Genomic DNA, 47,128 nt, shown 5'->3' with positions numbered 1-47,128 from the left:
AGTCCTCAATCCGCGCAGGAAGCAGGCTGGCTTGATCCCGGCTCTCGCCGGCCTTGAATGGGCGATTCGTCATGAACCGAATCGTACATCAATTGCGGCAAATGCCGAGTTCTTGCCCAGCCTCGACGCGCAAATCGCTTCGCCTTATCAGAAGGCGCTTCGCGTTAAGTCAAGTCGCTCCGCAAAAAATATTTCGCTTCCGTTTTTCAGAACGCTATGATTTGTTTCGTCCATCCCACCCCGGCACAAGGGGCGCTTCGGCCGATCGTCACGAAACGTGGGGCGGGAATGCGATGGACGTGTTGGTGCGCTCGGACGAAGCGCACTCGACGCGGACGGCGAAAGCGTGTGGTCCTGACGCCCCGACGCTGGCGTCAAGTCGGCGGGCGAAGGCCTGCAGGCGACGGGGGCTATCAAGCCCGGCACCCCGGGGAGAGCGCGTTATAAGCCGTAAACCATCGCGCAGGGAATGCCGGATTGTCTTTGGCTGACCTGTTGTTGCTTGCGTGCGTTCTTGCGCTTCCATTTGCACGCAAGGCTCACGGGTGCGGCCATGCATCCGGTGTTCCCTGCGCCCTTGTGTCTTCGAGGGCCACGAACGATGCATCACTCGGGCAAAACATGTCGCGGGAATGCTGCCGCGCACCTTCTGCATTGGCGTGAGATTGCAGCGGCTCGGCTTATTGCTGACCGAAACGCCTAGCCGGTCGACGCAAGAAGGCGTGGCGAGCGGGCCGCCATCATGCCACACTCCGTCTAGCCCAACGAAACGAGTGTCATGAGCGACAAGGCCGTCATCACCTGCGCGCTGAACGGCGTGCTCACCGACCCCAAGCAGCATCATGTCCCGGTCACGCCGGAACAGATGGCGCGCGAGGCGAAAGCGGCGTTCGACGCCGGCGCCAGCATCATGCACATCCATCTGCGCCGGCAGGAGCCGAACAAGGGCCATCTGCCGTCCTGGGAGGTCAGCGTGTCGCGCGAGATCCAGCAGGCGATCCGCGAGGCCTGTCCCGGCGTCATCATCAACCACACCACGGGCACGTCGGGCCCGAACTATCAGGGCGCGCTCGATTGCGTGCGCGAGACCAGGCCGGAGATCGCGGCCTGCAACGCGGGCTCGCTGAATTATCTGAAGGTGAAGGCCGACAACACCTGGGCCTGGCCGCCGATGCTGTTCGATAATGCGGTGGAGAAGGTGCAGGACTATCTCGACGTGATGAAGGAAGCCGGCACCATCCCGGAATTCGAATGTTTCGACGTCGGCATCGTCCGCTGCGTCGGCATGTACCGGCAGACCGGCATGTATTCCGGGCCGCTCGAATATAATTTCGTGATGGGCGTGGCCTCGGGCATGCCGGCCGATCCGGAGTTGCTGCCGATCCTGTTGAAGCTAAAGGCGCCGGAAGCGCATTGGCAGGTCACCGCGATCGGCCGCGCCGAGATCTGGCCGCTGCACCAGCGCTGCGCCGAACTCGGTGGCCATCTGCGTTCGGGGCTGGAGGATACCTTCTATCTCGGCGACGGCACCAAGGTGACATCGAACAGGCAGCTCATCGAAGCGCTCGCCGCCTGTGCGAAGCGGGCGGGGCGGGAGATTGCGTCGCCTGCCGAAGCGCGCAAGATCTTTGGGGTGAGGCATTGACTAACCCCGATCGTCATTCCGGGATGGCCCGCAGGGCCAGGCCCGGAATCCATATTCCCCGGCCGTGGTTATGGATTCCGGGCTCGCGCTGCGCGCGCCCCGGAATGACAAGGTGATAATTTATGGCAACAATCGAAAACACCATCGCCACCGGTAGCGAAGCCTTCAAGGCCAATCGCTCCGGCATGCTGGCGTTGATCGCGCGGATGCGCGCGCTGGAGGAGCGCACGCGCGCCGCGTCCGCCGCCGCCAAGGATCGTTTCCACAAACGCGGGCAGCTCCTGCCGCGCGAGCGCGTGGCGCTGGTGCTCGATCCGGGCTCGCCCTTCCTCGAGCTCTCGACGCTGGCGGGCTACATGTTCGACGTGGCGGACGCCGACAGGAGCGTGCCGGGCGGCGGCGTGATCGCGGGCATCGGGTTTGTCAGCGGCATCCGCTGCATGGTCTCCGCCAATGATGCCGGCATCGATGCCGGCGCATTGCAGCCGTTCGGGCTCGACAAGACACTGCGGGTGCAGGAATTGGCGTTGGAGAACAAGTTGCCCTATGTGCAGCTCGTCGAAAGCGCCGGCGCCAACCTGTTGCGCTATCGCGTCGAGGATTTTGTCCGCGGCGGCAACATCTTTCGCAATCTGGCCCGGCTGTCGGCGGCGGGATTGCCGGTCGTGACCGTCACGCATGGGTCGTCAACCGCGGGGGGTGCGTATCAGACCGGCCTCTCCGATTACATCGTCATGGTGCGCGGCCGCACGCGCGCCTTTCTTGCAGGCCCGCCGCTGCTCAAAGCCGCCACCGGCGAGATCGCGACCGAGGAAGAGCTCGGCGGCGCCGAGATGCACACCTCGATCTCCGGTCTCGGCGACTATCTCGCCGAGGACGACCGCGATGCGCTCCGCATCGCGCGCGAGATCATGGCGAAGCTCGCATGGGACCGGCCACCTGCGGGCAACCCGACCTTCAGGCCGCCGCGTTATGACGCCGAAGAGCTGCTCGGCATCATGCCGATGGATCACAAGCGTCCGGTCGACATGCGCCAGGCGATCGCGCGCTTCGTCGACGATTCCGATTTCACCGAGTTCTCGCCGAATTACGGCCCGGCCACCGTCTGCGGCCATGCCCGCATCGAGGGCCAGGCTATCGGCATCATCACCAACAACGGCCCGCTCGATGTGCCCGGCGCCAACAAGGCCACGCATTTCATCCAGGCCTGCTGCCAGACCCGCACACCGCTGCTCTACATGAACAACACCACCGGCTACATGGTCGGCCGCGCCTATGAAGAGGACGGCATGATCAAGCATGGCTCCAAGATGATCCAGGCCGTGACGTCGGCGACAGTGCCGCAGGTCACGCTCTATTGCGGCGCCTCCTTCGGCGCCGGCAATTACGGCATGTGCGGCCGCGGCTTCCATCCGCGCTTCTGCTTCTCCTGGCCCAATGCCAAGACCGCCGTGATGGGCGGTGAGCAGGCCGCCGAAACCATGGCGATCGTGACCGAAGCGGCGGCGATCCGGCGCGGCAAGCCGATCCCGAAGGAGAAGCTGGAGGCGATGAAGGCAGAAATTGTCGGCGTGTTCGACGGCCAGATGGACGTATTCTCGACGAGCGCGCGCGTGCTCGACGACGGCGTGATCGATCCTCGCGATACCAGGGGCGTGCTTGCGGAAGTGCTCGCGATCTGCCGCGAGGCCGGGACGCGTAACCCGCAAGCCATGCAGTTCTCGGTGGCCCGGCCATGACCGGCGCGATGAAGCGAACGCCGTTCTTCAAGATCCTCGTCGCCAATCGCGGCGAGATTGCGCTCCGCATCATGCGCACCGCGCGGTGGCTCGGCTATGGCGTGGTCGCGGTCTATTCCGATGCCGACCGCGACGCGCTGCATGTGCGCGAGGCGGACCAGGCGGTGCGCATCGGTGAGGCGCTGCCGGCGCAATCCTATCTCGACATCGGCGCGATCATCGCGGCGGCGAAGGCGAGCGGCGCCGGCGCCGTGCATCCGGGCTACGGCTTCCTCGCCGAGAATGAGGAATTTGCGTCGGCCTGCCGCGACGCCGGCCTCGTCTTCATCGGCCCCTCGCCGGAGGCGATCAAGGCGATGGGCAACAAGGCTGGCGCCAAGGAGTTGATGGCAAAGGCCGGTGTGCCCGTTGTGCCAGGCTATCAGGGCGCCGACCAGAGTGACGCTGCGATGCTGCGCGAAGCGGAAAAGATCGGCTTTCCCGTGATGATCAAGGCGGTCGCGGGCGGCGGCGGGCGCGGCATGCGGCTGGTTGCGGATGCAGCCGCGTTTGGCGAGGCGCTGCGCAACGCGCGGTCGGAAGCCAAGGCTGCGTTTGGCGATGGCGGCCTGATCCTGGAGCGCGCGATCCAAAATCCGCGCCACATCGAGATCCAGGTGTTCGGCGACCGCTATGGCAATGCCATTCATCTCGGCGAGCGCGATTGCTCGGTGCAGCGGCGGCATCAGAAGCTGATCGAGGAAGCACCGTCTCCGGCGGTCTCGCCGCAATTGCGCGCGAAAATGGGCGCTGTCGCGGTCGCTGCCGCGCGGGCGCTGAACTACGAAGGCGCAGGCACGCTCGAATTCCTGCTCGATCAAAGCGGCGCGTTCTATTTCATGGAGATGAACACGCGCCTGCAAGTGGAGCATCCCGTCACCGAGGCGATCACCGGGCTCGACCTCGTTGAATGGCAGTTGCGGATCGCCGCCGGCGAACCGCTCCCGCTGCGGCAGGAGGAAGTCGCGTTTTCCGGCCATGCCATCGAGGTGCGGCTGTGCTCGGAAGATGCAGGCCACGATTTCATGCCGCAATCCGGAGTCATGGCGCGCTGGCAGATGCCGGAGGACATCCGTGTCGAGCATGCGCTGCTATCGGGCTCCGGGATTCCACCGTTCTACGATTCCATGATCGCCAAGCTGATTGCCGTCGGCCTGAGCCGGGAAGAGGCGCGCAGCCGGCTGATCTGCGGCCTGGAACAGACGGTCGCCTTCGGTGTGACCACGAACCAGTCATTCCTGATGGCCTGTCTGCGGCATCCGATCTTTGCGCGGGGGGCCGCGACCACTGGATTCATCGACGATCACCGCAACGAACTCGTGATCGGCGACCACCGCGAAGAAGCGCCGGTGCAAGGCGTTGCTTCGGATGCGGCGCTCGCGGCCCTGCTGCTCTTCGTCAGCCACGCCCATGTGCGCGAATGGCGCAGCGGCCGCTCGCTGGCGGCGACCTTCGCCGTGCCGATGCGGATCGAGATCGAGCACACCCCACATGATCTCGAAATCCACCGCGAGCGCGAGGGCAATTATCTCGTGCGTACGGAGGGAAGCGAGCATCGCTTCGAGATCGAGGAACTCGTCAGCGAGAGCATCCGCTTCGTCGCCGGCGGCGTGATGGAAGCCGTGCGGTTCTACCGTGATGGCGACCGGCTCTATTTCCTGCATCGCGGCGTCACGCGTGCCGTGCGCGATCTGACCCTCGCAGCACCCGAAGCGGCTGCAGCGAGCGGCGGCGACGGAAAAGTCCGCGCCGCCATGAACGGCCGCGTCGTCGCGGTGCTGGTGAAGCCAGGCGACCGCGTCGCGGCCGGCCAGCCCGTGATGACGCTGGAAGCCATGAAGATGCAGCACGTCCACGCCGCCGGCATCGCCGGCACGGTGTCGGCGATCGACGTGGTCGAAGGCGAGCAGGTCACGACGGGCAGGATCGTCGTCGAGATCGAGGCGATGGCGAATTGAGACGATTACTTGCAGCCCGTGCCGCTGCAAAGGGTTTCTGGAAAGTCCTGGAAATTGCATTCCGGCAGCGGGTGCTGGGGGCGGAAGGTGATCGGCGACTGGTAATAGCCTTTGCCGTTATGGCCGTCCCATTGCACCTTGCCGGTGCAGATCCTGACCTCGTCGTCGAGCTGAACGCGGACGGAATACTCGATCGGGTCAGGATGGGAGGTCTGATACGCCTTCACCTCGACGCGGTACTCGCCGTCGGGCGGCGAGGTCCAGGCCGCGTGCTCCTTCGGATCGGTGACCGGGTTGATCATCTTCTGGTTGGCGTCGACGTCGTGGACGCCGTCGCCGCAGATGCCCGGACCCTGCTGGCCCGCACGCGGCGAGATCACGCCGCCGGGACACTTCACGGTAAGATCGAGATCATCCGTCGTGTTCCACCACAGCGTGATTTCAAGCTTGCCGCGGCGGCCGACGATCGGGCCGGGGTTGATGATTTGCGCCCGCTGCGGCGGGGCGGGGGAGGGCTGCGGCGCCGGCCGCGTTTGCGGAGGGCTTGCGGGGGGCGCCGCGACAGGCGCGCAGTTGGCGACCCGGGCGATTTTCAGCTCGGCATCGTGGATGCGATTCTGGATGGCCTCGCGCCGCGCCATAGCCCGGTCGCGCGCGCTGGTGTCGACCGGAACCGGGCAAAATCGTGCTGCCGTCGAGAGGAAATGCGGGTGGCCGACGTCGCAGGCGTCAAGAAGGAGAAAGCCGCCGGCGGCCAACATCAGACCAAATGCGGTCCACAGGAGAATTTTGACCAGACGCATTCCCTGATCGCCCCAGCGCAATATCGGCCCAGCGGCCCTGGTATCACCAAAACACGAATATGGGTGAGACTAGCGCATGGCCGCGAAAAAGGGGAATCCCGCAGCCGGCTATTCCGCCCGGCCCGTCCCTTCATTGAGCAGGCACGCGACCTGATGACCGGGGCCTGCATCCTTCAGCGCCGGGCGTTCGACCTTGCAGCGGTCGATGGCGTAGCGGCAGCGGGTGTGGAAGGCGCAATCCGAGGGCGGATTGACCGGGCTCGGCACGTCACCATCGACCAGCGGTCGGAGCCGCTTCACTTTGGGATCGGCGACCGGCACGGAGGCGAGCAGCGCCTGGGTATAGGGATGGCGCGGATTTTTGAACAGCTCGGTCTTGTCGGCGATCTCGACAATGCGGCCGAGATACATCACCGCGACGCGGTGGCTGATATGGGCGACGACCGCGAGATCGTGCGCGATGAAGAGATAGGAGAAGCCGTGCTCGCGTTGCAGGTCGATCAGGAGATTGATCACCTGGGCCTGGATCGACACGTCGAGCGCCGAGACCGGCTCGTCACACACGATCAGGCGCGGGCCGAGCGCCAGCGCACGCGCGATGCAGATACGCTGGCGCTGTCCGCCGGAGAATTGGTGCGGATAGTTCTTCATCTGGTCGGGCCGCAGGCCCACCTGCTGAAACAGGTTTGCGACCCGGTCCTGCTTTTCGCTGCCCGAGGCGAGCCCATGCACGCTCAGGGGCTCGCCGACGATGTCGCCCGCGGTCATACGCGGATTGAGCGAGGCAAACGGGTCCTGGAATACGATCTGCATCGAGCGCCGGACCGGCCGGAGCTCCGGCTTGCTGAGATGGGTGATGTCCTTTCCGTCGATGCGGATTTCGCCCGATGTCGGTTCGACCAGCCGCAGCACGCTGCGCGCTACCGTCGATTTCCCGCAGCCGGATTCGCCGACGAGGCCCAGCGTCTCGCCGACTTGAAGGGAGAAGCTGACACCGTCGACCGCATGCACGGTGCCGACCCTTCGGCGCAGTACGCCGGCGCGGACCGGATAATGCTTGATGAGGTCGTTGACCTCGAGCAGGGCGTGCGATTCGCTCATGATGCCGCCATCGTTTCCGCCGCGCGCCAGCAGGCCGCGAGATGCGGTCCCCCGAAGTCTTCCAGCGGCGGATATTCGGCATGACAGCGGTCGATCGCAAGCGCGCAGCGCGGCGCGAAGGCGCAACCCTTTGGCAGCCTCGTCAGCGGCGGGACGGTGCCCGGAATCTCCGCCAGGCGCTCATTGCCTTTGCTTTGCTGCGTCGGCACCGCAGGGATCGAGGCCATGAGCCCGCTTGTATAGGGATGCAAGGGTTTTGCGAACAGGCTCTCGACGTCGGCTTCCTCGACCTTCCTGCCGGCATACATCACGATCACGCGCTGTGCGGTCTGCGCCACCACGCCGAGGTCATGCGTGATCAGGATCAGCCCCATGCCCAGCTCTTTCTGCAGATCGAGCATCAGCGCCAGGATCTGCGCCTGGATCGTCACGTCAAGCGCGGTGGTCGGCTCGTCCGCGATCAGCAGCGCGGGCCGGCAGGCGAGCGCCATCGCGATCATCGCGCGCTGGCGCATGCCGCCGGAAAGCTGGTGCGGATATTCCTGCGCGCGCCGCGCCGGTTCGGGGATGCGGACGAGGCGCAGCATCTCCACGGCCTGGTCCCATGCGGCCTTGGCACTCATGTCGCGATGCAGCCGAACCGCCTCGCGGATCTGGTCGCCGATCCGGATCACAGGATTGAGCGAGGTCATCGGCTCCTGGAAGATCATGGAGATGCGATTGCCCCGGATCTCGCGCATCTTCGCCTCGTCGAGGCCGAGCAGGTCGGTGCCCTCGAGCATAACCTCGCCGCCGACAATACGGCCGGGCGGATCGGGCACCAGCCGCATGATCGACAGCGCGCTCACGCTCTTGCCACAGCCGGATTCGCCGACGATGGCGAGCGTCTCACCGCGCTTGACGTGGAAAGAGACGTCGTCGACTGCGCGGAACAAGCCGGAACTGGTGAAGAACACTGTTTGCAGGCCCTTCACCTCCAGAACATTGGCCTCGGAAGCTGCTCCGCTCATCAGCCGCGTTGCCTCGGGTCGAGGATGTCGCGCAGCGCATCGCCGAACAGGTTGGTGCCGAACACGGCGAGGCTGATCGCAATCCCCGGGAAGATCACAAGCCATGGCGCGGTGCGGACATATTCCGCCGCCGATTCTGACAGCATCCGTCCCCAGGACGGATACGGCTCGGGAATCCCCAAGCCCAGGAACGACAGCGAGGCTTCCGTCAGGATGGTCGAGCCGAGCTGCGCCGTCATGAGCACGATCAGCGGCGCCAGCGTGTTCGGCAGCACGTGGCGGATCGCGATCCGCACCTCGCTCATGCCGATGGATTTGGCGGCCTCCACAAAGGGCTGCTCGCGCAGTGCCAGCGTGTTGGCGCGGATCACGCGCGCCACGATCGGCACCAGGGGAATCGAGATCGCAAGGATCACGTTCGGCAGCGACGGGCCGAGTGCCGCGGTCATCACCAGCGCCAGCACGAGCAGCGGCAGCGCCTGCATGATGTCGGTGACGCGCTGGAACACGAGATCGACCCAACCCGAGAGATACCCGGAGGCAAGCCCGATCGCCACTCCGAAAATAGCGCCGAGCGTGGTCGAGCCGATTCCGACCGCCAGCGAAATGCGCGCACCGTGGATGATGCGGGCGAACACGTCGCGGCCAAAGGAATCCGTGCCCAACCAGTGCTGGGCACTGGGGGCGGCGAGCGCATGGGCGGAATCGACTGTCAGCGGACTGTAGGTGCAAATCAGATCGGCAAACAGCGCGGCGAACACGAACAGCGCCATGATCACAAATCCGACCGTGCCGAGAAGGTGGCGTCGCGCCAGGAATTTCACGCGCCGCCACGGACTCGTGGCATTGGCCCCGGCGCGCCGCAGTTCGTTGTCGAAGTTGATGGTGACCAAAGGCGCCTCTTCAGTCGGTATAGCGGATGCGCGGATCGAACACCGCATAGAGCATGTCGACCGCGAAGTTCGTGACCACCACGACGAGCGCGATGAGCATCACGAGATTCTGCACGATCGGGTAGTCGCGCCAGCGGATCGCCTCGACGAGGAAACGCGCGACGCCGGGAACGTTGAATACGGTTTCAGTGACGATCAATCCGCCGATCAAAAACGCCGCCTCGATGCCGACCACGGTGATGACGGGCAGGATCGCGTTCTTCAGCGCGTGATGGAAATTGACGGACGTTTCGGAGGCGCCCTTGGCGCGCGCGGTGCGGATGTAATCCTGCCGCAGGATCTCGAGCATCGAGGAGCGCGTGATGCGCATGGTCAGCGCCGAGGAGCGGAAGGCCACCGCGAGCGAGGGCAGGCAATAGGTCGAGAACATCTCGCCGAACGTCTTCGGGTTCGGATTGAAGATCGGGATCGAGCCGAACATCGAGACCCCCGCCATCAGGATCAGAAGGCCGAGCCAGAACGCGGGCAGCGACAGGCCGCTCAGGCTGACCACGCGCAGGACATAGTCGATCTTCGTGCCCTGCTTGACCGCGCTGAGCACGCCCAGGGGAATGCCGATCGAAGCCGAGAACAACAGCGCGAGCGCGGCAAGCCGCGCCGTGATCGGGATCCGCGGCAGGATCTCTTCGAGCGCCGGCTTCTCCGAGACATAGGAATAGCCGAGGTCGCCGTGCAAGAGTCCGAAGATCCAGTGCAGATACTGCATGACCAGCGGCTGGTCGATGCCGAGCTCCCGTTCCAGGTTGACCTTGTCCGCCGGATCGACATAGCCGGCGGCGGCGAACAGGATGTCGACGATATTGCCGGGAACGATGCGCAGCAGGAAGAAGATGACGATCGAAATCCCGATCAGGGTCACGATCATCAGCGCGAGGCGGCGCACGATATAGGCAAACACGTGGCCTCACTCCCCTGTTGGCCGGCATCTCAGGCGGCAGCGGACTTACTTGTCCAGCCACACGTCCTCGTAGCGAAAGCCATTATAGGAGCTATTCGACATGATCGTGACCCCCTTGACATAGGGTTGCCAGCAGGTGCCGGCTCGCGCATGAAGGATGATCGGACGGGCGACATCTTCCTGCAGCTTCTTGTCGATGTCCCAGACCAGTTTCTTGCGCTTGTTGATGTCGGTCTCCTGCGATTGCATATCGAACAGCTTCTCGATGTCCTTGTTGCAATAGTTGGTGTAGTTCCGCTCCGAGCCGCAGGAATAGTTCTCGTAGAAGGACTGGTCGGGATCGTCGATTGCATTGCCGGTCAGGTTGAGGCCGAGCATGTAGTCCTTGCGCGCGACTTTCGGGAACCAGTTAGCGGTCTCCACGACATCGAGCTCGGCGTCGATATAGATGCTCTTGAGCTGGTCAATCAGAATCACCGCGGGATCGCGATATTCGGCGAGATTGCGTGTCGAGACCTTGACCGCAAGATGCTTGTCCGGGCCGTAGCCCGCCTTCTGCATAAGCTTGCGGGCTTCCTCGCGGTTGGCGTTCACGTCGGAGCCGTACCCCGGAATGGTCTCCAGCATGTCTTTCGGCATGCCCCAGAGACCCTGTGGCGGCGGCAGCATGGTGCCGCCAATATCGGCCTGGCCCTCGAACAGGATATTGACGAAAGCCTTGCGGTCGAGCGCCAGCGCCATCGCCCGGCGGATATCGATGTTGTCGAACGGCGGCGAGGTCGAATTGACGATGATGTTGGTCGAGACGTTGGTCGGCTCGACAACGCAGACCGCATTAGGCGCCTGCGACTTGATGTCCTTCAGGAGCGGGATCGTGATATGCGTCGGGAAGGTCATATCGAACTTGCCGGCGACGAAGGCGAGAATCGCAGTCGAGCGGTTCGGGATGATGGTGTACTCGATGCCGTCGAGATAGGGCCGGCCCTTCTTCCAGTAATCGGGATTCTTGGTCAGCTTGATCGATTCGTTGGCCTTGAACTCGACGAACTTGAAGGGCCCGGTCCCGATCGGGTGGGTGCGCATCTCGGCCGGCGAAACGTGGCAGGGATAGATCGGCGTGTAGCCGGAGGCCAGCATGGCCAACAGCGAGGGTTGCGGCCGCTTCAGGTCGAAGGAGACCTCGAAATCGCCATTGGTGGTGACGTCGTTGACCTGACTGTACCAGGCCTTGCGCGGATTCTGCCGGAGCTTCTGCTGCGACTTGCCCATCAGCAGATCGAAGGTGCATTTGACGTCGGCCGATGTGAACGGCTTGCCGTCATGCCACTTGACGCCCTGCCGCAGCTTGAACGTCAGCTTCTTGTGATCGTCGCTCCAGGACCAGCTCTCGGCCAGCTCGGGCCTGACCGTGTCAGGGCTGTTCTGCGCTATGTGCTGGTCGTAGATGACGAGGTTGTTGAACACCCCCATGAACGGCACGTTGACCGAATAAGTCGCGGCCTCGAGGATGGACGCGTTGGCCGGGCTGTCGCGGTGATAGATCCGCAGGATGCCGCCGTATTTCGGTTGCTCGGCCGCGTGTGCGACAGATGAAGCCGCCAGCAGCGGAAGCGCCATGGATAGCGCAATGGCGGCGAACGCGCGCACGCTCAACATGTCGAGCCTCCCTCGAAGTTTTTCAAGTTTTCGGCCTTGCATTTGTGATCTTGCCGATTTGACCGCGACGATAGCTAGGGGGGCATGGTGAGGCAACCAGCCAAGACGATCAGTCGCATTGGCAATTTGGATGACGGCCGCGTCCGGGCTCTAAAGTCCGGCCGTCTGCGTTTGGCGAAATCAAGCCGCCTGCCTTTGCTTCGGCAGCGATGCGAGCAATGTCCTCAGCGCCAGTACCGAGGTCGAAATTTCGCCGCGGCGCCAGACCAGCGGCGTCGTGATCTGGCTTTGCGCCTTCGGGATCGGATTGAGCCGCACCTTGACCTGCGGCATGGCGTCGAGCACGGATTCCGGCACCAGCGCAATCCCGGCACCCGCCGTCACGCAGGCGACGATGGCGTGGTAGGACGGCAAGTCGAGCACACGAAAGCGCGCGAGGCTGTTGGCACCAAGCCAGCGCAGCAGCACGCGGCGGTAGGCACAGCCTTCCGGAAACGCGATCAGGGACAGCCCCTCGACGTCGCGCGGGCGCGTGATCGGCCGATGGTCCGCGCTCGAAATCAGCGTCAGGCGCTCCTGAAACACAGGAATGTGCTCGAAGGACTGTCCGCCGGGCGGCTCGGCCATGAAGGCGGCATCGAGCTTGCGCTCGGCGAGAAGGCCGAGCAGCGAGTCGTTGGTGCCGGTCGAAAGCTCCAGCCGTACATCCGGATAGCGGGCATGGAAGCCGGCGAGGATCGGCGGCAGGCGGCTCGCGGTCGTGCTCTCCAGCGCGCCGAGCTTGAAGGCGCCGCGCGGTGCTGTGCCGGACACCACATCGCGCGCTTCCTCCGAAAGCTGGATCAGCCGCTCGGCATAACCGAGCAGGAGCTCGCCGGCCGGCGACAGATGCAGCCGCTGCTTGTCGCGATGAAACAGCTTGACGCCCATCGAGGCTTCGAGCTGCTTGATGCGGGTCGTCACCGCGGACGGGACGCGATGCAGCTTGCTCGCCGCGCGGATCACCCCGCCTTCATCCACGACGCTCTTGAACACCTCGAGATCGGCGAAATTCATGGCAGCGGCCCCATTCGTCATATGAGAATATCTATAGTCAACTATTTCAATATCATAGAATATATGGATTTGCTAATCCTGCAGCATGAAAATGCAAAAACCAGCCATTTCCGCCGCTGCCGCCGCTTCGATCGGACTGCTGGCGCTCGCGAGCGCCATGGGAATCGGGCGGTTTTCGCTGACGCCGATGCTGCCCTTGATGCAGCAGGACGCGCATTTGACGCTCACGGTCGGCGGCTGGCTCGCGACCGGCAATTACATCGGCTACCTCGCCGGTGCGCTGGTCTGCATCCTGATGACGCCACGCCCCGCGCCTGCGATCCGCTGGGGCCTTGTGGGCGTCGGCCTCACCACGCTGCTGATGGGATTTTCGGAATGGCCGGCGCTGTGGCTCGCGCTGCGGTTCCTCTCCGGCGTCGCCAGCGCTTTTGTGCTGGTCGGCACCTCGGCCTGGGCGATGCCGATCCTGCGCCAACACGGCAAGGAGGATTGGTCGGCTCACGTCTTTTCCGGTGTCGGCATCGGCATCGCGTTCGCCGGGCTGTTCGGGCTTGCCGCCGGCATCGATGCCTGGAGCTCGCGCGTGACCTGGATCGTGCTTGGCGCGGTCGCAGCCGTCCTCGCGGTGATGCTATGGCAGCCGCTCGCTGTCGAAGCAGTGCCGCAGGCGCAGGCGGGCGAACAACGCCGTCGCGCGTTGCCGCGGCCCGCGCTCGTCGCGGCTGGCTGCTACGCCGCGTTCGGCTTCGGCTACATCATTCCGGCGACATTCCTGCCTGCGCTCGCCAGAGGCTATATCGACGATCCCGCGATGTTCGGCCTGATCTGGCCGGTGTTCGGCGCGGCCGCGGCGCTTTCCACCCTTGCCAGCGCCTTCCTCGGCCGCAGCCTCGCGCCGCGACAATTGTGGACACGGGCGAAATGGGTGCTGTCGGCCGGCGTGCTGGCGCCGGCGCTCGCCGTCAATGTGCCGACACTTCTGTTATCGGCGGTCTGCGTCGGTGGCACCTTCATGATCATCACCATGGCCGGCATCAAGGAAGCGCTGCGGCTTGGCGGCGCGCCGGCCTCGCTCGCCGTCGGCGTGATGACGGCGGCCTTCGGCGCGGGCCAGATCGCAGGACCCCTGATGGTGAGCCTGCTCGGCCGCTCGGGACACGCGTTTGCGTTCGCGAGCATCATCGCTGCCGCTTGCCTCGTCGCCGGCAATTGCGTGCTGATGATCTTCGACCACCCAGTCGTGCCGGAGAAGGCCTGAAGCCGTCACACGATTCGCGAGGTCTTGTTGCCCCAATAGCGGTCGCGCAGTAGCCTCTTGTAGAGCTTGCCCGTCGGCAGCCGCGGCAACTCGGCCTCGAAGTCGATCGAGCGCGGCACCTTCTGGCGCGACAGCGACTGGCTGCAGAATGCGATCAGCTCTTCCGCCAGCGCCTGGCATGGCTCGACGCCCGGCATCGGCTGCACCACCGCCTTCACCTCCTCACCGAGGTCGGCGTTGGGCACACCGAACACCGCGGCGTCCGCGATCTTGGGATGGGTGATCAGGAGATTCTCGCATTCCTGCGGATAGATGTTCACGCCGCCCGAGATGATCATGAAGGTGGCGCGGTCGGTGAGATAGAGATAGCGGTCGGCATCGACGTAGCCGACGTCGCCGACCGTGCTCATGCTGCCGTCCGGCGAGCGTGCGTCTTTGGTCCGCGCCGGATCGTTGAAATATTCGAACGGCGTGGCGGTCTTGAACCAGACCGTGCCCGCGGTGCCGACCGGGCATTCCTGCATGTTCTCGTCGAGGATATGCAGGTCGCCGAGCAGCACCTTGCCGACCGTGCCGCGATGGGCGAGCCATTCCGCGCTGTTGCAGGCGGTGAAACCGAGGCCTTCGGTCGCGCCATAATATTCGTGGATGATCGGGCCCCACCATTTGATCATGTCGTCCTTGACCAGCGCCGGGCAGGGCGCGGCGGCATGGATCGCGATCTCGAGCGAAGAGAGGTCGTAGCGCCGGCGCACCTCCTCCGGCAGCTTCAACATGCGCGAGAACATGGTCGGCACGAGCTGGGTGTGGGTGATGCCCCATTTCTCGAGCAGCGAGAGATAAAATTCCGGATCGAATTTCTCCATGATGATCGCGGTGCCGCCCATGCGGATGGTGAGATTGACCGCGGCCTGCGGCGCCGAATGATACAGCGGCGCCGGCGAAAGATAGACCATGCCCTCGCGATAGTGCCAGAGCTTCTCGATGAAATCGAACAGCGGCAATTGCTGCGACGGCGGTTGCTCCGGCAGCGGGCGCAAGATTCCTTTCGGCCGCCCGGTCGTTCCCGAAGAGTAAAGCATCGCAGTGCCGACCGATTCATCGGCAATCGGCGTTGCCGGCAGGCCCTTGGTCGCTTCCGCCAGGCCCACGATGCGATCGCTCTCGCTGGCGCCGTCGGCCACGATGCAGAGCTCAATCCCGGGGCACTCCTTGATCGCCTCACGCGCGATGTCGAGCTTGGCCACGGAGGTGATCAGGATGCGCGACTGGCTGTTCTGCAGGATGTAGGCGAGTTCGCCCGCGGTGAGAAAGGAATTGACGCAGGTGAAATACAGCCCGGAGCGCTCGCCGGCGCCGCAGGATTCCAGATAGCGGCTGTTGTTCTCCATGAAGATCGAATAATGGTCGAGCCGCTTCAAGCCGTGCCGGCGAAACAGATGCGCCAGGCGATTGGAGCGCGCCTCCAGCTCCCGGTAGGTCACGGTCTTGCCGGTGGACGCCATGATGAAGGCGGGCTGCAGCGGACGCAGATGCGCGTGCTTGCCGGTGTACATTGTCTAGCATTCCCCCTAAGCGGCCAGTTCCAGGATCGCACGCACTTCGGCGGGCCCATAGATCTTGCGTGGATTGCGCGGCACCCATGGTGTGTGCATCGCGGCCCTGGCGATGGCGTCGAAATCGTCCGCCGCCACCTTCACCTCGCGCAGGCTGCGCGGCATGCCGAGACCACGGATGAAGTGGTCCAGGACCTCGCTTGCGTCCTTGCCCGGTTGTCCCATCGCTTCGGCGACGAGAGCCTGGCGCTCGGCATTGGCGGATTTATTCCAGCGCATCACCGACGGCAGCATCACGCAGGACGTGTAGCCGTGCGGCACGCCATGCGCCGCGCCGAGCACGTAGCCGATGCCGTGGCTTGCGCCCATCGGTATGCCCGACGTCAACGCCCCCATCGAGAGCCAGGTGCCGATCTGGCAATCCATCCGCGCGTCGAGATCGTGCGGATCCTGCTTCACGCGCGGCAGGCCCGAGGCCAGCATCGACAGGCCCTTCAGCGCCTGCGCATCGGAATAAGGATGGGCCTCTTGCGCGCAGATGCCCTCGACGCAATGGTCGACGGCGCGGATGCCGGTCGAGAGAAACAGCCATTCCGGCGTGTGCAGGGTCATCGCGGGATCGAGGATGACGGCGCTCGGCATGACGAGCGGGTGACGCACGCTTTCCTTCACCTTGGTCGCCATGTTGGTGACGCCGGCATTGGCGGAGAAGTCGCCGCCTGCAATCGTCGTGGGCACGCTGATCTGGCGCACGCTGGGTGCCATCATCGGCGGCGGAGCGCCTTTTGCGGCGCGGATCGCATCGATGCCGTCGACGGTGCGGACGTTGTTGGCGAGACAGAGCTGAACGGCCTTCGCGCCGTCGGTGATCGAGCCGCCGCCGACGGTGACGATGAGGTCGGCATCGGCGGCGCGCGCCTGCTCGCTCGCCGCGATCACGGCTTCGCGTGGCGTGTGCTGTGGCATCGCATCGAAGATGGCAACGCAACGGTTGCCAAGAGTGCGCTGGATTTTCGCGATCGCGTCGGTTTGACGCCGGAGCGTGCCCGACACCATCAGGAAGGCGCGGGAGGCGCGCAGGCGATCCATCTGTGTGATGATCGCTTCGGCCGCCGGCTCGCCAAATACGACCTCGTCCATCGCACCGAAAACCACACGGCCTCTATGCACGTTTGTCCTCCCCGGACTTTTTGTTGGTTCGTTGGAGGGATGTTAGCGGAGCAACGGAAGCGCGTCATGCCTCATGATGGCGCATGTCAGGTCGTCGGCCCTGAAGGCCTTGACTTCATAATATGAAGTAAAGAATATAGAAACAGTAGTATTTGGGAAGGCCGTCATGACAACGCTTCCGGTACAAGGCACGCGCGCAGCCGCCGGCCGATTCTGGCTCGGGGTTGCCGCCTATCTGGTTCCGACCTTTCCGATTGCCTATGCGTGGCATCTCGTATGGTTTGCGCCGAGCTACGAGGCGCTCCAAATCTATCGGCCCGATCCGATCATCCCCTTTGGCCTGCTCTCGATGCTGATCCAGGGCGCGATCTTCTCGTGGGCCTATCCGCGGCTGTTTCCCCAACCGGGCAGCGCCATCTGGCGACCGGGACTGCTCTACGGGGCCGCGCTTGCGATCCTGTCGTGGTCGTTCACGACGCTCGCGGTCGCGGCCAAGAACATCATGGGTTCGGTGCCGACCTATATCGCGCTCGAGACCGGCTTCACGCTGCTGCAATTCGTCATCGTCGGTCCCTTGATCGCGCTGGCCTACCGCCGCTGAGCATCGCAACGCATTAATTCCTCGAAGCAATGGAATCACCATGGCGAACTACGTCCTTGCCTATCACGGCGGTAGAAAATTCCAGACGCCGCAGGAAGGCGCGGCCTATATGCGGAAGTGGAAGGCGTGGATGGCTGGCCTTGGAGACGCGGTGGTCGATCCGGGCAAGCCGCTCGGGGCCGGCAAGCTTGTCAGCGCCACGGGTGTGTCGGATCGCGGCGCAAATCCGCTGAGCGGATTCTCGATTGTCGCCGCCGACAGCATGGAGACTGTGCTCGAGCTCGCGCGGCAATGTCCGCATCTCGATCACGGGACCATCGAGGTCGCCGAGGTCATGGAGATGCGCATGCGATGATCGTGTCGAACCGACAATTGACGGCGGAAGGCGTGTCCGCCATGTCTACGAGATGAGCGGAACACGTTACGCGCAGTTCTGTGCGCTCGCCCGAGCGGCGGAGATTATTGGAGAGCGCTGGACGCTTCTCATTATCCGCGAGCTCTTGCTCGCCCCGACTCGTTTCGGCGACCTCGCCGCAAGGCTCAACGATGTCAGCCCGGCGCTCCTGACCGGACGCCTCAACGCATTGATCGACCATGGCGTGGTGCGCCGCGCGACCTTGCCGGCGCCATACAACGCGCAGGTCTACGAGCTTACCGAGATCGGTCTCGCGATCCAGCCTGCGATCCGCGAGCTGATCCGCTGGGGCGGCCGTTTTCTCTTCCCGATGCGCGAGGACGATGTTTTCGAGCCGGACTGGGTGCTGCTCGCGCTCGACGCCATTGCCGAGCGCAGTCCGACGCCGGTTTGCCGCATCACCTTGCGTGTTCCGCATGCGGGCGGCAGGGCAGGATTCATTATCGAAGGCGGATCGCAAGGCACGAGGATCGCCAGGGGAGAGTTGGCCGAAGGGGCAGCAATCGAAGCGCGCTTCGACACATTCCTGCAGATTCTCACCCGCGACCTATCGCTCGAAGAAGCCGCGTCAAAAAAGCAGGCTCGACTCGAGGGCAGCGAACGGACGCTGCGCAAGCTGCCGCAACTGTTCGATCTTGCGACGGCGCGCCGCTGATCCGGCTTGAAGTGCTGAAAGCGCCCGCGTTGCCGCGGGCGCTTTGCAGAGGATCAGGCGGCCCTGGTGAAGTAGGACTTCTTCGATGCCGATTGCGTCTCGTAGATCGAGCCCTGGCGTTTCGCGGGCGGCAGGGGCATCCGCACCGGCACCTCGGTCATGCGCGGGGCGATGACGACATCGCCGGCGAGGATGCGGCTATTGAATTCGTCGAAATCCTTGACCCCCATCAGTGGCCACGCGTCGCTGGCGGCGACTTCATAGAGCAGGAGGTTGCGCGGCCGATCGGAGGTGTTGGTGGCAGAGCCGTGCAGCGCGCGGACATGGTGGAACGACATGCTTCCCGCCTTGCCCATGCAGGGCACGGCGCGTCCGATCTCATCCTTGATGAGTTCGGGATCGATCAGGCCCGCGAAGTAGCCTTCCTCGTCATGGTGATTCCAGATTTCGCGCGTGTGCGTGCCCGGCGTCACCAGCATCGGTCCGTTGGAGAGGTCGCAATCGTCGAGCAGCACGCCGATGGCAAGCACGTCGTCATTGGTGTGCGGATAGAACGCCCAGTCCTGATGCCATTCGACCGGCGAGCCATATTGGGCCGATTTCATGTTGAGCTTGGAGCCGTGCAGCCGCAGCCCCGGCCCGATCAGCTTGGTCAGGATGTCGATGACCGGCTTGCTGCGCACGATTTCATCGAAGATCGGGTGCACCTTGTGCGGGGTCTTGATCCGGCGCACGCGCGGATTTTCTCTGGTGTGGGTCGGTTCGAGGTCGTAGACGGCGTTGTGCTCGGTGACTTCGGCCGCACCGGCCACGGTTTCCGCCACCACCTGGCGGACCCGCGCGAGCGTGGCGGTATCCAGCACCTCCGGCACCACGATCACGCCGTCCTGGCGGTAAGTCTCGACATCCCTTTCCGAAATCATTCCAAGGCTCCATTAGTTAGTACAAGACTATGTTAGCGCTGTCATTCATGATGCTAGCGCTAACATCGTGCGCTCGCAAGAGCTTTGGTGTATTCAGACCTGGCGATTTTGAGTGGCGGTTATGAGTTCCCCTGATTCCGACCCGCAACCTGTGCCGACCTTGTCCGCCGTCGCGGACCTCGCCGGCGTCTCATCCATCACAGTCAGCCGTGTGCTGCGGCTGCCGGAGAAGGTTGCGCCCGAGACCCGTGCGAGGGTTGAGGCGGCGATGCGCCAGCTCGGCTATGTGCCAAACCAGATCGCGGGCGCGCTCGCCGGCGCGCGCACCAAATCGGTCGGCGTGCTGGTGCCGACCATCGCCAATTCGATCTTCGCCGACACCGTGCAGGGCCTGTCCGATGAGCTCGAGCCGCTCGGCTATGCGGTGATCCTGGCGCAGTCGCGCTACGACGCTGCGCGCGAGGATCGCATGCTGTCCGCGCTGCTCTCGCGCCGGCCCGAGGCCATCATCATGGTCGGATCGCCGGCGACGGAAGACGGCGCGCGGCTGTTGCGGCGCGCGGGCATTCCCGTGGTGGAGACATGGGAGCTGCCGCCTCAGCCGATCGATGCGGTCGCGGGTTTTGACAATTACGCCGCTGGTGTCGCGGTCGCGCAGCATCTGCTTGCGCAGGGGCGCAAGCAATTCGCCTTCATCGGTGGCGACGATCCGCGCGCGACGCGGCGCTGGAACGGATTCCGCGAAACCTTGCTCCAGGCCGGCGTGGCGGAGCCGCGACGGCTGGTGCTGGAGCGCAACGCCTCCGGCAGTGTCGCGGCGCTCGCGGAGCTGCCCGGGGTGGACGCGCTATTTGCCGCGAACGACGCGCACGCGATCGGTTTCATGTCGGGCCTGCGCAAGGCGGGCCTGTTGCACGATGGTCCGGCCTCCGCGCAACCGGTCGCCGTGATCGGGCTCGGCGATCTTGAGATGGGCCGCTTGATCGCGCCGAGCCTCTCGACCATCCGCGTGCATGGCGATGCCATCGGCCGGACGGCGGCACGGCTGGTGCTATCGCGCGAAGGGCCGCGCCGTGTCGATCTCGGCTTTGAACTCGTGCTGCGCGACAGCGGCTGATCAGCCGGCGATGAGGCCTGCGATCTCGGAGAGCGAAATCTTGCGCTCCGCAAAGATCAATTCCGCGGCCTCGCCTTCCCAATCCATCGCAGGCGGCTCGAGCGGATCCTGTGCGGAAAGCCGATGCTCGAGGATGAACCGCGCCAGCAGCGCGCGCCGCGCGTCGACGTTCGGGCGGCTCGCTTCCCAGGTCATCAGCACTGCGCTTGTTGCATGATAGAGGTTGCTCGCGGCCTGCCGCGCATGGGCTTCGAGTGGCGGCGCGGCCGCGACGCGCTCGGCGAAATCGAGCGTCCGTTTCAGCTTTTCGCGCAGCCGATCGCGGAAGGCGGCAGGGATCGCCTCGGATTCATCCAGCAGTTTCGCAAGCGCCGCACCAAGTGCGCGATGCGCGCCGCTCTTGCCGACGGCGCGGGTGATAATGTCGATCGCATTGATGTTGCTGGTGCCTTCCCAGAGCACGCCGAGATGCGCATCCCGCACCAATCGCGCATTGACCCATTCCTCGATGTAGCCGTTGCCGCCGCGCACCTCCATCGCGCCGGTCGCGACCGGAATATTGTCGCGGCAGGCGCGGAACTTCAGCAGCGGCGTCAGGATGCGCAGAATGTCCGCGGCGTCCCTGTCCCCGGCGTTGGCGCGGTCCATTGCGCTCGCCGCAAACAGGAACATCGACAGCGCCTGCTCGACCGGCAGCGCGATCTTGAGAAGCTGGCGCCGCAGCAGCGGATAATCGATGATGGTGTGGCCGAAAGCCTTCCGTCCGCGTGCGCAGGCCATCGCCTCGTTGAGGCAGCGGCGCATCATCGCCGCGGCACGCACGCCATGCGATAGCCGCGACAGGTTGACCTGCTCCATCATCTGCTTCAGGCCGGCATTGATATCGCCGACGAGATAGGCGAGGGCGCCGTCGAGCAGGATCTCGCCGCTCGCCATCGAGCGGGTACCGAGCTTGTCCTTCAGCCGCACAATTCGATAGCTGTTGCGACGGCCGTCCTTCAACCGGCGCGGAAGCGCGAACAGCGCGAGTCCCCTGGTGCCACTGGCTGCGGCTTCCGGCCGCGCCAGGATCAGTGCGACATCGGCATCGGCGTGCGAGCAGAACCATTTGTCGCCATAGAGCCGCCACTCGCCGTCCTCGAAGCGCGCGGTGGTCTCGATCGTGCCGACATCCGAGCCGCCGGCCCGCTCGGTCATGAACTGCGTGCCCTTCCAGAGCGTGGCGACATCGCTCGCGAGCATTTTCGGCAGAAGATAATCCTGCAACGCCTTATCGGCGAATTTCCGGATCAGGTGGATCGAGGTGTCGGTCACGCTGATCGGACACATCAGGCCGAACTCGGCCTGCACGAACAGATATTGCAATGCGTATTTGGCAACAGCCGGCAGCGGGCGGTCCATGCCGAGCGCGCCGGCGCGATGGCTCATGGCATGGAACTGGAAGTCGCCGAACGCGATCGCCTCCATCTCGCGATAGGACGAATGATAGTCGATCCAGTCTTCATCGCGACCGAAGCGGTCACGCGGGTTGAGGATCGGCGCATGCTTGTCGGCGATGCGGGCAAGCTCGTCGAGCCGGCCGCCGGCCAACTCGCCCAGGCGATGGAAATGCGGTTCCAGCCGGCGAAAGTCATCTGCTACCAGATAAAGCGGCAGCAGATCGCGCAAGGCCCGATCAATGGCATAGAAATTCTGACCTGAGCCATCGGGCGCGAGATGATCCGGACCTCGGCCGGCATTGACCGCTAACGACGGGCGAACAGAAATTGCATCCACGGTCGACCTCATGTCGTCTGTGACGGCGAGCCTCCCCATTCGGGCAGTACCGGCCTTTTGCCGATTATTCCATCTTCACGGACCCCATCGCAAAAAATTTGCGCCACAAACCCGGTGTATGAAACCGCGATCCCGGCCTTGAACGCGGACCGTGCAGGTTGCATCTTGGCCCTGCCCAATCCCCCGGGGCGCTGCGTCTCGCGCGGCACGGCATGAGGAGATTCCCTTGAACGCGACCGGCCCAGCACAGCAATTGAATCAAAACATCTCGTCACGCGTCCGTCACCTTGGCGGCCTCGCAGCGTCGATCGTGCTGGCGGTTGGTCTCGCAGGCTGCGAGCAAAGGCAACAGGCCGCTGCCGCCGCTCCGCCTCCGCCGCCGGTCACCGTCGCCCAGCCGGTCAAGCGCACCGTGACTGATTGGGATGAGTTCACCGGCCGCTTCGAGGCGGTCGAGGAGGTTGATGTCAAGGCGCGGGTCGGTGGCTTCGTCACCAATGTCGAGTTCAAGGACGGCGACATGGTCCATGCCGGCGACTTGCTTTACCTAATCGACTCCCGCCCCTTCGAGGCGGTGGCGGCCCAGGCCGACGGCCAACTCGCCGATGCGCGCGCCAAGACCGAACTTGCCAAGCGCGACCTCGACCGCGGGCTGGCCCTGGTCCAGTCCAGTGCCGTCTCCGAACAGCTCGTCGACCAGCGCCGCCAGGCCTTGCAGGCCGCCCACGCCGCCGAAACGATCGCCGAAGGCGCGCTGAAGGCCGCTCAGCTCAATGTCGAGTTCACCCACGTGCTGGCGCCGATCACCGGCCGCGTCAGCCGCCATCTCGTCAGCGTCGGCAATCTCGTGCAGGGCTCTGACAACGGCAATTCGACGCTGCTCACCACCATCGTCTCGCTGGATCCGATCTACATCTATTTCGACGTCGACGAGGCGACGTACCTGAAGAACAACAAGCTCTGGTTCGAAGGCAAGCGGCCGAGCTCACGCGACACGCCCAATCCGGTGCAGGTGACGCTCACCGGCGAAACGAAGCCCTCGCATGAGGGCCATATGGACTTCATCGACAACCGGCTCGATGTGTCGACCGGCACGCTGCGCAGCCGTGCCGTGGTCCCGAACCACGACCTTTCGATCCTGCCCGGCCAGTTCGGCCGCGTGCGCCTGATCGGATCCTCGCCCTATGAGGCGCTGCTGTTGCCGGATGCGGCGATCGCGACCGACCAGTCGCGCAAGATCGTGTTCGTGGTCAAGGACGATAATACGGTCGAGGCGCGCGCGGTCGAGCTCGGACCGCTCGACGAAGGATTGCGCGTGATCCGCACAGGCCTCAAACCCGAAGATCGCGTCATCATCGACGGTATCCAGCGGGCCCGCGTCGGCGCCAAAGTCACCCCGCACAAGGGCGAGATTAACGGTAGCAAGACATGAATCTCGGACGTCTTTCCGTCAACCAGCCCATTCTGGCGATGGTGCTGTCGATCGTGCTCCTGATCGTGGGCGCGCTGGCCTACCGCACATTGCCGGTCGCCGAATATCCGGAAGTGGTGCCGCCCACCGTGGTCGTCACCGCGCAGTATCCGGGCGCTTCGGCGCAAACCATCTCCGACACCGTGGCCGCTCCGATCGAGCAGCAGATCAACGGCGTCGAGGACATGCTGTACACGTACAGCCAGGCCACCTCGAACGGCCAGCTCACCATCACCGTCACCTTCAAGCTCGGCACTGATCTCGACAAGGCGCAGGTGCTGGTCCAGAACCGCGTCGCGATCGCGCAGCCGCAACTGCCGGAAGAGGTCCAGCGTAACGGCGTCGTCACCAAGAAGAACTCGCCCGACATCCTCCTGGTCGTGTTCATGCTGTCGCCAGACGACACCTTCGACCAGCTCTACATCTCCAACTACGCGCTGCTGCAGGTCCGCGACCAGCTCTTGCGGCTCGACGGCATCGGCGACATCACGATCTTCGGCGCGCGCGACTATTCGATGCGGCTCTGGCTCGATCCCGACAAGATCTCCAATCTCGGCATGACCGCGGACGACGTGCTCACCGCGATCCGCGCCCAGAATCTGCAGATCACCGGTGGTCAGCTTGCCGGCCCGCCGATCGCCGACCGCGCCTTCCAGCCCAACCTGACCTTCACCGGACGCCTGAAGGACCCGTCCCAGTTCGAGGACATTGTCGTCAAGGCGGGCGCGGACGGCCGCATCGTGCGGCTGCGCGACATCGCGCGGATCCAGCTCGGCGCGCTCGACTATTCGACCAACAGCTTCCTGTTGAAGAAATCCGCCGTCGCCATGCTGGTGACGCAGCGTCCCGGATCGAATGCGCTCGCCACCGCAAAGGGCATTTCGAAAACGATGGCCAAGCTGAAGGAGAGCTTCCCCAAGGGGCTCGACTACAACATCGGCTATAATCCGACCGAGTTCATCGCCCAGTCGATCTCCGAGCTGATCAAGACGATCTACGAGGCGATGATCCTGGTCGTCATCGTGGTGCTGGTGTTCCTGCAGGGCTGGCGGCCGGCGATCATTCCGATCGCGGCGATCCCGGTGTCGCTGGTCGGGACCTTCGCGGCGATGGCTGCGCTCGGCTATGGCATCAACAATCTCACGCTGTTTGGCCTCGTGCTCGCCGTCGGCATCGTGGTCGACGACGCCATCGTCGTGGTCGAGAATGTCGAGCGACATCTCGCGCATGGCCTGAGCCGGCGCGACGCGGCGCTGAAGACCATGGAGGAAGTCGGCAGCGCACTGGTCTCCATTGCGCTGGTGTTGGCCGCGGTGTTCGTGCCGACGGCGTTCCTGGGCGGAATCACCGGGCAATTCTTCCAGCAATTCGCGGTCACGATTGCGGTCGCGACCGCGATCTCCCTCTTCTGCTCGCTGACGCTGTCGCCGGCGCTCGCCTCGCAGATCCTGGTGCCACACGAGGAGAAGCGTCCACCGGCTGCATGGAACCTGATCGGGCGCGGCTGGGAATGGTTCACCGGCCTGTTCAACCGCGGCTTCGAGTGGCTGTCACGCGTCTATGCGAGCCTTGCCGGCCTCGTGATCCGGCATCGCGCGGTCATGCTATTGGTGTATGTGGCGTTGATCGGCAGCGCCGGATGGCTGCTTGTGACCACGCCGCAGGGTTATATCCCGGCGCAGGATCGCGGCTATGTCATCGTCTCCGTGCAATTGCCGGGCGCAGCTTCGCTGGCGCGCACCACCGAGGTCGTCAAGCAGATCGAGAATATCGCGCTCGGCATTCCCGGTATCGTTCGCGTGCCGGCCTTCGCGGGGCTGTCGGGCGCGACGCGCACCCAGGCCTCCAATTCCGCCGCGCTGTTTCCGGTGTTCGACGAGCCGGAGGTGCGCGCGAAGAAGGGCCAGACCGCCGCCGTTCTCACCACCGAATTGCGCAAGCGGCTTTCGACCATCGAAGGCGCCTTCATCATCGTGATCCCGCCGCCGCCAATCCCCGGCATTGGCACCGGCGGCGGCTTCACCATGCGCATCCAGGACCGGCAGGGCCGCGGTCCGGCGCTGCTCGCTGCAGCGACCGATGATCTCGTCAACGCGGCGCGCAAGGCACCGGGCCTTACCTCGGTGTTCTCACCGTTCTCGGCCAACACGCCGCAGGTGTTCGTCGATATCGACCGCGTCAAGGCGCAGAAGCTCGGCGTGCCCATCCAGAACATCACCGACACGATCGAGACCTATTTCGGCTCGGCCTATGTCAACGACTTCAACCTGTTCGGCCGCACCTATCACGTCACCGCGCAAGCCGATCTGCCGTTCCGTAAAGAGCGCGCCGATCTCGCGCGGTTGCGCACCCGCAACACCAATGGCGACATGGTGATGCTTGGCAGCGTCGTCGACTTCAAGGACGTCTCCGGACCCGATCGCGTGGCGCGCTACAATCTCTATCCCGCCGCCGAGCTGCAGGGCGATACGCTGCCCGGCGTCTCCTCGGCAACCGCCATCAACATCATGAAGAAGCTCGCCAACGACACGCTGCCGAGTGGCTTCTCCTATGAGTGGACCGACCTGTCCTATCAGCAGGTCACCGGCGGCAATACCGGACTGTTCGTATTCCCGATCTGCGTGCTGTTCGTTTATCTGGTGCTGGCCGCGCAATACGGGAGCTGGAGTCTGCCGTTCTCCGTCATCCTGATCGTGCCGATGTGCCTGCTCGCCGCCACCATCGGCGTGCGCATCATGGGCCAGGATGTCAACATCCTGACCCAGATCGGCTTCGTGGTGCTGGTGGGATTGGCCGCCAAGAACGCGATCCTGATCGTTGAGTTTGCGCGCGACATCGAGCTCCAAGGCAAGCCGCGGCTTGAGGCCGTGATCGAGGCCTGCCGGTTGCGGCTCCGGCCGATCCTGATGACGTCATTTGCCTTCATCCTCGGCGTGCTGCCGCTCGTGGTCTCCACCGGCTCGGGCTCGGAGATGCGTCAGGCCGTCGGGGTTGCGGTGTTCTTCGGCATGCTCGGCGTCACCTTGTTCGGGCTGCTGTTCACGCCGATCTTCTACATGGTCGTGCGCAACCTCGCCGACGGCCGCAAGCCGAAGAACGAGGAGACGGCTGCAGCGGCTTGAAGACATTTGCTGTCGTCATTCCGGGGCATCGCGAAGCGATGAGCCCGGAATCCATAACCACGACCGGGAGTATGGATTCCGGGCTCGCGCTACGCGCGCCCCGACATGACGGTGAGGGACCGAAATAGATGGGCGGGTGCCGGGTTATCAAATATACCATGCGCTTGATGGCGCGCGGCGTTTTCGAAAGGCGGCTGGGAGGCAACTCATGAAATCAGTCTGGATCGCGGCGGCAGTGGTGGGCGGCGTGTTGTTGGCCGCGCCCGCGTCCGCGCAAGGCGTCAAGATCGGCATCCTCAACGATCAGTCCGGCGTTTACGCCGACTATGGCGGCAAATATTCCGTCGAGGCCGCGAAGATGGCGATCGAGGATTTTGGCGGCGAGGTGCTCGGCCAGAAGATCGAGCTCGTCACGGCCGACCATCAGAACAAGCCCGATCTCGGAGTCGCGATCGCGCGGCGCTGGTATGACACCGAAGGCGTCGACATGATCACCGAGCTCACGACCTCATCGGTCGCGCTCGCCGTGCAGGAACTTTCCAAGGAAAAGAAGAAGATCGACATCGTGGTGGGGGCTGCGACCTCGCGCATCACGGGTGACGCCTGCACGCCCTACAGCTTCCACTGGGCCTATGACACGCGTGCGCTTGCGGTCGGCACCGGCGGTGCGCTGGTGAAGGCGGGTGGCGACACCTGGTTCTTCCTCACCGCCGACTATGCCTTCGGCTATGCGCTGGAGAAGGACACCACCGACGTCGTCACCGCCAATGGCGGCAAGGTGCTGGGCTCGGTCCGCGTGCCCCTGAACTCGTCGGATTTCTCGTCCTTCCTGCTGCAGGCGCAGAGCTCGAAGGCGAAGATCGTCGGCCTTGCCAATGCCGGCCTCGACACCACCAACTCGATCAAGCAGGCGGCGGAGTTCGGCATCGTCAAGGGCGGACAGAAATTGGCCGGCCTTCTGATGACGATTTCCGAAGTGAACGGCCTTGGGCTCGAGGCGGCGCAGGGCCTGATCCTCACCGAAGGCTTTTACTGGGACCACGACGACAAGACGCGCGCGTTCGCCAAGCGCTTCATGAAGCGCACCGGCCACATGCCGAGCATGATCCACGCCGGCACCTATTCGGCGACATTAAGCTACCTGAAGGCGGTGAAGGCTGCCGGCACCAAGGATTCGGATGCGGTCGCCAAAAAGCTGAAGGAGTTACCGGTCGACGACGTCTTCGCCCAAGGCAAGGTCCTGGCGAACGGCCGCATGGTGCACGACCTCTATCTGTTCGAGGTCAAGAAACCGTCGGAATCGAAGTATCCGTGGGATTATTACAAGCAGATCGCCGTGGTGCCCGGCGACAAGGCATTCTTCACCGCAAAAGAAAGCGGCTGCCCGCTGACGAAGTGACGCGCAGCGTCATTCCGGGGCGATGCGAAGCATCGAACCTGGAATCTCGAGATTCCGGGTCTGGTCCTTCGGACCATCCCGGAATGACGACGTTATGCTGTTATCCATGCACGATCCGCCACACGATCGCACCCAGCGCGCCGAGCAGCAGCACGGTGCAGGCCAGCGCCTGGATGAAGAAGCCGGGACTGCGCTTGGGAACGGCCTCGGTATACCCGATCATGTAGACGATCCGGCCGATGATCCAGACCGCGCCGACGAGGGCGGCGCCCCAATCGCTGATATAGATCGCGAACAGCCATAGCGACGGCAGGAAGATCGGCAGCCATTCCAGCGTGTTCATCTGCACGCGGAAGACGCGCTCGAAGTCGGCATTGCCCGAGATCGCCGGCAGCTTGACGCCGTATTTGATGCGCGCTCGCGCAACGCGCGTCGAGGTGTAGAAGTAGAACAAAGCGGCAAGCAGCGTGACGAGTGCGGTGAAGTGATACATCGAAGATGTCCCCAGGAACATTGGATCACGAATGGACGCTACTATGCCGAGATGATCGGGACGCGATCAATAGCCGGTCAGCTCCAGATAGCCGACGCCGGAATGGCTGCCGCGAAAATGAATCGGGCCTTCCCAATAGGCAAAGGTCGTGCCCATCCACGCCTTCGGATTGAGCGGCGTGGTGTCGATCGCAAGCTTGAGCGAGGGGATTTCGATCCGCCATTGCACCGGCAGCTTGTGGCCTTCGATGTCGATCGGCGCCTGCGGCGTCATCCTGATGTCGGAAGGCGCAAGCATGCGGGTCGTGGCATCGGCCGAAATCCAGGTGCCCGATGCATAGTCGTGGCCATCTTTCTGGCGCATCCGGTACAGCATCAGTTTTTCGCCTGTGGCGAAATGCAGCGCGAACCAGTCCCAGCCGGTCTGATCCGGCGCCAGCGGCTGGCTGCTCCATTCGCGGTCCATCCACGCTTGCCCGGTAACGGCGATCTGCTTGTCGTCGATGGCGAGGTGGCCGGAAACCTTGAAGAACGGCTGGCTGTAGTAATACGACGCCTGCTCGCGCTCGGATTTCTTGCTGTAACCTCGATCGCCCTGCAGCACGAGCGGGCGATCGGCCTCGAGACGGAAGGAATAGCCAAAATCCTTGGCGGTCGCGGTGAGGTCGAGTGGCGAGACGGTTTTGGCATCGAAGCCGACAAGACCGCGCATCGTCCAGGAATCGATCCAGGCGACAAAAGGCTCGGCCGTGACGCCGGCCTGGCCGACGCCTCCACGCGCAAAGGTTTCCGAGGTGCGGTGCGTGTCAGCGCGTGTCACCGCTGCATGTGCCATCCAGATCTGCTGGTTGGCCCAGCCTTCGTCATGTGCGCCCGGCGCCAGAGCTTGCCGGAATAGCGTCCATTGCGCGCCATAGGCGATGCCACCGCTATCAGCGAGGTTCGCCGTCACGTACCACCACTCGATCCGGAAGTCCGGATGTGGGCCGTGGTCGGCCGGAAACGCGAAGGTCTTTCCCGGCGTGACCTTGGCATAGCCCTTGGCATCATTGCCCAGCCCCGCAAAGCCCTGCGCGAGCGCTCTCCTCTGAAGCCCGAGCAGCGCGAGCCCGGTCGCAAACGCGCGTCGCGAGATGGTGCGATCAGCGCTCATTGGCAAAGACCTTGACCAGATTGGCCGGCTGCATGCGCGCCAGCCGCGCGACTGGCAAGAGCGAGGCAAACAGCGACGCCGCCAGCGCGACGCCGAGCAGCTTTAGGAGCTGCAACGGAAACACGTCGAACGGCAGTCGCCAGCCGAAGGCTTTCACATTGACGATCGCGATCAAGCACCAGGCGACGAGAAGCCCGAGCGGCAGCGCCAGGAGCGCCGTGATGAGGGCGACCGACAGCGTCTTTGCCAATTCGATCGCGGCAAGCTTCCGCCGCGTCACGCCGATCGCCCAGAGTGGCGCAAGCTGCGGCAGGCGCGAATTGGCGAGCGTCAGGAGGCTGGTGAGAAGCGCCACGCCGGCCACCCCCAGCGTGAACGCGTTCAGCGCGCCGGTTACCGCAAAGGTGCGGTTGAAGATCCGCAGGGACTCCGCTTTCAGCGATGCCTGGTCCAGAAGATTGCGACCGTCGAGCCTGAATTTTTCGGACAGCGCCGTGATCAGGCCCGGGATTTCGTCGTGCTTAACGCGGAGCGCCAGCCGCGTCTGCGGCGTGCCGGGGAAATGCTTGAACAGCGCTGCGGCATTGACCGCGATCTCGCCTTTGGGGTTGCCGTAATCGGCATAGATGCCGACGATCCGAAGCGGCCAGTCGCCATTCGGCGTCGGTACGGTGAGATGATTGCCCGGTGACAGGTTCGTCCGGCGCGACAACTGCTCGCTGATGAAGGCCGTCCCGCCACGCGAAAGATTCGTCCAGGCGTCCGTCTCCGATTGCAACAAGGGCCAGTGATCGCGATAGGTCGCGTCATCGGGCAGGCCAAGAAGCTCGACCGGCGCGCCACCGATCTGCGTGTCGGCGCGGCCGCCCGACAGCACCGCCTGCACGTCGCTGCGTCCGCGTAGCCACGCCTTGATGGCGTCGGCCTGCGCATTGTCGGCGGCAGCGACATAGATATCGGCGGCAAGCCGGCCATCGAGCCAGATCCGGAAGGTGCGGCTGAAGGTCTCCACCATTGTCGCGACGCCGACATTGACCGCGAGCGCCAGTAGCAACGCCATCAGCGCCAGCGACAGTCCCGAAAGCTGCTGGCGGCTATCGGCCCAGAACCACGACGCCAGCGCGCCAGCGGCGTTGCGTTCGCCGAGTGACAGCACGATCTCAAGGATCGCAGGCAGGATCAACGCCGCGCCGAACAACAGCGCCGCCAGAACGCCGAAGCCGGCGATCAGCGAGTTTCCGGCCCAGAGCAGCCCGGCGGCGACCGCGAAGATCGCAAGCGCCGCCGCGCTCTGGACCATCAGCCAGCGGCGCTGCGCCTGCTGCCAGGCCTGCGGCTGCGCGGCCGCGAGCACTGGAAGTCTTATCGCCTTGGCGAGGCTGGTCGCGGCCGCGATTAGCGCGCCGGCAACGCTGATGACGAGCCCTGCGATCCACCATTCCGGCCTCAGCGAGAGCTCGCCCGGGATCGGTGCGCCATAAAGGCCGCGTAGCGAGGCCGCGACGTCGGGCAACAATTGCGCGGCGATGAAATAGCCGCAGACGAGGCCCATCAATCCCGCGATCAGCGCCGTCGACACCAGCTCAAACACCAGCACGCTATTGAGCAGCGTCGCGGAGACCCCGCAGGCGCGCAGCGTGCGCAGCATCGGCAGGCGCTGCTCGTAGGCGAGCCCGATCGCGGAGTTGACAATGAACAGCCCTACAAAGAAGGACAAAAAGCCGAAGGCGGTGAGATTGAGGTGAAAGCTGTCGGTCAGACGCTCGAGATCGGTTTCGGCGTCGGGCTTGACCAGGCGCAGCGTGTCGCCGGCGACGCTCTCCAGTGTCGTGTGCACGCCCTTAGGCTTGCCGATCAACAGGCGCGAGATTTGATCGGGCTTGTTCAGGAGCTTCTGCGCGATGCCGATATCGACCACCAGCACGTCCGGCACGAGCTGCTGCTGCACCTGGAGCGGCGGCAGCAGCGCGCCGTTGGCGGCTTGCGGCGAGGCGCCCTCGGCAAGATGCAGATCGGAAAGTGTCTCAGCCGCGACCAGCGTCTGCCCGGGCGGCGTGATGAAGGCCAGAAGGCTGGCCTTGGCGATGGTGGGCGCATCGCCGACCTCGGCCGGCAACGTCACCGGCTCGATACCGAGCAGGCGAAACGAGCGGGCGCCGATCTGGACGCGGCCTTCCAGCACCGGCGAGACCGGCCAGCCGGCGCGGCGCAGTTTCACGAAGAAAGCTTGCGGGAATGTCGCGCCGCCCCGCGCGACCAGCATCGGCGTGCGCGAGCCGCCAAAGACCGCGGCCGCGCGATCATAGGATTCGCGCGCCTGCTGGTTCAAGGCCTGTACGCCGCTCCACAACGCGGTCGCCGAGATCAAGCCGATCAGCAAAGTCGCGAGCTGCATCGGATGCCGCCGCCAGTGGCTCAGGAGCACCGCCAATATCCAGACCGCGCGCTTCATGTGACAAGCCCCGCATGCAACGTGACCCGCCGGTCCAGTGTCGCGGCGAGCCGCGCGCTGTGGGTCACCATCAAAAACCCGCAGCCGGTGCGCGCGACGAGATCGCGGGCGAGTGCCAGCACGTCATCGGCGGTCGCTTCATCGAGATTGCCGGTTGGCTCGTCGGCGAGCAACAGCAGCGGCTTGGTCGCGAGCGCCCGGCCGATCGCGACCCGCTGCTGCTGGCCGCCGGAGAGTTGCTCGGGGTAGCGCCTGAGCAGCTTGGCGAGCCCGAGCCGCTCTACGAGTTCGGCGTGCCAGGCGGCATCGTGCCTGCCGGCGATGCGCGACTGGAACGCGAGGTTGTCATCGACCGAGAGACTCGGGATCAGATTGAACTGCTGAAACACGAGCCCGAGCCGGTCGCGGCGAAGCGCTGCGCGGCCGGCGTCGGAGAGGTCGGTGACGGAGGCGCCGTTGAGCCTGATCTCGCCGCCATCGACGGCATCGAGCCCGGCGATCAGGTGCAACAGCGTGCTCTTGCCCGAGCCGGATTCGCCGGTCAGCGCCACGCGCTCGCCTCTGGCGATGTCAAGATTGACCCCGCGCAACACGGCGATCTCCTCGCCGGCCGTACGGTAGGTTTTAGTCAGGTTGCGGACGCTCAGCACGGCTTCTTTTACTTGGCCCGGCCAGCGTTGCGAAGCCTTCAGATCGGCTTCTGGTCCTTCAGCACGAACTCGCGCGCGATCAAAACACCGTTAGACCGATGGTTCGAGCGGTTGTAACGCTGCGAACAAGCCAAAATGTACGGTTGCGTCGGCCCGGAAGGCATGCGTAGCTTCGATCCAACAGAGCTTCGAACGATACGACGGGGAAGAAATCATGGCCGCGCGAGCGACGCCCACCGAAACGCCGAAGGGCGCCTGGACCATCACTTTCTTGCTGTTTCTCCTCATGCTGGTGAATTTCGCCGACAAGATCGTCGTCGGTCTTGCCGCCGTGCCCATCATGACCGAGCTCAACCTCAAGCCGACGCAGTTCGGCCTGCTTGGCTCGTCCTTCTTCCTCCTGTTCTCGATCTCGGCCATCGTCGTTGGCTTTATCGCCAACCGCGTGGCAACACGTTGGGTGCTCCTGGTGCTGGCCCTCGTCTGGGCGCTGGCGCAGTTTCCGATGGTAGGTACGGTCGGCCTCACCACGCTCCTGATCTGCCGCGTCATCCTGGGCGCAGGCGAGGGGCCGGCGTTCTCGGTCGCGGCGCACGCGATCTACAAATGGTTTCCGGACGAGAAGCGCACGCTGCCGACCGCGATCCTGTCGCAGGGCTCGGCTTTCGGCGTGATCATTGCGGTGCCGGCGCTGAACTGGCTGATCGTCAATTATAGCTGGCATTATGCGTTCGGCGCGCTCGGCGTGGTCGGCGTGCTATGGGTGCTCGCCTGGCTGATCCTGGGCAAGGAAGGTCCGCTGGTCCACACTGCTGCGGTTGCCGCGGAAGAAACCAAAATCCCTTACTCCCGGCTGCTGACGTCGCGCACCTTCATCGGCTGCGTGCTGACGACGTTTGGCGCCTATTGGGCGCTCTCGCTGGGGCTGACCTGGTTCACGTCGTTCATCATTCAGGGGCTTGGCTTCACGCAACAGCAGGCGGGCTTTGTCTCGATCCTGCCCTGGATCTTCGGCGCCATCGTCGTGATCCTCACCGGCTGGTTCTCGCAGGTGCTGATGGCGCGTGGCGTCTCCACCCGCGGTGCGCGCGGCGTGCTCGGTGCGGCGCCACTGGTCGTCGGCGGCGCGATCCTCGCCATGATGCCGCATATCAGCGGAGCTGGTTTGCAGATCGCGCTGCTCGTGATCGGTGCCGGCCTGTCTGGATCAATCTATGTGGTGTGCCCGCCGATGCTGGGCGAGTTCACGCCGGTGTCGCAGCGCGGCGCAATCATCGCGATCTACGGCGCGCTCTACTCGTTCTCCGGCATCATCGCGCCCTATGTCATGGGCAACGTGATCCAGGGTTCAGCGAACCCGCTTGCCGGATATATGACAGGCTTCACCATCAACGCCTGCATCCTGATCGGTTCGGGCGTGCTGGGCCTGTTGTTGCTCTGGCCCAACACCGAGCGCGCGCGGTTGACGGGCGCCGCGCCCGATGCGCCTGCGCTCAAGAGCGCGGTGTCGCCGACGTAGCGAAGCAGTAGTTAGAAGTGTAGGGTGGGCAAAGGCGCGGAGCGCCGTGCCCACCATCTTTCATCATGTCGCGCAAGATGGTGGGCACGCTTCGCTTTGCCTACCCTACGGCCTGCGATCCTTCGCCCTCAGCTCGCCGCCGCCCCGAACTCACGCGCCTTGCCCTGCGCGCCGCGGACCAGCTTGCCCGGACGAGCGCCGGTGGCGCGGCCCTCGCGCTGCGTGACCACGCCGGAGACGATGGTGGCGTCGTACCCGTCGACCTGCTGCAGCAGGCGCCGGCCGCCGACCGGCAGGTCGTAATGCACCCTCGGCGGATGCAGATGCAATTTGTCGTAGTCGATGACGTTGACATCGGCCTTATAGCCCGTCGCGATCAGGCCGCGGTCGTAGAGCCCGACCGAAAGTGCGGTCTTGCGCGACTGCACCGAAACCACGAACGGGATCGACAGCTTCTCGCCGCGGGTGCGGTCGCGCGTCCAGTGCGTAAGCAAATAGGTCGGGAAGCTCGCATCGCAGATGATGCCGCAGTGTGCGCCGCCATCGGAGAGGCCCGGCACCGCGCGCGCGTCCTGCAGCATCTCGCGCGTCGAATCGAGATTGCCGTCGGAGTAATTCAGGAACGGGACGTAGAGCATGCCGCGGCCGTCGTCGGTCAGCATCGCGTCATAGGCAAGCTCTTCCGGCCGCTTGCCTTCGCGGCAAGCGCGGGCGCCCAGCGCATTCTCCGGCGGTTGCTCGTAGTCCGGCGGATTGCCGAGCAGATACATCTTGTCGTAGTTCGGTCGGAAGAACAGCGGATCATCCGTAGCGGTCGCCGACTCGCTCAGGATCGCCGCGCGCACGTCCGGCTGGCGCAGGCGCGCGACGCGCGCGGGCAACGGCAGATTCGCAATCGCCCGATAGCTCGGATGGGTCTGGAACGGGTTGCGCGACAATTCCAGGCCCAGCATCAACCCGACCGGGCGCGCCGCGATCTGCGCGGTGATCGAGAGTCCACGCGCCGCGGCAGCGTTGATCTCGGCGAGCGTCTGGCGCCAGCGCTGCGGCGCCTTGTCGTTCTGCGTGATCGAGAAGGTGATCGGGCATCGGGTCGTCTCGGCCACCCGCAGCATCATTGGCAGATCTTCATGGATGGTTGAGAGGTCGAGAACGAACTGCAGCACACTGCGGCCCTCGCCGTGCATGGCGGCCGCGATCGCGGTCAGCTCGTCCTCGCCGGCCTTCAAGGTCGGCGTGAAGTCGCCGGTCGAGGTGCGGTGATTGAGCGTGCGCGAGGTGGAGAAGCCGAGCGCGCCGGCGCGTACAGCATCGCGCGCGAGCGCCGCCATCTGCATGTTGTCCTCATCCGTCGAGGGATCGCGGCGCGCGCCGCGCTCGCCCATCACATAGACACGGAGCGCCGCATGTGGCAGTTGCGCGCCGATATCGATGTCGAAGTTTCGCTTCGACAGCCAGTTCATGTAGTCCGGAAAACTCTCCCATGACCATGGGATGCCGGCGCTCAACACCGGCTCCGGAATATCCTCGACGCCTTCCATGAGCTGGATCAGCCGGAGATGATCGTCCGGCCGGCACGGCGCGAAGCCGACGCCGCAATTGCCCATGACCGCGGTGGTGACGCCGTTCTGCGAGGACGGCGTGATATCGTGGCTCCAGGTCACCTGGCCGTCATAATGGGTGTGGACGTCGACAAAGCCCGGCGCGACGAGCTTGCCCTTGGCGTCGATCTCTTCCTTGCCTTTGGCTGCGACCTTGCCGACCTCGGTGATGCGGTCGTCCTTGATTGCGACATCGGCCTCATAGAGATCGCCGCCGCGCCCGTCGGCGACGGTGCCGCCGCGGATCACGAGATCTGGAGAGGCAGTCATTGGCGTCTAATCCCGCGTTATGATTTGCCGGTATCATCGGCTGCTCCGCGGGAGTGTCAACCGCTGGCGTTGGGGCTCAGGAATGCATCGGCATCGCCGGCTGACGCAGTCGCGACCTTTGATTTCCGTTCGGTGAAAAATGCCAAGAGCACCGTCAGCGCCATGAAGACGGCGGAAACCAGGAACACCCAGCGTGGCATGTTCTGGTCCATGATCCAGCCGAACAGCAGCGGACTTGCGATCCCTGAGAAGTTGAAGCCGGTGGAGACGATGCCGAAGGCGCGGCCGGCTGCACCAGGGGGAGCTGCTTCGCGGACCAGCATGTCGCGCGAGGGAGCGATCACTCCGGAGAGGAAGCCCGCGATGGTCATCACGGCGATCAGCGCAATCGAAGGCAACACCACCATCGCGATCAGCAGCACAAGCGCGGTATTGACGCCAAAGCAGGCGGCTGCGAGCTGGCCGTGGCGCTGCGTGCGATCGGCGAGGAAGCCGCCAGCGAGCACGCCGACAGCGCTGGCGCCGAGGTAGCTCGTGAGCGCGATATTCGCGATCGAGAACGAGGTGCCGAAGCCGCCCATCAGCGCGACGACGCCGAAATTGGCGATGCCGGCATTGGAAAGGCCGAGCAGGGTGAAGAAGGCCGTGAGAACCATCAGTGCCGGCGTGAGCACGCTCTGTTTCGATACGCCGGCTCCGGCGCCCGCAGCCCTGTGCTTCGCGCCGGCATCGGGAATGCCCAGGATCAAAAGCAGCAGCGCGACGGAGATGCCGATGGCGCCCACCACGATCAGCGCGCCGAAGCCGCCGATCCAGGTGACGAGTCCCGCCATGATGGCGGGCGCGACCGCGCCGCCGAGAAAGCCGGCGAAGGTGTGGACGGAAAAGGCGCGGCCCATCCGCGCCGAGTCCATATGCGCCGACAGGATCGCGTAATCGGAGGGATGATAGACGCTGTTCGCAATGCCGAGCAGCACGGCGCTCGCGATCAGCCAGGAATAGCTCAGGTGCAGCCCGAGCAGGATGAAGGCGAGGCCGCCGAGGGTGAGCCCGAAGAGCAGGATGACGCGCGCGCCGACATGGTCGACGATGTAGCCGAGTGGCGCCTGAGTCAGGCCCGAGATGACCGCGAACACGGTTAGCGCGAAGCCGAGCTCGATATAGCCGACGCCGAGCTGCGCTTTGAGGAACGGAAACAGCATCGGCAGCACCAGAAGATGGAAATGGCTGACCCAATGGGCGACCGAGATCAGCGACAGTGTGCGAAATTCGCTGCTGGCTTTCGCTTGTTGCGTGGCTTGCTGCGGTGCGGCGAGAACGTCGGCCATCGGGTAAAGGATTCCATCTGCGAGGCACGGCACTATCGGTGAGGTGTGCCCATTTGTCTATCAATGCGGCTGCATGGCAGCTTCCGCGAATGTCGGTAAAGTCGGCGACAAATCATTAACTTGTGCTCATGGTTTGGCACCTATTCGATCGACCGGTCGTTGGTTCGGGCCGTTTCGGATGCTAAGCTTGGAATACTTCAAGCCTCCAACGGAACGGGACCAACTATGAAACCCTCGGTTTCCATAGCGAAGCACAGGACCCAGGTTCGCGAGATTCTGGAACGCTTTCGCATGCGCGAACCAAAGGTGTTCGGTTCGGTCGCGCGTGGCGATGACACGGAAAAGAGCGATCTCGACATCCTGGTCGAGGCCCCGCCGGGGACAACGTTCTACGATCTTGCACGGATCGAGCTCGAGCTTGAAGAAGTTCTAGGCTGCAAGGTCGAGGTGCTGACGAAGAGCTCGCTGGCTCCGGATGTCATGGAAAACGTTGAAGCCGATCTCGCGCCGGTTGCATGACGCGGCGATCAGAGCGCGATTGGTTGTCGGACATTATTTCCTGGGGTGAACGTCTCCAGGCCCACCTTGCGGGGATTGATCGCGACGCTTTCTTTGCCAATCCGTTGGTCCAGGACGCCGTCTCGAAATGCGTGGAGGCGATCGGCGAGGCCGCCGGCAAGCTCGACGATATCAATCCGGAACTGGACAGAACAGTCCCTGATCTCAATCTGAAGCTGGCGCGACGGATCCGGGATCGTCTCTCGCACGGATATTATCGCATCGACCTTGTGTTGCTGTGAGAGACGGTGGTGATCGAAATTCCCAAGACCGTAGCGGCCGCCAAGTCGGTAAAACACGATATGATGGCGAGCACTAAACCGAAGGTCGCTCGTTAGGGCTCACGTTAATTTTTGGCCAATTCGATGCCGCTTCGCGTGCTCCTTTCAGAAGGGTCCAGCACCTCCGCGCGTGAGGCGATCACGATCCTCGGGCTCGCGGGCCATCATGTCGAGGTGTGCGATCCCAGTCCCTGGTGCCTGGGGCGCTCTTCGCGCTTCGTCAAAAAGTTCCACCGCTGTCCGCCGCTGCGCGACGATCCAGATCGGTATCTCGCTTTTGTTGAGCGGCTGCTCGCGTCACAACCATTCGATGTGCTGTTGCCGACTCACGAGCAGGGATTCCTGTTCTCGCGGGTGCAGAGGCGCTTCAAGCCCGGCGTCGGGCTCGCGCTGCCGGCCTTCGAAAGCTATCGCACTGCGCACAGCAAGGCGGCTTTCAGTAGGTTGCTCTCCGGCATGAAGCTGCCTCAGCCCGCCACGCGCATCGTGACCTCCGAGCGCGCCTTGCGCGACGCCGTTCGCCTTCCCGCTGTGATCAAGACCGCGGTCGGCACCGCGAGCCGCGGCATCTGGTTTGTGCAGGATATGCAGACGCTGGAGAATGCGGCGCGCGAGCTGGCCGCGATCGGCGGCTTTGCCGGCGAGGTGCTGGTGCAGGGTTTGATCGAGGGCACGGTCGAGAAGGCGCAATCGGTGTTTTGCCGCGGCCGGCTCATCGGCCTCCACGCCTATCGGCAGGTTGCGCCCGGCATCGGCGGCGGTGAGGCGATCAAGGAGAGCGTGTTGCGGCCCAATATCCGCGCGATGCTGGAGGCAGTCGGCCAGCGCCTCGCCTGGCATGGCGCACTCTCAATCGACTATTTGATGCCACCGCATGATTCGACGCCGCGCCTGATCGATTGCAATCCGCGCCTGGTCGAGCCGATGAGCGCGTATCTCGCCGGCACCGACCTGGTCGGCCTGTTGCTTAAGGTCTCGCGCGGCGAGACGCCGGACGCCTTGCCCGAAAGCCGCGCCGGCGTGCGCACCCATCTCGCCATCCAGGCGCTGCTCGGCCTTGCGTCTCGTGGGGGTACGCGGCGCGAGCTCGTGCGCGAATGCCACCACTTGTGGCGCGGGCGGCAGCCTTATGCCGGCAGTTCCGAGGAGCTGACACCGGTTCGATCCGACTGGCTTGGTGCAGTGCCGTTGGCCATGACGGCGACGCTGTTGCTGGCGCGGCCCAAATCAGCGCTCGCGCTGGCGCGCGGCGGCTTTGGCGGGCATCTCCTGAGCCTCGAGACCATCCGCCAGATCGAGAGCGAAACGTTTGGCTAGCGCGCCTGTCACGGAAGGTTTAGCCTATCGAAGTCAGTACCGTTTTGGCTGCATGGGACTGTCGCTCATTCTTGAAACGAGCGGGGCGAGCCGACGATGAAGACGATCCTGGTGCCAACCCAGAATACTCCGGCCATGGCGGCCGCGCTTGAGACGGCGGTGCTGCTCGCGCAGCGGACCGGTGCCTATATCGAGGGCGTGCCGCTGTGGTTCGGCGTTCCGGAATTTGTTGTGGCGGAGCTCGCGACCGGCTTTTCGATGGAGATCTACCGCGCACGGCGCGACGAGGAAACGGCGGGCGCGCGCAAGCTGTTCGAGTCTTTCATGCGCCAGCATGGCATTCCCGCGGCTAGCGCCGGCTCCGGCACGCCCTGGTTCGGCTGGTTTGACGAGGTGTCGCCGGGCGAGTCCCTGGTCGGCAGCCACGGCCGTGCCTTCGATGTGATCGTCATGGGCAGGCCGGACGCCGATACGACGGGCCCCTACCAGCGCGCGATCGAATCCGCCCTGTTCGAAAGCGGCCGGCCCGTTCTGCTGTCGCCGCCCGTCGCGCCGAAACAGATCGCGACCAACGTCATGATCCACTGGAACGGCTCGACCGAGCAGGCTCGCGCCAACGCTTTCGCGATGCCCTTGCTGCGGCTCGCCAAACGGGTGATGGTGCTGACCGTCCTCGGTGGACAGGATGTGCCGGGGCCCTCCGCCGATCACGTGCGCAAGCAGTTGCGCTACAACGGCATCGCTGCCGAGCCGGTGAGCGTCGAAGTGGAAGGCCGCAGCACCGGTGAAGCGGTCTTGGCCGCGGCCGCAGCCGAAGGCTGCGATCTCCTGATCAAGGGCGCCTTCACGCGGAACCGGCTCCGGCAAATGATCTTCGGCGGCGCCACCAGCCACATCATGCAGCACGCGGACCTGCCGGTCTTGATGGCGCACTAAAGCGCGATGAATCATCGTCACGCCGCAGGTTTTGTCTGCGGCGTGCGACGAGGGCGATCTCGACTCCTGAATTGAATTGAAGTCAGATGGGCGAGGGCCGGGGACATCTGTTCGGGATTTCAACCATGGCTCAGCCGATACCCCATGATTCCGTTCAGCAGGCATCTCCCTGGCTGAAAGGCCTCTCCTTCGAGACGTGGCGCGACGAGTTCGACCGTCGCGGCTTCCTGATCTTCGAGCGCGTGCTGCCGGCCGCGAAGGTCGCTGCGATCCGCTCTGCGCTTGCGCCCTACATCGAGCGCGACCTGAAAGGCCGCAATGATTTCGAGGGCCTGAAGACCAACCGAGTCTATGCGCTATTGGCAAAGTCGCCGGTGTTCGCCGAGCTCGTGATCCATCCGTTGGTGCTCGCCTTTGTCGAAGCGGAGCTTGGACCAAGCTGCCTGTTGTCGGCTTGCCTTGCCATCAACCTGCAGCCGGGCGAGACCGTGCAGCCGTGGCACACAGATGATGGCGGCGCCCGCATGCCGCGCCCGCGGCCGGCCCTGGGTGTCAGTACTTTCTGGGCCATTGATGACACCACCGAGCTCAACGGCAGCACCGAGGTCATTCCCGGCAGCCATCTGTGGGACGAGCGGCGGATCCAGGGCGCAGCGACGCCAACGGATTTCGGTGCAAGGTCCGCGCTGGATCAGAAGCGTGACCCCGGTCATCGCACGGATGCGGTGAAGCTTGCGATGCCGTCAGGCTCACTTGCGATCGCCAAGGGCACGCTGTGGCACCGCGGCGGCAGCAACCGCTCGGATCGGCCGCGGCTGATCATCACGCCGCAATATTGCGCCGGCTGGGTGCGGCAGCTCGAGAACATGTGCCTCGCTGTGCCCGCGGATGTCGCGGAAACCCTGCCCGAACGCGCGCGCGAACTGATCGGCTATTCGATCCACCCACCCTTCATGGGCTATGTTGACGGCGTGCACCCGAAACGATTGCTGCGGCCTAACATGGTGCGGTCGAGCTGACAGGGGCCGTTCGACGCTCCGCATCGCCCACGAATGACGAAAATCAACTACAACGGCTCGTCGTCGGTGCCGTAGCGGTCGCGCTTGGGAGTGGCGATGTCGCCATCCTCATAATCCTCGTCCTCGCCCTTGTCCTCGGCTGTCGGTGGAGGCGACGGCGTCTTCGGCTTGGCGCCGGCCTTCTTCGAAGGCTCACCCTTCTTGCCGGCCTTCCTCATCGGCGTCCTCCTGAGAACTCAGACGTGCAGCACGGGCCCGCCGGCCTTCTTCCAGGCATCCAGGCCACCGGCGATGTGTGCGGTGTTGGAAAGCCCGGCCTCCTTGGCGGCTTTCACCGCCATCGCCGAGCGTTCGCCGAAGGCGCAGAAGAACACGATGCGGCGTCCGGTCGCGGCCGCGACCTCGCGCAACACGCCGCCGGGCTTGAGACTTTCCTCGATCGAGGGATAGGGGGCGTGCAGCGCGCCGGACAGCGTGCCGTGCTTGGCGCGCTCGCTGCTCTCGCGCAGATCGACCAACAGCACATCGGTACGGCCGAGGCTTTCGATCGCCTGGCGCGCGTTCAGCGACAGCCCCTGCTTTTCCAATTCGTCCTGATGCAGCCCGACATGCATGTTGGCGGGGATCACCACGTCCATCAGCCTGGGATTGGGCAGGTTGAGATTACCCATCAACTCGACATACTCGTCGATCGAGCGCACCTGCAGCCGCGGATTGTAGCGCTTCTCCTCGCCGATGGTGGAGACGGTATCGCCCTTGTAGTCGTGGGCCGGGAACACCAGCGTCTCCTCCGGCAGCTTCAAGAGCCGGTTGAAGATCGAATCATACTGCGCCCGCGCGCTACCGTTCTGGAAATCGGTGCGGCCGGTGCCGCGGATCAACAGCGTGTCTCCCGTGAAGACGCGGTCACCCATCGAGAAGCTATAGGAATCGTCAGTGTGGCCCGGCGTATACATCACGTCGAGGCAAAGTCCCTCGATCGTCACCTTGTCGCCGTCGGACACCCGCATCGACACCACGTCGGCCTTGCTCTGCTCGCCCATGATGGTGATGCAATGGGTGCGGTCGCGCAACTCGCCCAAGCCCGTGACATGGTCGGCATGCAGATGGGTATCGACCGCCTTCACCAGCTTGAGGTCGAGCTCCTGCAGCAGTTTGCAATAGCGGTCGGCTTTCTCCAGCACGGGATCGAGGATCAGCGCCTCGCCGCCGGGGCGGCTCGCCAGGAGATAGGAGTAGGTGCCGGAAACGCTGTCGAAGAGCTGACGGAAGATCATGATGGCTCACCGATCAAAATTCTTGGTGCTGATCCTACCACATCCGGGCTGGACATAGCTCCAGCTCCGCTCCTGCAATTCCATCAAATGCACGAGGCCGGAGAGGCCGTCCGCTAAGGCCTCACCAATGTATATCCGTTTTCGGTCAGCAACAGTATCTGCCCGACGCCGACCTGGACAGGCGTCGCGCCGGGGATGATGTCCGGCCGCTTTCCGGTCTCCCGCTCGATCGTATCGACGGTATTCAGACACACATCGAAGCGCACGCCCTGTGCGATCAGGCTCTCGACCTGCTTGCGGCGGGCGTTTTCGCTTCGCAGCAAATCGATGCCGGGGCCGAAGGCCACGATTTCGATCGCGACCTTGTCGGGATCGTAAAATTTCAAAAGGTTGTTGGCGACACTGATCACCAGCGCCTGCTTGTGCGGATCGTTGTCGGAGAGCTGCAGCACGATCTTGTGCTCGGCAAACGGCTTGTCCTGCAGCGGCACCTGCTGCGCGCGGCAGGCAGATGGAAGCGCGACGGCAGAAAGGGCCACAGTCATGGCGCCGACAAGAGCTCGGAGGGTTTTGCCGGAGCCGATCATCCTGCGATTCCCGGATTGCCGTCGACGCCTTTGAGCGTGACGTTGCTGCCATAGGGCAGGGAGGTCTTTCCCGAGCGCAGATAATCCGCAAGCACGTCCCAAACGGGCTTGCCTTCCTGCGGGTTGACCGAAGCCCAGCCGGCGACCTTATAGCGCTTGTCGGCCTCCAGCATCCGGCCGTTATCGAGCTTCAGTCCGGAGATGCGCCTGCCGATGCTTTCCGTCGGCGTGCAGGCGTAGGTCAGGCCGCCGACGCGGACCATGTCGCCGCCCTGCTGGTAATAGGGATCGGCGTTGAAGAGGTTGTCGCAGACATCTTCCATGACGTCTTTAATCTGTGCGCCGGTCATGGTCTGTACATAGGTCTCGGGATAGGTGATCGCGCTTTCCGCCAGCACGTCTTCCATGGTGAGTGCCTGCCCCGCAAGCGCCGTGGTGCCCCAGCGAAAACCCGGCGACAGCGCGATCTCGGCATTCAATTCGCCGCGCAGGGCATTGCAGATCAACTGATCCATCGAGCCCCAGAAATTGTCGCGTCGGTACAACAGCCGGTCGGCGGTCGCGATCTTGTCTGTCCAGCCTTTCGAATGGGCCGCGTGCAGCTTCTCGACCAGCGCCTTCATCTCCGGGTCGGGCTTGAGCAATTCGGAATAGACCGGCAGCAGGTGGTAGCGGACGTCCTTCACCCTGCCGTTGCCGAGCACTAGGTCGAGCACGCCCAGGAATTTTCCGTTCGAGCCGGCATTGGTGACGAGCGTGGCGCCGCCCGGATTTTTCACCAGCACCGGCTGCGGCACGGCGTCATGGGTGTGGCCGCCGAGAATCGCATCGATACCGCTCACGCGGCTCGCAAGCTTCAGGTCGACGTCCATGCCATTGTGCGAGAGCAACAGCACGGCATCGACCTTGTCGTTGTCGCGATGAGCCGTGACGAGCTTCTGCAGCTCGTCGTCGTGGATGCCAAAGGTCCAGTCCGGCGTGAAACGCTTGGGGTGAGCGATCGGCACATAAGGAAAAGCCTGGCCGATCACCGCGATGCGATGACCGCCAATCTCCTTGATCACGGACGGCTTGAACACGCGGCCGGAGGCGGGATCGAAGGCTTTGGCGTCGTTGAATTTGGCCTCCTCGGTCAGGAAGACATTTTGCGCCAGGAACTCGCCCTTGAAGGCCCCGAGATTCCTGCGCAGCGCCTCCTCGCCGTAAGTGAACTCCCAGTGGCCGGTCATCGCCTCGATGCCGAGCAGGTTCGCGGCCTCCACCATGTCGGCGCCCTGCATGATGTTGGCGAGCCCCGTCCCCTGCCAGAGGTCGCCACCGTCCAGGAGCAGCGAGCTGCGCGCGCCGACATCACCGCGCAGGCGGTCGATCAGGGTCTTGAGATGGGCAAAGCCGCCAAGCTTGCCAAAACGCGCCGCCGATTTCTCGAAGTCGAGCGAGGTGAATGCATAGGCATCGGCGCTGTCGGCACTGATGCCGAAATGATCCAGAAAGGCTCGGCCCACGAGATGCGGCGGCTTTCCGGCCATGTCGCCGGTGCCGATATTGAAGCTCGGCTCCCGGAAGAACACCGGCAAGAGCTGCGCATGCGTGTCGGTCAGGTGCAGGATGCGCGCATTGCCGAAGCGTTCGAGCTCGTAGAGGCTCGGCTTGTCAGTGGCGGCGTGCGTGGCGCGGGCGAACCCGCTCGACAAGGCGAGCGCGCCCGAAAATTTCAGAAAATCCCGCCGGCGGATTTTCATTTTTTGGTGTTCGCCTCTCAAAACGCCGAACGAAATTCAGCGGATTTCCATGTCCTTCCAGCGTTCCTTTTCGCTGCTCGCCTGGAAAATCGACGCTTTTGCCAGCGCCTCGGCTTGCTTCGCCGACGCCGTGGCAGCCTCGAAATCGCCGGTTGCGGCCGCCTTCTTTGCGGCCGCAAGCGCGGATTCGGTTGTGGTCCAGCGATTGCGCAAGGTGGCGGCGTCCTTTTCGGCGGATTCGGCCGCGGCAAGCGCAGCCTTGTAGTCGGCCTCCGAGGCGGCGAGCGCAGGTCCCCCGCCCAAGACGAGCAACACCGCGGCGAGCGCCATGTTCCGTATCGTGCTCATGGCCGTGATCCTGGCCCCGAGATCGGAAGCCCGTTGGCGACATAGGAAAGGAAATATTCGACGTCGCGATATTCGTCGGATTGCGGCTCGAGCGGAACCGCGCGGGTCTGGCTGTTGCAGCTGACGAGGCGGCGGCTCGTCGTGCCCATGCCGCCCCATTCCGAGCGGTAGATCGGCAACGCATTCATGATGCCGAGCGCGGGCGCAAGGGTCTCGGCGCGGATGTGTTCACCCGCGCTCTGCACGTGGCAGCTCGCGCAGGAGAAATTGAGCTGGCCGCGACGGGTGTAGAAATAACGCTTGCCATCTTCGTAAGCCGCGAGCGCGCGCGGGTCGTTCGGGATCTTGATATCCATCGGCTTGCCGCGCGAGGTGTAGGCCATGTAGGCGGTGAGCGAGGCCATCTCGTCCTTCATATAGGAAAGCGGCGCTTCTCCGTTGACCTCGCGGCAGCGATTGATCGCGAGCTCAAGCGTGATGACGTTCCCTTCCTTCTCGTCGAAATAGGGGTAGTTCTGGCGAATGCCGATGCCGCCGTTTGAGAAGCAATCCGCATAAGTCTTGCCGTTCTTGAACGGCTTCGAAAACATCTCCTTGCCGGCTTCCAGCGCGAATTCGTAGGGCGGAAACTGCTCCATGTCCTCCCACTGCTTGCGCATGTCCGCATTCATCGAATAGGGACCGTTGACGAAATCGTTAAGCTTCACTTTCGGGAACTTGTCCGTGAAGTATTTCCGGAACGCCTTGGCGTCCGCGACCGGATCGATCGTGTCGGGGGCGGCGATGGCGGATGCCGCAAAACAGGCCAGCGCCGCCGTCGAGAGCGCGGCCGCGGCGGTCAGGATGATCGTTCGCGCGCGCATTGTCACTGGATCTTCGCGGTGGTGGTGTCGGTCGCGCCCTTGTTGTCGACCCAGCTGATCTTGAGGTCGTCGCCCTTGCCCGCGCCGTTGAAGGAGAATTTCACATAGGGGTCCTTCGAGACCGCCGGGCCCCAATTGGCGAGGAACACGGTCTTGCCGTTGTGCTCGAAGGTGAGCTGCTGGATGAAATGCGGCGGGATGATCTGGCCATGCGCATCCTTCACGAATCCGGAATCCATCGGATGCTGGATCAGCGCCTGCACCACGGTGGTGTCGCCGCTATTGGTGGCGCGCACGCGAATGGTCGATGCCATCGGTTTCTTCCTTATGCTCTGGTCTCAACCGCCGCAGCCGCCGACGGTGACCTTGACTTCCTTGGTCGCGCTATAGAGCTTGCCGCCGGATTCGACGATG

42 protein-coding genes are annotated in these 47,128 nt (G+C 64.1%); 18 read left to right on the top strand and 24 right to left on the bottom strand.

Annotated features, from left to right (window positions below; all coding sequences use genetic code 11):
* From VKR55_RS12665 to VKR55_RS12650, 4 genes are all read left to right on the top strand, one after another.
* On the top strand, window positions 1-220 hold a 220-nt coding region (locus VKR55_RS12665), incomplete at its 5' end, for a hypothetical protein (RefSeq protein ID WP_324403694.1).
* Between the two features lie 558 nt (window positions 221-778).
* Window positions 779-1,645 carry a beta-keto acid cleavage family enzyme gene (locus VKR55_RS12660; protein ID WP_324403693.1) on the top strand — a complete coding sequence of 289 codons (867 nt, stop codon included), beginning with the start codon at window positions 779-781 and terminating at the stop codon, window positions 1,643-1,645.
* Window positions 1,646-1,767: 122 nt separating this feature from the next.
* Complete coding sequence (locus VKR55_RS12655) at window positions 1,768-3,384, top strand: acyl-CoA carboxylase subunit beta (protein WP_324403692.1); 1,617 nt, start codon at window positions 1,768-1,770, stop codon at window positions 3,382-3,384.
* Window positions 3,385-3,392: 8 nt separating this feature from the next.
* Window positions 3,393-5,381 (top strand): acetyl/propionyl/methylcrotonyl-CoA carboxylase subunit alpha, encoded by a 1,989-nt coding sequence (locus VKR55_RS12650; protein ID WP_414642351.1) that lies wholly within the window; start codon window positions 3,393-3,395, stop codon window positions 5,379-5,381.
* A 5-nt stretch (window positions 5,382-5,386) separates the two neighbouring features.
* On the opposite strand, the gene VKR55_RS12645 is transcribed toward VKR55_RS12650, so the two are convergent.
* The 7 genes from VKR55_RS12645 to VKR55_RS12615 form a co-directional block, all read right to left on the bottom strand.
* On the bottom strand, window positions 5,387-6,184 hold the full coding sequence (locus VKR55_RS12645) for a hypothetical protein (RefSeq protein WP_324403689.1): 798 nt from the start codon (window positions 6,182-6,184) through the stop codon (window positions 5,387-5,389).
* Between the two features lie 108 nt (window positions 6,185-6,292).
* Window positions 6,293-7,285, bottom strand: coding sequence for an ABC transporter ATP-binding protein (locus VKR55_RS12640; RefSeq protein ID WP_324403687.1), 993 nt, complete (start codon window positions 7,283-7,285; stop codon window positions 6,293-6,295).
* Window positions 7,282-8,295 carry an ABC transporter ATP-binding protein gene (locus tag VKR55_RS12635; RefSeq protein ID WP_324403685.1) on the bottom strand — a complete coding sequence of 338 codons (1,014 nt, stop codon included), beginning with the start codon at window positions 8,293-8,295 and terminating at the stop codon, window positions 7,282-7,284. Before VKR55_RS12635 ends, VKR55_RS12640 begins: the two co-directional genes overlap by 4 nt.
* A complete protein-coding gene (locus VKR55_RS12630; protein WP_324403682.1) occupies window positions 8,295-9,188 on the bottom strand; it encodes an ABC transporter permease in 894 nt (297 codons plus the stop codon). Before VKR55_RS12630 ends, VKR55_RS12635 begins: the two co-directional genes overlap by 1 nt.
* A gap of 10 nt (window positions 9,189-9,198) precedes the next feature.
* Complete coding sequence (locus VKR55_RS12625; RefSeq protein ID WP_324403680.1) at window positions 9,199-10,146, bottom strand: ABC transporter permease; 948 nt, start codon at window positions 10,144-10,146, stop codon at window positions 9,199-9,201.
* 45 nt (window positions 10,147-10,191) lie between these two features.
* A complete protein-coding gene (locus tag VKR55_RS12620; protein WP_324403678.1) occupies window positions 10,192-11,802 on the bottom strand; it encodes an ABC transporter substrate-binding protein in 1,611 nt (536 codons plus the stop codon).
* A gap of 180 nt (window positions 11,803-11,982) precedes the next feature.
* Entirely contained in the window at window positions 11,983-12,858 is an 876-nt protein-coding gene (locus VKR55_RS12615) for a LysR family transcriptional regulator (RefSeq protein ID WP_324403676.1), read from the bottom strand.
* Between the two features lie 91 nt (window positions 12,859-12,949).
* Between VKR55_RS12615 and VKR55_RS12610 the strand changes: the two genes are divergently transcribed.
* Complete coding sequence (locus VKR55_RS12610) at window positions 12,950-14,116, top strand: YbfB/YjiJ family MFS transporter (RefSeq protein ID WP_324403674.1); 1,167 nt, start codon at window positions 12,950-12,952, stop codon at window positions 14,114-14,116.
* 5 nt (window positions 14,117-14,121) lie between these two features.
* On the opposite strand, the gene VKR55_RS12605 is transcribed toward VKR55_RS12610, so the two are convergent.
* Together VKR55_RS12605 and VKR55_RS12600 are read right to left on the bottom strand one after the other, a co-directional pair.
* A complete protein-coding gene (locus VKR55_RS12605; RefSeq protein WP_324403672.1) occupies window positions 14,122-15,672 on the bottom strand; it encodes an AMP-binding protein in 1,551 nt (516 codons plus the stop codon).
* 15 nt (window positions 15,673-15,687) lie between these two features.
* Window positions 15,688-16,842 (bottom strand): iron-containing alcohol dehydrogenase, encoded by a 1,155-nt coding sequence (locus VKR55_RS12600; RefSeq protein WP_324403670.1) that lies wholly within the window; start codon window positions 16,840-16,842, stop codon window positions 15,688-15,690.
* 166 nt (window positions 16,843-17,008) lie between these two features.
* Between VKR55_RS12600 and VKR55_RS12595 the strand changes: the two genes are divergently transcribed.
* The 3 genes from VKR55_RS12595 to VKR55_RS12585 are packed head-to-tail and all read left to right on the top strand — an operon-like array spanning window position 17,009 to window position 18,513.
* On the top strand, window positions 17,009-17,443 hold the full coding sequence (locus tag VKR55_RS12595; RefSeq protein ID WP_324403668.1) for a hypothetical protein: 435 nt from the start codon (window positions 17,009-17,011) through the stop codon (window positions 17,441-17,443).
* A 40-nt stretch (window positions 17,444-17,483) separates the two neighbouring features.
* Window positions 17,484-17,798: a YciI family protein gene (locus VKR55_RS12590; protein ID WP_324403666.1), complete on the top strand. Its 315-nt coding sequence runs from the start codon at window positions 17,484-17,486 to the stop codon at window positions 17,796-17,798.
* A gap of 52 nt (window positions 17,799-17,850) precedes the next feature.
* Window positions 17,851-18,513 (top strand): winged helix-turn-helix transcriptional regulator, encoded by a 663-nt coding sequence (locus VKR55_RS12585; protein ID WP_324403664.1) that lies wholly within the window; start codon window positions 17,851-17,853, stop codon window positions 18,511-18,513.
* 53 nt (window positions 18,514-18,566) lie between these two features.
* On the opposite strand, the gene VKR55_RS12580 is transcribed toward VKR55_RS12585, so the two are convergent.
* Window positions 18,567-19,436, bottom strand: coding sequence for a phytanoyl-CoA dioxygenase family protein (locus VKR55_RS12580; RefSeq protein WP_324403662.1), 870 nt, complete (start codon window positions 19,434-19,436; stop codon window positions 18,567-18,569).
* A gap of 121 nt (window positions 19,437-19,557) precedes the next feature.
* Here VKR55_RS12580 and VKR55_RS12575 point away from each other — a divergent pair, with 121 nt between their 5' ends.
* The gene (locus VKR55_RS12575; RefSeq protein ID WP_324403660.1) at window positions 19,558-20,553 is read left to right on the top strand and encodes a LacI family DNA-binding transcriptional regulator; all 996 of its coding nucleotides are present in this window, start codon (window positions 19,558-19,560) and stop codon (window positions 20,551-20,553) included.
* On the opposite strand, the gene VKR55_RS12570 is transcribed toward VKR55_RS12575, so the two are convergent.
* On the bottom strand, window positions 20,554-22,329 hold the full coding sequence (locus tag VKR55_RS12570) for an acyl-CoA dehydrogenase family protein (protein WP_324403659.1): 1,776 nt from the start codon (window positions 22,327-22,329) through the stop codon (window positions 20,554-20,556).
* 265 nt (window positions 22,330-22,594) lie between these two features.
* Here VKR55_RS12570 and VKR55_RS12565 point away from each other — a divergent pair, with 265 nt between their 5' ends.
* From VKR55_RS12565 to VKR55_RS12555, 3 genes are all read left to right on the top strand, one after another.
* Entirely contained in the window at window positions 22,595-23,761 is a 1,167-nt protein-coding gene (locus VKR55_RS12565; protein ID WP_475386742.1) for an efflux RND transporter periplasmic adaptor subunit, read from the top strand.
* Complete coding sequence (locus tag VKR55_RS12560; RefSeq protein WP_324403657.1) at window positions 23,758-26,922, top strand: efflux RND transporter permease subunit; 3,165 nt, start codon at window positions 23,758-23,760, stop codon at window positions 26,920-26,922. Before VKR55_RS12565 ends, VKR55_RS12560 begins: the two co-directional genes overlap by 4 nt.
* Window positions 26,923-27,130: 208 nt before the next feature.
* On the top strand, window positions 27,131-28,321 hold the full coding sequence (locus VKR55_RS12555; RefSeq protein WP_324403655.1) for an ABC transporter substrate-binding protein: 1,191 nt from the start codon (window positions 27,131-27,133) through the stop codon (window positions 28,319-28,321).
* Window positions 28,322-28,421: 100 nt separating this feature from the next.
* Here the strand turns inward: VKR55_RS12555 and VKR55_RS12550 are convergent, their stop codons facing one another.
* The 4 genes from VKR55_RS12550 to VKR55_RS12535 form a co-directional block, all read right to left on the bottom strand.
* Window positions 28,422-28,814, bottom strand: a complete 393-nt coding sequence (locus tag VKR55_RS12550; RefSeq protein ID WP_324403653.1) for an MAPEG family protein — start codon at window positions 28,812-28,814, stop codon at window positions 28,422-28,424.
* A gap of 66 nt (window positions 28,815-28,880) precedes the next feature.
* Window positions 28,881-29,966, bottom strand: a complete 1,086-nt coding sequence (locus tag VKR55_RS12545) for a lipocalin-like domain-containing protein (protein WP_324403651.1) — start codon at window positions 29,964-29,966, stop codon at window positions 28,881-28,883.
* Window positions 29,956-32,418 carry an ABC transporter permease gene (locus VKR55_RS12540; protein ID WP_324403649.1) on the bottom strand — a complete coding sequence of 821 codons (2,463 nt, stop codon included), beginning with the start codon at window positions 32,416-32,418 and terminating at the stop codon, window positions 29,956-29,958. Before VKR55_RS12540 ends, VKR55_RS12545 begins: the two co-directional genes overlap by 11 nt.
* A complete protein-coding gene (locus VKR55_RS12535) occupies window positions 32,415-33,068 on the bottom strand; it encodes an ABC transporter ATP-binding protein (RefSeq protein WP_324403647.1) in 654 nt (217 codons plus the stop codon). Before VKR55_RS12535 ends, VKR55_RS12540 begins: the two co-directional genes overlap by 4 nt.
* Before the next feature lie 214 nt (window positions 33,069-33,282).
* On the opposite strand from VKR55_RS12535, the gene VKR55_RS12530 reads away from it, so the two are divergent.
* Window positions 33,283-34,587: an MFS transporter gene (locus VKR55_RS12530; RefSeq protein WP_324403645.1), complete on the top strand. Its 1,305-nt coding sequence runs from the start codon at window positions 33,283-33,285 to the stop codon at window positions 34,585-34,587.
* 128 nt (window positions 34,588-34,715) lie between these two features.
* Here VKR55_RS12530 and VKR55_RS12525 read toward each other — a convergent pair whose 3' ends face one another.
* Together VKR55_RS12525 and VKR55_RS12520 are read right to left on the bottom strand one after the other, a co-directional pair.
* Window positions 34,716-36,458 carry an N-acyl-D-amino-acid deacylase family protein gene (locus VKR55_RS12525; protein ID WP_324403643.1) on the bottom strand — a complete coding sequence of 581 codons (1,743 nt, stop codon included), beginning with the start codon at window positions 36,456-36,458 and terminating at the stop codon, window positions 34,716-34,718.
* A 56-nt stretch (window positions 36,459-36,514) separates the two neighbouring features.
* Window positions 36,515-37,786, bottom strand: a complete 1,272-nt coding sequence (locus VKR55_RS12520) for an MFS transporter (RefSeq protein WP_324403641.1) — start codon at window positions 37,784-37,786, stop codon at window positions 36,515-36,517.
* 291 nt (window positions 37,787-38,077) lie between these two features.
* On the opposite strand from VKR55_RS12520, the gene VKR55_RS12515 reads away from it, so the two are divergent.
* From VKR55_RS12515 to VKR55_RS12495, 5 genes are all read left to right on the top strand, one after another.
* The gene (locus tag VKR55_RS12515; protein WP_414642350.1) at window positions 38,078-38,305 is read left to right on the top strand and encodes a nucleotidyltransferase family protein; all 228 of its coding nucleotides are present in this window, start codon (window positions 38,078-38,080) and stop codon (window positions 38,303-38,305) included.
* 23 nt (window positions 38,306-38,328) lie between these two features.
* Window positions 38,329-38,586: a HepT-like ribonuclease domain-containing protein gene (locus tag VKR55_RS12510; RefSeq protein WP_324403637.1), complete on the top strand. Its 258-nt coding sequence runs from the start codon at window positions 38,329-38,331 to the stop codon at window positions 38,584-38,586.
* 135 nt (window positions 38,587-38,721) lie between these two features.
* A complete protein-coding gene (locus tag VKR55_RS12505) occupies window positions 38,722-39,942 on the top strand; it encodes a hypothetical protein (protein ID WP_324403635.1) in 1,221 nt (406 codons plus the stop codon).
* 96 nt (window positions 39,943-40,038) lie between these two features.
* Window positions 40,039-40,878, top strand: a complete 840-nt coding sequence (locus VKR55_RS12500) for a universal stress protein (protein ID WP_324403633.1) — start codon at window positions 40,039-40,041, stop codon at window positions 40,876-40,878.
* Between the two features lie 125 nt (window positions 40,879-41,003).
* Window positions 41,004-41,897, top strand: coding sequence for a phytanoyl-CoA dioxygenase family protein (locus VKR55_RS12495; RefSeq protein ID WP_324403631.1), 894 nt, complete (start codon window positions 41,004-41,006; stop codon window positions 41,895-41,897).
* 47 nt (window positions 41,898-41,944) lie between these two features.
* Here the strand turns inward: VKR55_RS12495 and VKR55_RS12490 are convergent, their stop codons facing one another.
* From VKR55_RS12490 to soxZ, 7 genes are all read right to left on the bottom strand, one after another.
* The gene (locus VKR55_RS12490; protein ID WP_324403629.1) at window positions 41,945-42,115 is read right to left on the bottom strand and encodes a hypothetical protein; all 171 of its coding nucleotides are present in this window, start codon (window positions 42,113-42,115) and stop codon (window positions 41,945-41,947) included.
* An 18-nt stretch (window positions 42,116-42,133) separates the two neighbouring features.
* Window positions 42,134-43,174, bottom strand: a complete 1,041-nt coding sequence (locus VKR55_RS12485) for an MBL fold metallo-hydrolase (protein ID WP_324403627.1) — start codon at window positions 43,172-43,174, stop codon at window positions 42,134-42,136.
* Between the two features lie 113 nt (window positions 43,175-43,287).
* Window positions 43,288-43,719, bottom strand: coding sequence for a DsrE family protein (locus tag VKR55_RS12480; protein WP_324403625.1), 432 nt, complete (start codon window positions 43,717-43,719; stop codon window positions 43,288-43,290).
* Between the two features lie 38 nt (window positions 43,720-43,757).
* Window positions 43,758-45,503, bottom strand: a complete 1,746-nt coding sequence (gene soxB, locus VKR55_RS12475; RefSeq protein WP_324403623.1) for a thiosulfohydrolase SoxB — start codon at window positions 45,501-45,503, stop codon at window positions 43,758-43,760.
* Between the two features lie 36 nt (window positions 45,504-45,539).
* Entirely contained in the window at window positions 45,540-45,851 is a 312-nt protein-coding gene (locus VKR55_RS12470) for a hypothetical protein (RefSeq protein ID WP_414642349.1), read from the bottom strand.
* On the bottom strand, window positions 45,848-46,714 hold the full coding sequence (soxA, locus tag VKR55_RS12465; protein WP_324403621.1) for a sulfur oxidation c-type cytochrome SoxA: 867 nt from the start codon (window positions 46,712-46,714) through the stop codon (window positions 45,848-45,850). The genes VKR55_RS12470 and soxA overlap by 4 nt, the downstream gene beginning before the upstream one ends.
* A gap of 2 nt (window positions 46,715-46,716) precedes the next feature.
* Window positions 46,717-47,028 (bottom strand): thiosulfate oxidation carrier complex protein SoxZ, encoded by a 312-nt coding sequence (soxZ, locus tag VKR55_RS12460; protein WP_324403619.1) that lies wholly within the window; start codon window positions 47,026-47,028, stop codon window positions 46,717-46,719.
* Window positions 47,029-47,128: the final 100 nt, after the last annotated feature.

The sequence above is a fragment of the Bradyrhizobium sp. genome (assembly GCF_035309285.1).
In the GTDB taxonomy this organism is placed as follows: Bacteria; Pseudomonadota; Alphaproteobacteria; order Rhizobiales; family Xanthobacteraceae; genus Bradyrhizobium.
This window is presented reverse-complemented; position numbering and strand designations above follow the sequence as displayed.

What these genes read in the sequence shown, in the direction of transcription:
- VKR55_RS12660 (WP_324403693.1), top strand. Translation starts at nt 779, where the DNA reads ATGAGCGACAAGGCCGTCATCACCTGCGCGCTGAACGGCGTGCTCACC.
- VKR55_RS12655 (WP_324403692.1), top strand. Translation starts at nt 1,768, where the DNA reads ATGGCAACAATCGAAAACACCATCGCCACCGGTAGCGAAGCCTTCAAG.
- VKR55_RS12650 (WP_414642351.1), top strand. Translation starts at nt 3,393, where the DNA reads ATGAAGCGAACGCCGTTCTTCAAGATCCTCGTCGCCAATCGCGGCGAG.
- VKR55_RS12645 (WP_324403689.1), bottom strand. Translation starts at nt 6,184, where the DNA reads ATGCGTCTGGTCAAAATTCTCCTGTGGACCGCATTTGGTCTGATGTTG.
- VKR55_RS12640 (WP_324403687.1), bottom strand. Translation starts at nt 7,285, where the DNA reads ATGAGCGAATCGCACGCCCTGCTCGAGGTCAACGACCTCATCAAGCAT.
- VKR55_RS12635 (WP_324403685.1), bottom strand. Translation starts at nt 8,295, where the DNA reads ATGAGCGGAGCAGCTTCCGAGGCCAATGTTCTGGAGGTGAAGGGCCTG.
- VKR55_RS12620 (WP_324403678.1), bottom strand. Translation starts at nt 11,802, where the DNA reads ATGTTGAGCGTGCGCGCGTTCGCCGCCATTGCGCTATCCATGGCGCTT.
- VKR55_RS12615 (WP_324403676.1), bottom strand. Translation starts at nt 12,858, where the DNA reads ATGAATTTCGCCGATCTCGAGGTGTTCAAGAGCGTCGTGGATGAAGGC.
- VKR55_RS12610 (WP_324403674.1), top strand. Translation starts at nt 12,950, where the DNA reads ATGCAAAAACCAGCCATTTCCGCCGCTGCCGCCGCTTCGATCGGACTG.
- VKR55_RS12605 (WP_324403672.1), bottom strand. Translation starts at nt 15,672, where the DNA reads ATGTACACCGGCAAGCACGCGCATCTGCGTCCGCTGCAGCCCGCCTTC.
- VKR55_RS12595 (WP_324403668.1), top strand. Translation starts at nt 17,009, where the DNA reads ATGACAACGCTTCCGGTACAAGGCACGCGCGCAGCCGCCGGCCGATTC.
- VKR55_RS12590 (WP_324403666.1), top strand. Translation starts at nt 17,484, where the DNA reads ATGGCGAACTACGTCCTTGCCTATCACGGCGGTAGAAAATTCCAGACG.
- VKR55_RS12585 (WP_324403664.1), top strand. Translation starts at nt 17,851, where the DNA reads ATGAGCGGAACACGTTACGCGCAGTTCTGTGCGCTCGCCCGAGCGGCG.
- VKR55_RS12580 (WP_324403662.1), bottom strand. Translation starts at nt 19,436, where the DNA reads ATGATTTCGGAAAGGGATGTCGAGACTTACCGCCAGGACGGCGTGATC.
- VKR55_RS12575 (WP_324403660.1), top strand. Translation starts at nt 19,558, where the DNA reads ATGAGTTCCCCTGATTCCGACCCGCAACCTGTGCCGACCTTGTCCGCC.
- VKR55_RS12560 (WP_324403657.1), top strand. Translation starts at nt 23,758, where the DNA reads ATGAATCTCGGACGTCTTTCCGTCAACCAGCCCATTCTGGCGATGGTG.
- VKR55_RS12555 (WP_324403655.1), top strand. Translation starts at nt 27,131, where the DNA reads ATGAAATCAGTCTGGATCGCGGCGGCAGTGGTGGGCGGCGTGTTGTTG.
- VKR55_RS12550 (WP_324403653.1), bottom strand. Translation starts at nt 28,814, where the DNA reads ATGTATCACTTCACCGCACTCGTCACGCTGCTTGCCGCTTTGTTCTAC.
- VKR55_RS12545 (WP_324403651.1), bottom strand. Translation starts at nt 29,966, where the DNA reads ATGAGCGCTGATCGCACCATCTCGCGACGCGCGTTTGCGACCGGGCTC.
- VKR55_RS12540 (WP_324403649.1), bottom strand. Translation starts at nt 32,418, where the DNA reads ATGAAGCGCGCGGTCTGGATATTGGCGGTGCTCCTGAGCCACTGGCGG.
- VKR55_RS12530 (WP_324403645.1), top strand. Translation starts at nt 33,283, where the DNA reads ATGGCCGCGCGAGCGACGCCCACCGAAACGCCGAAGGGCGCCTGGACC.
- VKR55_RS12525 (WP_324403643.1), bottom strand. Translation starts at nt 36,458, where the DNA reads ATGACTGCCTCTCCAGATCTCGTGATCCGCGGCGGCACCGTCGCCGAC.
- VKR55_RS12520 (WP_324403641.1), bottom strand. Translation starts at nt 37,786, where the DNA reads ATGGCCGACGTTCTCGCCGCACCGCAGCAAGCCACGCAACAAGCGAAA.
- VKR55_RS12515 (WP_414642350.1), top strand. Translation starts at nt 38,078, where the DNA reads ATGCGCGAACCAAAGGTGTTCGGTTCGGTCGCGCGTGGCGATGACACG.
- VKR55_RS12500 (WP_324403633.1), top strand. Translation starts at nt 40,039, where the DNA reads ATGAAGACGATCCTGGTGCCAACCCAGAATACTCCGGCCATGGCGGCC.
- VKR55_RS12495 (WP_324403631.1), top strand. Translation starts at nt 41,004, where the DNA reads ATGGCTCAGCCGATACCCCATGATTCCGTTCAGCAGGCATCTCCCTGG.
- VKR55_RS12490 (WP_324403629.1), bottom strand. Translation starts at nt 42,115, where the DNA reads ATGAGGAAGGCCGGCAAGAAGGGTGAGCCTTCGAAGAAGGCCGGCGCC.
- VKR55_RS12485 (WP_324403627.1), bottom strand. Translation starts at nt 43,174, where the DNA reads ATGATCTTCCGTCAGCTCTTCGACAGCGTTTCCGGCACCTACTCCTAT.
- VKR55_RS12480 (WP_324403625.1), bottom strand. Translation starts at nt 43,719, where the DNA reads ATGACTGTGGCCCTTTCTGCCGTCGCGCTTCCATCTGCCTGCCGCGCG.
- soxB (WP_324403623.1), bottom strand. Translation starts at nt 45,503, where the DNA reads ATGAAAATCCGCCGGCGGGATTTTCTGAAATTTTCGGGCGCGCTCGCC.
- VKR55_RS12470 (WP_414642349.1), bottom strand. Translation starts at nt 45,851, where the DNA reads ATGAGCACGATACGGAACATGGCGCTCGCCGCGGTGTTGCTCGTCTTG.
- soxA (WP_324403621.1), bottom strand. Translation starts at nt 46,714, where the DNA reads ATGCGCGCGCGAACGATCATCCTGACCGCCGCGGCCGCGCTCTCGACG.
- soxZ (WP_324403619.1), bottom strand. Translation starts at nt 47,028, where the DNA reads ATGGCATCGACCATTCGCGTGCGCGCCACCAATAGCGGCGACACCACC.